General features: G+C 55.7%; 54 protein-coding genes (2 of these 54 cut by a window edge). 22 read left to right on the top strand and 32 right to left on the bottom strand.

Annotation, left to right across the window (positions count from 1 at the left end; genetic code table 11):
* Together AACY09_RS05700 and AACY09_RS05695 are read right to left on the bottom strand one after the other, a co-directional pair.
* Window positions 1–1,957: the 5' portion of a heavy metal translocating P-type ATPase gene (locus AACY09_RS05700; protein WP_339486570.1), read on the bottom strand. 419 nt of this gene lie to the left of the window's left edge; the window shows 1,957 of its 2,376 coding nt (coding positions 1–1,957); its start codon is at window positions 1,955–1,957; its stop codon lies beyond the left edge, outside the window.
* 86 nt (window positions 1,958–2,043) lie between these two features.
* Window positions 2,044–2,436, bottom strand: coding sequence for a hypothetical protein (locus tag AACY09_RS05695; protein WP_339486569.1), 393 nt, complete (start codon window positions 2,434–2,436; stop codon window positions 2,044–2,046).
* A gap of 149 nt (window positions 2,437–2,585) precedes the next feature.
* Between AACY09_RS05695 and AACY09_RS05690 the strand changes: the two genes are divergently transcribed.
* The gene (locus AACY09_RS05690; RefSeq protein WP_339486567.1) at window positions 2,586–2,783 is read left to right on the top strand and encodes a heavy-metal-associated domain-containing protein; all 198 of its coding nucleotides are present in this window, start codon (window positions 2,586–2,588) and stop codon (window positions 2,781–2,783) included.
* Window positions 2,784–2,892: 109 nt separating this feature from the next.
* Here AACY09_RS05690 and AACY09_RS05685 read toward each other — a convergent pair whose 3' ends face one another.
* Window positions 2,893–4,098 carry an NAD(P)/FAD-dependent oxidoreductase gene (locus AACY09_RS05685; RefSeq protein WP_339486566.1) on the bottom strand — a complete coding sequence of 402 codons (1,206 nt, stop codon included), beginning with the start codon at window positions 4,096–4,098 and terminating at the stop codon, window positions 2,893–2,895.
* Window positions 4,099–4,454: 356 nt separating this feature from the next.
* On the opposite strand from AACY09_RS05685, the gene AACY09_RS05680 reads away from it, so the two are divergent.
* The gene (locus AACY09_RS05680; RefSeq protein ID WP_339486564.1) at window positions 4,455–5,009 is read left to right on the top strand and encodes an RrF2 family transcriptional regulator; all 555 of its coding nucleotides are present in this window, start codon (window positions 4,455–4,457) and stop codon (window positions 5,007–5,009) included.
* A 65-nt stretch (window positions 5,010–5,074) separates the two neighbouring features.
* Here the strand turns inward: AACY09_RS05680 and AACY09_RS05675 are convergent, their stop codons facing one another.
* Window positions 5,075–5,692: a TetR family transcriptional regulator gene (locus AACY09_RS05675; RefSeq protein ID WP_339486563.1), complete on the bottom strand. Its 618-nt coding sequence runs from the start codon at window positions 5,690–5,692 to the stop codon at window positions 5,075–5,077.
* Between the two features lie 142 nt (window positions 5,693–5,834).
* Here AACY09_RS05675 and AACY09_RS05670 point away from each other — a divergent pair, with 142 nt between their 5' ends.
* The 3 genes from AACY09_RS05670 (at window position 5,835) to AACY09_RS05660 (ending at window position 11,443) form a co-directional block, all read left to right on the top strand.
* Window positions 5,835–6,980, top strand: coding sequence for an efflux RND transporter periplasmic adaptor subunit (locus AACY09_RS05670; protein WP_339486562.1), 1,146 nt, complete (start codon window positions 5,835–5,837; stop codon window positions 6,978–6,980).
* Between the two features lie 11 nt (window positions 6,981–6,991).
* On the top strand, window positions 6,992–10,159 hold the full coding sequence (locus AACY09_RS05665; RefSeq protein ID WP_339486561.1) for an efflux RND transporter permease subunit: 3,168 nt from the start codon (window positions 6,992–6,994) through the stop codon (window positions 10,157–10,159).
* 93 nt (window positions 10,160–10,252) lie between these two features.
* Entirely contained in the window at window positions 10,253–11,443 is a 1,191-nt protein-coding gene (locus AACY09_RS05660; protein ID WP_339486560.1) for a multidrug effflux MFS transporter, read from the top strand.
* A gap of 132 nt (window positions 11,444–11,575) precedes the next feature.
* Here AACY09_RS05660 and AACY09_RS05655 read toward each other — a convergent pair whose 3' ends face one another.
* The 3 genes from AACY09_RS05655 to AACY09_RS05645 form a co-directional block, all read right to left on the bottom strand.
* Window positions 11,576–11,755, bottom strand: a complete 180-nt coding sequence (locus tag AACY09_RS05655; protein ID WP_339486559.1) for a hypothetical protein — start codon at window positions 11,753–11,755, stop codon at window positions 11,576–11,578.
* Window positions 11,756–11,974: 219 nt separating this feature from the next.
* The gene (locus tag AACY09_RS05650) at window positions 11,975–12,991 is read right to left on the bottom strand and encodes a zinc-binding alcohol dehydrogenase family protein (protein ID WP_339486558.1); all 1,017 of its coding nucleotides are present in this window, start codon (window positions 12,989–12,991) and stop codon (window positions 11,975–11,977) included.
* Window positions 12,992–13,016: 25 nt separating this feature from the next.
* Window positions 13,017–13,310: a putative quinol monooxygenase gene (locus tag AACY09_RS05645; protein WP_339486557.1), complete on the bottom strand. Its 294-nt coding sequence runs from the start codon at window positions 13,308–13,310 to the stop codon at window positions 13,017–13,019.
* A gap of 119 nt (window positions 13,311–13,429) precedes the next feature.
* Here AACY09_RS05645 and AACY09_RS05640 point away from each other — a divergent pair, with 119 nt between their 5' ends.
* The 4 genes from AACY09_RS05640 to AACY09_RS05625 all read left to right on the top strand — a co-directional run bounded on the left by AACY09_RS05640 (window position 13,430) and on the right by AACY09_RS05625 (window position 16,879).
* On the top strand, window positions 13,430–14,347 hold the full coding sequence (locus AACY09_RS05640; RefSeq protein ID WP_339486555.1) for a LysR family transcriptional regulator: 918 nt from the start codon (window positions 13,430–13,432) through the stop codon (window positions 14,345–14,347).
* A gap of 73 nt (window positions 14,348–14,420) precedes the next feature.
* Entirely contained in the window at window positions 14,421–14,810 is a 390-nt protein-coding gene (locus AACY09_RS05635; RefSeq protein WP_339486554.1) for a DUF2946 family protein, read from the top strand.
* Window positions 14,811–14,942: 132 nt separating this feature from the next.
* Window positions 14,943–16,355, top strand: coding sequence for a PepSY-associated TM helix domain-containing protein (locus AACY09_RS05630; protein ID WP_339486553.1), 1,413 nt, complete (start codon window positions 14,943–14,945; stop codon window positions 16,353–16,355).
* A 56-nt stretch (window positions 16,356–16,411) separates the two neighbouring features.
* Window positions 16,412–16,879 carry a copper chaperone PCu(A)C gene (locus tag AACY09_RS05625; RefSeq protein ID WP_339486552.1) on the top strand — a complete coding sequence of 156 codons (468 nt, stop codon included), beginning with the start codon at window positions 16,412–16,414 and terminating at the stop codon, window positions 16,877–16,879.
* A 131-nt stretch (window positions 16,880–17,010) separates the two neighbouring features.
* Here AACY09_RS05625 and AACY09_RS05620 read toward each other — a convergent pair whose 3' ends face one another.
* The 6 genes from AACY09_RS05620 to AACY09_RS05595 form a co-directional block, all read right to left on the bottom strand.
* Complete coding sequence (locus tag AACY09_RS05620) at window positions 17,011–17,958, bottom strand: adenosine deaminase (protein WP_339486551.1); 948 nt, start codon at window positions 17,956–17,958, stop codon at window positions 17,011–17,013.
* A gap of 214 nt (window positions 17,959–18,172) precedes the next feature.
* Complete coding sequence (locus AACY09_RS05615; protein ID WP_339486550.1) at window positions 18,173–19,141, bottom strand: 2-oxoglutarate and iron-dependent oxygenase domain-containing protein; 969 nt, start codon at window positions 19,139–19,141, stop codon at window positions 18,173–18,175.
* A 65-nt stretch (window positions 19,142–19,206) separates the two neighbouring features.
* A complete protein-coding gene (locus tag AACY09_RS05610) occupies window positions 19,207–20,289 on the bottom strand; it encodes a BMP family ABC transporter substrate-binding protein (protein WP_339486549.1) in 1,083 nt (360 codons plus the stop codon).
* 208 nt (window positions 20,290–20,497) lie between these two features.
* Entirely contained in the window at window positions 20,498–21,853 is a 1,356-nt protein-coding gene (locus AACY09_RS05605) for an 8-oxoguanine deaminase (RefSeq protein WP_339486548.1), read from the bottom strand.
* A gap of 160 nt (window positions 21,854–22,013) precedes the next feature.
* Window positions 22,014–22,700, bottom strand: coding sequence for an SDR family oxidoreductase (locus AACY09_RS05600; protein ID WP_339486546.1), 687 nt, complete (start codon window positions 22,698–22,700; stop codon window positions 22,014–22,016).
* A gap of 136 nt (window positions 22,701–22,836) precedes the next feature.
* On the bottom strand, window positions 22,837–24,804 hold the full coding sequence (locus AACY09_RS05595; RefSeq protein WP_339486544.1) for an alkyl/aryl-sulfatase: 1,968 nt from the start codon (window positions 24,802–24,804) through the stop codon (window positions 22,837–22,839).
* A gap of 254 nt (window positions 24,805–25,058) precedes the next feature.
* Here AACY09_RS05595 and AACY09_RS05590 point away from each other — a divergent pair, with 254 nt between their 5' ends.
* Entirely contained in the window at window positions 25,059–25,748 is a 690-nt protein-coding gene (locus AACY09_RS05590) for a Crp/Fnr family transcriptional regulator (protein ID WP_339486543.1), read from the top strand.
* Between the two features lie 70 nt (window positions 25,749–25,818).
* On the opposite strand, the gene AACY09_RS05585 is transcribed toward AACY09_RS05590, so the two are convergent.
* The 5 genes from AACY09_RS05585 to AACY09_RS05565 all read right to left on the bottom strand — a co-directional run bounded on the left by AACY09_RS05585 (window position 25,819) and on the right by AACY09_RS05565 (window position 30,944).
* Window positions 25,819–26,745 carry an ABC transporter permease gene (locus tag AACY09_RS05585; protein WP_339486542.1) on the bottom strand — a complete coding sequence of 309 codons (927 nt, stop codon included), beginning with the start codon at window positions 26,743–26,745 and terminating at the stop codon, window positions 25,819–25,821.
* Between the two features lie 30 nt (window positions 26,746–26,775).
* A complete protein-coding gene (locus AACY09_RS05580; protein WP_339486540.1) occupies window positions 26,776–27,873 on the bottom strand; it encodes an ABC transporter permease in 1,098 nt (365 codons plus the stop codon).
* A 10-nt stretch (window positions 27,874–27,883) separates the two neighbouring features.
* Window positions 27,884–29,425 (bottom strand): ABC transporter ATP-binding protein, encoded by a 1,542-nt coding sequence (locus tag AACY09_RS05575; protein WP_339486538.1) that lies wholly within the window; start codon window positions 29,423–29,425, stop codon window positions 27,884–27,886.
* A gap of 269 nt (window positions 29,426–29,694) precedes the next feature.
* Window positions 29,695–30,279, bottom strand: a complete 585-nt coding sequence (locus AACY09_RS05570) for an IMPACT family protein (protein WP_339486537.1) — start codon at window positions 30,277–30,279, stop codon at window positions 29,695–29,697.
* Window positions 30,279–30,944, bottom strand: coding sequence for a TetR/AcrR family transcriptional regulator (locus tag AACY09_RS05565; RefSeq protein WP_339486536.1), 666 nt, complete (start codon window positions 30,942–30,944; stop codon window positions 30,279–30,281). Before AACY09_RS05565 ends, AACY09_RS05570 begins: the two co-directional genes overlap by 1 nt.
* 542 nt (window positions 30,945–31,486) lie before the next feature.
* On the opposite strand from AACY09_RS05565, the gene AACY09_RS05560 reads away from it, so the two are divergent.
* The 6 genes from AACY09_RS05560 to AACY09_RS05535 all read left to right on the top strand — a co-directional run bounded on the left by AACY09_RS05560 (window position 31,487) and on the right by AACY09_RS05535 (window position 37,834).
* Window positions 31,487–32,518 (top strand): ABC transporter substrate-binding protein, encoded by a 1,032-nt coding sequence (locus AACY09_RS05560; RefSeq protein WP_339486535.1) that lies wholly within the window; start codon window positions 31,487–31,489, stop codon window positions 32,516–32,518.
* Between the two features lie 66 nt (window positions 32,519–32,584).
* Complete coding sequence (locus AACY09_RS05555; protein ID WP_339486534.1) at window positions 32,585–33,619, top strand: aromatic ring-hydroxylating dioxygenase subunit alpha; 1,035 nt, start codon at window positions 32,585–32,587, stop codon at window positions 33,617–33,619.
* Window positions 33,616–34,452 carry an ABC transporter ATP-binding protein gene (locus tag AACY09_RS05550; protein ID WP_339486533.1) on the top strand — a complete coding sequence of 279 codons (837 nt, stop codon included), beginning with the start codon at window positions 33,616–33,618 and terminating at the stop codon, window positions 34,450–34,452. The genes AACY09_RS05555 and AACY09_RS05550 overlap by 4 nt, the downstream gene beginning before the upstream one ends.
* Before the next feature lie 55 nt (window positions 34,453–34,507).
* Window positions 34,508–35,305 carry an ABC transporter permease gene (locus AACY09_RS05545; RefSeq protein WP_339486531.1) on the top strand — a complete coding sequence of 266 codons (798 nt, stop codon included), beginning with the start codon at window positions 34,508–34,510 and terminating at the stop codon, window positions 35,303–35,305.
* Window positions 35,306–35,435: 130 nt separating this feature from the next.
* Window positions 35,436–36,872, top strand: coding sequence for an amidohydrolase family protein (locus AACY09_RS05540; protein WP_339486530.1), 1,437 nt, complete (start codon window positions 35,436–35,438; stop codon window positions 36,870–36,872).
* Entirely contained in the window at window positions 36,869–37,834 is a 966-nt protein-coding gene (locus AACY09_RS05535) for a PDR/VanB family oxidoreductase (RefSeq protein ID WP_339486529.1), read from the top strand. Before AACY09_RS05540 ends, AACY09_RS05535 begins: the two co-directional genes overlap by 4 nt.
* Here AACY09_RS05535 and AACY09_RS05530 read toward each other — a convergent pair.
* The 4 genes from AACY09_RS05530 to AACY09_RS05515 form a co-directional block, all read right to left on the bottom strand.
* A complete protein-coding gene (locus AACY09_RS05530) occupies window positions 37,831–39,129 on the bottom strand; it encodes an NTP/NDP exchange transporter (protein ID WP_339486528.1) in 1,299 nt (432 codons plus the stop codon). The genes AACY09_RS05535 and AACY09_RS05530 overlap by 4 nt on opposite strands.
* A 31-nt stretch (window positions 39,130–39,160) precedes the next feature.
* Window positions 39,161–40,084, bottom strand: a complete 924-nt coding sequence (locus tag AACY09_RS05525; protein ID WP_339486527.1) for an aldo/keto reductase — start codon at window positions 40,082–40,084, stop codon at window positions 39,161–39,163.
* A gap of 108 nt (window positions 40,085–40,192) precedes the next feature.
* Window positions 40,193–41,563, bottom strand: a complete 1,371-nt coding sequence (locus tag AACY09_RS05520) for a nucleobase:cation symporter-2 family protein (protein ID WP_339486526.1) — start codon at window positions 41,561–41,563, stop codon at window positions 40,193–40,195.
* A 204-nt stretch (window positions 41,564–41,767) separates the two neighbouring features.
* Window positions 41,768–42,688 carry a LysR family transcriptional regulator gene (locus AACY09_RS05515; protein ID WP_339486525.1) on the bottom strand — a complete coding sequence of 307 codons (921 nt, stop codon included), beginning with the start codon at window positions 42,686–42,688 and terminating at the stop codon, window positions 41,768–41,770.
* 335 nt (window positions 42,689–43,023) lie between these two features.
* Here AACY09_RS05515 and AACY09_RS05510 point away from each other — a divergent pair, with 335 nt between their 5' ends.
* From AACY09_RS05510 to AACY09_RS05500, 3 genes are all read left to right on the top strand, one after another.
* The gene (locus AACY09_RS05510; protein ID WP_339486524.1) at window positions 43,024–44,370 is read left to right on the top strand and encodes an aspartate aminotransferase family protein; all 1,347 of its coding nucleotides are present in this window, start codon (window positions 43,024–43,026) and stop codon (window positions 44,368–44,370) included.
* The gene (locus tag AACY09_RS05505; protein WP_339486523.1) at window positions 44,370–44,666 is read left to right on the top strand and encodes a cupin domain-containing protein; all 297 of its coding nucleotides are present in this window, start codon (window positions 44,370–44,372) and stop codon (window positions 44,664–44,666) included. Before AACY09_RS05510 ends, AACY09_RS05505 begins: the two co-directional genes overlap by 1 nt.
* A gap of 98 nt (window positions 44,667–44,764) precedes the next feature.
* Window positions 44,765–46,261, top strand: a complete 1,497-nt coding sequence (locus tag AACY09_RS05500; protein WP_339486522.1) for a CoA-acylating methylmalonate-semialdehyde dehydrogenase — start codon at window positions 44,765–44,767, stop codon at window positions 46,259–46,261.
* Window positions 46,262–46,364: 103 nt separating this feature from the next.
* On the opposite strand, the gene AACY09_RS05495 is transcribed toward AACY09_RS05500, so the two are convergent.
* The 10 genes from AACY09_RS05495 to AACY09_RS05450 form a co-directional block, all read right to left on the bottom strand.
* Window positions 46,365–46,637: an HPr family phosphocarrier protein gene (locus AACY09_RS05495; RefSeq protein WP_339486521.1), complete on the bottom strand. Its 273-nt coding sequence runs from the start codon at window positions 46,635–46,637 to the stop codon at window positions 46,365–46,367.
* A 12-nt stretch (window positions 46,638–46,649) separates the two neighbouring features.
* A complete protein-coding gene (rapZ, locus tag AACY09_RS05490) occupies window positions 46,650–47,507 on the bottom strand; it encodes an RNase adapter RapZ (RefSeq protein WP_339486520.1) in 858 nt (285 codons plus the stop codon).
* A gap of 149 nt (window positions 47,508–47,656) precedes the next feature.
* Window positions 47,657–48,121, bottom strand: coding sequence for a PTS IIA-like nitrogen regulatory protein PtsN (gene ptsN / locus AACY09_RS05485; protein WP_339486519.1), 465 nt, complete (start codon window positions 48,119–48,121; stop codon window positions 47,657–47,659).
* A 15-nt stretch (window positions 48,122–48,136) separates the two neighbouring features.
* Window positions 48,137–48,445, bottom strand: a complete 309-nt coding sequence (gene hpf, locus AACY09_RS05480; protein ID WP_339486518.1) for a ribosome hibernation-promoting factor, HPF/YfiA family — start codon at window positions 48,443–48,445, stop codon at window positions 48,137–48,139.
* 177 nt (window positions 48,446–48,622) lie between these two features.
* The gene (locus AACY09_RS05475) at window positions 48,623–50,143 is read right to left on the bottom strand and encodes an RNA polymerase factor sigma-54 (protein ID WP_339486516.1); all 1,521 of its coding nucleotides are present in this window, start codon (window positions 50,141–50,143) and stop codon (window positions 48,623–48,625) included.
* A gap of 136 nt (window positions 50,144–50,279) precedes the next feature.
* Complete coding sequence (lptB, locus tag AACY09_RS05470; protein ID WP_339486515.1) at window positions 50,280–51,005, bottom strand: LPS export ABC transporter ATP-binding protein; 726 nt, start codon at window positions 51,003–51,005, stop codon at window positions 50,280–50,282.
* A 3-nt stretch (window positions 51,006–51,008) separates the two neighbouring features.
* Window positions 51,009–51,545 (bottom strand): lipopolysaccharide transport periplasmic protein LptA, encoded by a 537-nt coding sequence (gene lptA / locus AACY09_RS05465; RefSeq protein ID WP_339486514.1) that lies wholly within the window; start codon window positions 51,543–51,545, stop codon window positions 51,009–51,011.
* Window positions 51,532–52,098: an LPS export ABC transporter periplasmic protein LptC gene (gene lptC, locus AACY09_RS05460; protein WP_339486513.1), complete on the bottom strand. Its 567-nt coding sequence runs from the start codon at window positions 52,096–52,098 to the stop codon at window positions 51,532–51,534. Before lptC ends, lptA begins: the two co-directional genes overlap by 14 nt.
* An 11-nt stretch (window positions 52,099–52,109) precedes the next feature.
* The gene (locus AACY09_RS05455; RefSeq protein WP_339486512.1) at window positions 52,110–52,634 is read right to left on the bottom strand and encodes a KdsC family phosphatase; all 525 of its coding nucleotides are present in this window, start codon (window positions 52,632–52,634) and stop codon (window positions 52,110–52,112) included.
* The gene (locus tag AACY09_RS05450) at window positions 52,634–53,608 is read right to left on the bottom strand and encodes a KpsF/GutQ family sugar-phosphate isomerase (protein WP_445323772.1); all 975 of its coding nucleotides are present in this window, start codon (window positions 53,606–53,608) and stop codon (window positions 52,634–52,636) included. Before AACY09_RS05450 ends, AACY09_RS05455 begins: the two co-directional genes overlap by 1 nt.
* Window positions 53,609–53,854: 246 nt before the next feature.
* On the opposite strand from AACY09_RS05450, the gene AACY09_RS05445 reads away from it, so the two are divergent.
* The 3 genes in view from AACY09_RS05445 to mlaD are tightly spaced (each overlapping or abutting the next) and all read left to right on the top strand, a layout consistent with a single transcriptional unit that may run on beyond the window.
* Entirely contained in the window at window positions 53,855–54,664 is an 810-nt protein-coding gene (locus AACY09_RS05445; protein ID WP_339486511.1) for an ATP-binding cassette domain-containing protein, read from the top strand.
* The gene (gene mlaE / locus AACY09_RS05440; RefSeq protein ID WP_339486510.1) at window positions 54,664–55,461 is read left to right on the top strand and encodes a lipid asymmetry maintenance ABC transporter permease subunit MlaE; all 798 of its coding nucleotides are present in this window, start codon (window positions 54,664–54,666) and stop codon (window positions 55,459–55,461) included. Before AACY09_RS05445 ends, mlaE begins: the two co-directional genes overlap by 1 nt.
* On the top strand, window positions 55,461–55,889 hold the 5' portion of the coding sequence (gene mlaD / locus AACY09_RS05435) for an outer membrane lipid asymmetry maintenance protein MlaD (protein ID WP_339486509.1). It continues 42 nt past the right edge of the window; the window shows 429 of its 471 coding nt (coding positions 1–429); it begins with the start codon at window positions 55,461–55,463; the stop codon falls past the right edge of the window. Before mlaE ends, mlaD begins: the two co-directional genes overlap by 1 nt.

The raw sequence follows: 55,889 nt of genomic DNA, 5'->3' as shown, positions 1-55,889 counted from the left end.
CACGGGCGACTTTATCAACGCTGCCGCGATTGTCGCCGCTGATCAGATGCGTTTCGATATCCAGCGCCTGTAAGCGGCTGACCGCCTCTTTGGCGCCCGGTTTAAGGGTGTCGCCAAAGGCAAATAAACCCAGCACCCGAGGCTGCGGTTTTTGCTCAATCAACCATGACAAAGTTCGTCCTTCGGCTTCCAGTGCTTCGGCCTTGTTGGCGAGGTCAGCGGGACTTAAATCGTGCTCTTCCAGCATCCGCCGGTTACCCAAGGCCAAACTGCGCTCACCCATCTCCCCGGCAATCCCGCGACCGCTCAGGGCGTGGCTGGAGGTTATTTGTGGCGGTTCAATGCCTTGCTGCGCACAGGCATCCAGCACGGCTTTGGCCAGTGGGTGTTCGCTGCCGCGCTGCAGGCTGCCCGCCAGTTGCAGCAAGTTTTCAGTGTCGCCATCGATGGCTTGGAGGTAGGCAACTTGCGGTGTGCCGGCGGTGAGCGTGCCGGTCTTGTCGAAGGCGACAATCTTGACCTTGTGTGCGACCTCAAGGGCTTCGGCATCCTTAATCAGAATGCCGTGGCGAGCGGCGACTCCTGTGCCCGCCATAATCGCCGTCGGCGTTGCCAGCCCCAGTGCGCATGGGCAGGCAATCACCAGCACCGCCACGGCATTGAGCAGTGCAATCTGCAGCCCAACGCCCGCGATCAGCCAGCCGATTAAGGTGATCAAGGCGATGCCTAAAACCGCTGGCACGAATACCTGGCTGACTTTATCGACCAGCTTTTGAATCGGCGCCTTGGCCGCTTGCGCGTCTTCGACCAAGCGAATGATTTTGGCCAAAACGGTTTCGGCACCCAGCGCTGTGGTTTCGACCAATAGACGGCCCTCGCCGTTAATCGCCCCGGCGGTGATTGAGTCACCCGGTTGTTTGGCCTGCGGTACGCTTTCACCGCTGATCAAGGCTTCATCGGCATGGCTTTGTCCTTCAATGACTTTGCCATCCACCGGGAAACGCTCACCGGGTTTGACCACCACCTGATCGCCCAACACCAGTTCGCTCAGGGCCACCAATTGCTCCTCGCCATTTTTCAGGCGCAGGGCTTGTTCGGGACGCAGAGCTTGCAGGGCACGAATGGCGCTGGTGGTTTGCCGCTTGGCGCGGCTTTCCATGTATTTACCGAGCATGATCAACGCAATAATCACGGCTGACGCTTCAAAATACAGGTGCGGGGCTTGCCCAGCTGGCGTGACATACCACTGATAAACGCTCAGGCCATAACCGGCGCTGGTGCCAATGGCGACCAGTTGATCCATATTCCCCGCACCGGCGCGCAATGCCTTCCAGGCGGCGCGATAAAAGCGTGCGCCGAGGATAAACTGCACGGGTGTGGCGATCACAAATTGCGCCCAGGCCGGAATCATCCAATGCACGCCAAGCGGCATTAGTAACATGGGTAATACGAGGGGTGCCGCCAACACCAAGGCGATAATCAGCAGCACGCGTTCACGGCGTAGACTGTTTTCTGCGCTGCTGTGTTGATCCGCCTGCTCAGTCACCAAGGTCGCGGTGTAGCCGGCTTGCGTCACGGCGCGGACCAAGCTGCTGCTATCTGTGCCTTGGGTCACTTTAAGCTGCGCTCGCTCGGTTGCCAGATTGACGCTGACTTCAAGCACGCCCGGCTGCTTGGCCAAGGCTCGTTCGATACGGCCGACGCAACTGGCGCAAGTCATGCTCTTGATTACCAGTTCGACGCGTTCGCTTGGAACGTCGTAGCCAGCCGCCTTGATGGTATCGAGCAGTTTAGTCAGGCTGTCTGCTGGTGCTTCGATACGTGCTTGTTCGCTGGCCAGATTGACGCTGGCGGTGCTGACTTCAGGCAGTTGGCGCAACGCGCGCTCGACACGTCCGGCGCAACTGGCGCACGTCATTCCGCCAATCGGCAGGTTGAATGTTTGGATGGCGGACATGTGGCGATCTCCTTGAAGTTCACCGACATGATCAACCTTGCCATCTGGGGAAGGTCAAGTGTTAGATGACGTTGGTTAACGCTGGGCTATTGGATCGGTGGTGCGGGAATCAATTTATACCCGGCAGTAGTCTGGCTGATCCGGTAGCGGCTGATTTGTCCGGCTTTAAGCGCCAAGCGCTGGCCGTCCAGCTGGTTAATGCCCGGCTGGCAGGTCTTGTTGCCGACAGTGGCCAGGCGCACGGTAACTTCGCCCGGCGGTAGGTTGAATGAGGCTGATTGGCCTTGATCCAGGCGCGCGGTGAGTTCGTCTTGCAAGTACAGCCCAATTTCACACTGAGTCGACACCTGCAGGCGTTCGCGCGAAACGATTAAAACCGCATAGCCTTGGTCGAGGCCGTAATCTGCAGCCTGTACTGCACTTGTCAAACAGCTGGCTGCGAAGGCGCTGCACATTAAAGCAAAGGCTGATCGATGCATCTTCATCCCCAGAGTCAAGAGCAGAGCCGGGCACTGCTTGTGTTGGTTAATAGCATAGCCGCCAAGGCTTGACCTTCCCAGTGTAGGAAGCTTGATACTTTTCTCAACCGGGCAACCCGCCCGCTGTTCTGCACGTCAGGAGGTTGAACATGCAAGTATTCAACGTTGAGGGTATGAGTTGTGGGCACTGCGTAAAAGCCGTCACTCAGGCAATTCAAAGCGCTGATGCGCAGGCGCAAGTTCAGGTGGATCTGGCGAGTGCCGAAGTGCGGGTAAGCAGTGCCCTGGAGGTTGCTCAGCTGATTTCGCTGATCCAAAGCGCAGGTTATCCCGCACACGCGAAGTAGGCGGGATTTGCCTGCATAAATGGTGGCCGTAAAGAGCGTCGACCACAAAAGCGTCAACCACGTAGGTGTCAGTTGTGTGTCAACGCGAAGCTTGGCCACCAAGTTTTTATCAGGCAACTACTGGAATCAGCGGGTCGGCGGCTGCCAATGCGATTGCGCGGTCTGCCGCTGGCGGGTAGATCCACTGGGTGTTGATCTGGGTTTTAAGCTGTTTGCCTTCTTCCTTAACCAGCATGACCTGGCGATCCCAGCCTTCGGTGTACACCGCGCCCCATTGCCCAAGGTCGAGGCAGGTCACGTATTTCTCTTGGCGGTACGCAATAGGTGCGACATCCAGCAGGCTGGCCGCCGTGTTATTGCCTGCACTGCGCCCCAGCGCAATTGCGTGCTGGCAAGTCATCAGTGCGTAGTTGCCGTGATCATCCGTGGCGGCGTACGCCACATCGCCGGTGGCAAAGATATCGGTTTGGCCGATCACTTTAAGGTTCGCGTCGACATGCAGGCGACCATGGTTGTCACGCTCACCGGTAATTTGCTCGGTCAAGGTGCTGGCGCGTACGCCTACCGTCCAGACCACTGTTTTAGCGTCGATGCGTTGCCCGTCAGACAGGGTGACGCCATCTGCATCGATGCCGGACACCGAAGCACCGAGCTGCCACTCAACCCCTAGTTCTGCGGTTGCTTGGGCGATTATGGGGCTGATGTTGTCACCCAGCGCGGCGCCAATCCGCTGACCACGGTCAACAATAATGACCCGGGTTTGGACATCGTTGCCCAAGGCTGCGCGAAGTCGTGCTGGCATTTCTGTTGCTGTTTCAATCCCGGTAAAACCACCCCCTGCGACCACAACCGTATTGCGCGCCGCTGATTCTGGCTGCTGAGCCAATGCCTTGATGTGGGTTTCAAGCTGAGCGGCTTGCTCGATCTGATCTACATCGAAGGCGAATTGATTGACCCCAGGCAGGGCGGGGCGGGCGACGCTGCTGCCAGTGGCCAGGATCAAGCGGTCGTAGCTCACTTGGTGCTGCATGCCCTGGCCGTCGCTGTAGGTGATGCGCTTATTTGTGCTGTCGATAGTCTGCGCTGCGCCTTTGATGAAGTTCACGCCTACGGCGGCAAAGAGTTCATCCAAGGGCGCTTTCATGGTGTGCACTTCAGGCTCATAAAAGCGTGGGCGCACCCGTAACTCAGCCTGAGGCGCCAGCACGCTGACGGAAATGTCGCTGCGATTATGCTTGTCCAATAGCCGCGCTGCGCTCAATGCACTCCACATGCCGGAAAAGCCTGCGCCAAGGATCAAGATGTGTTGAGTCATGACTCGCTCCAAATAATTTTAAAAAGTTGGGTATGAAGAGGTTTCGGGCCGCTTCGATTGTGCTGAGCTGATCGTCAAAAAGTCGGGCAGCTGTGAGTTGTGATCAATATTCAATAACTACGACTATATTGGTCGTAGTTATTTTCAGCAAGCATTTTGTTTTCTCTTTGGTCGGGTTGAGGCGCGAGACACAGCGAGCAACCACCGCAAATATGTGCCTAGACCAGTATTTACGGGGCTTCTGCCGAGGCATAAACGGGGAGGGAGACGTTTATGCTGGCTTGCCATGTGTCCGCTTGGCTTGTTGCTGCTGCGGCTATTTGCTAGATTTACGACTGTATTTGTCGGAGATTGTCATGTCTTTTTACAGCGCAGGCGTTGAGTACGGTATTCACTGCCTGCTGTTTTTAGTGGATGAGCAAGGCTGCCCGCGCGAGGCCAGTGTGCGTGACCTGGCTGAGCTTCAGGGAGTGCCGCAAGAGTACTTGGCCAAGGTCTTTACCAAGCTGGCCAAGGCTGGGTTGGTCGCATCGACTGAGGGCGTCAAAGGCGGGTTCAAGCTGGCGCGCCCGGCAGATCAAATCAATGTGTTGGATATTGTTACCGCCATTGATGGGCGCAAAGATATTTTTGAGTGTCGGGAGATTCGTAGCCGTTGTGCATTATTTGACGGCTCTGCGCCAAGTTGGGCGCAAGCGGGCACCTGCACCGTCCATGGGGTCATGCTGAATGCGCAGAAGCGTATGGAGGAGGCGTTGGCGCAGCAGACTATCCTTGATATGGCTCGTCGCGTGGGCCGGGTGGTGCCTGCCGAGTTCGCCGGCCAGGTTGGCAAGTGGATGAGCCAGCGGCGAGAACCCAAGAAAGATGCGTCAACCGCCAAAACCATCGAGCATCAGCAAATCGGCTGAGCCCTCATTTCACGCAGTGCGTGCCTCATGATGAGGCGTTTGCGCAGGTGCTGCCCGCTGTTTTGTCAGGGATGCCTGAGCAGCCCATTGAACAATACCGCTAAAATTGGCCGGGTATCTTGCTGCAAGTCAAACAGCTCAGGGTCACGAAGCCAATCGCTGAGCAGGCCAACAATGAGGGCGTTGAGGGTTGTCGCTGCCAGTCGTGGGGTAATTCCCGGCTGTAAATGTTCTGAAATGGGATCTTGGCTAAAATATTGCTCGCATAATGAAATAAACTGATTCACGAACTCGTTATGGCGATCCATCGCGTCCTGCAGCTCTTCCGTCAACTCGCATCGATGCAACAAAATTGTAAAAATACGCTGCTTTTGTTGATCAAGGGCTAAGCTCTGGATCACGTCTGCGCAAAGGTCGCGAAGAGCCAAAATGGGGTTGTTTTCAAAACCTTTGCACAATTGTTCGGTAAGTTGCTCGATGGGTAAACGCACCTGATTGAGCATTTCGTGAAACAAATGCGCTTTATTCTCGAAGTGCCAATACACAGCACCTCGGGTGACACCAGCATGTCTGGCGATATGCTCCAGGCTGGTTTTGGCGACACCGTGCTCGAGGAATAAGGTTTCGGCGGCCATGAGAATGGCTGCTCGGGTTTTTTCGGCTTCTTCTTTGGTTCGGCGCATGTCGGATTAGTTATTTATGACTAGGCTCATGATATGGAAATGATTGTAGATAATTTACTTGTATAATTCTATTTACAAACATACCTGTATGTAACTAGCATTCTCGCCTTTGTTTGCGCGCTGCGTTGTCTCGGAGACACCTATGGTTTTTGCACGTTCTTTCCCTGCAGCTTTGGGATTTCTGGCTTTCTGTACCTTGAATGCACAGGCACAAGCTGCCGATCAGCCACCGCCACCTGAAGTTTCGGTGGAGGCCGTTAAGGTTGCCCCTTTACCATTGGAACTTGAGTATCCAGCGCGAACAGCCGGGTTCCGTGAAATTGAAGTGCGGGCGCAGGTTAGCGGTATCTTGCAGGAACGCACCTACCTCGAAGGCAGCAGCGTCAAGCAAGGTCAGTTGATGTTCCGAATCGATTCGCGCACTTACCAAGCTGCTTTGGCGCGGGCTAAAGGTGCCCTGGCGCAAGAGCAAGCGCGCTATCGCCAGACCGAACGCGATCTGAGACGTATCCGCGAGTTGCAGAAAAAAGGCTTCGCCAGCGAAAGCGAGCTGGACAATGCAGTGTCTAATTTCGAGCAAAGCAAAGCCAATATCCAGGCGGCCAAAGCTGAAGTGCAGTCCAAACAGATTGATGTTGACTACACCACGGTTAAAGCACCCATTTCAGGCATCACCAGCAAAGAAACAGTGTCTGAAGGCAGCCTGATGGTTGCCGGTGATCCGAACGCCAGCCTGCTGACCAAGATCACTCAGTTGGACCCCATTTACGTCAACTTTGCTGCGCCTGATAGCGATGTCGAAAGCGTGCGCAACGGTTTGGCGGATGGCTCCCTGGTGCTTGATGGCGAAGCGGTGCGCGTCGGCATCACTTACGGCGACGGTTCAACCTACCCGTTGGAAGGCAAGGTTAACTTTACCGACAGCCTGATCGACCGCAGCACTGGCACTGTCAGCACCCGTGCCGTGGTGCCAAACCCAAAACAAACCTTGCTGCCCGGCCAGTTTGTTCGGGTGCAGATTAAAGGGATCTCGCTGCCAGCCGCCCTAACTGTTCCTGAGCGTGCAGTGGCGCAAGGGCCTAAAGGCACCTTTGTCTATGTTGTTGATGACAAGGGCGTTGCGCGGGTTCGTCAGGTTTCTACGGGTCGTACTTCAAAAGGCCGCTGGGTGATCAACTCCGGGGTTAGCGAGGGCGATAAAGTTATTGTTGAAGGTCTGACTAAAGTCCAACCGGATACCCCTGTTAAGGTCGCGTCGGAAACCGACACGGCTGACAAGAAATCTTGAGGAGTATCTAGGTGATTTCTCGTTTCTTTATTGAACGACCGGTTTTCTCAACGGTTATTTCGGTGGTGATAGTCCTCGCTGGCCTTATGGCCATGCGTTCGTTGCCGATTGCCCAATACCCACAAATTCTACCGCCACAGGTGTCGGTGACTGCCACCTACTCAGGGGCGAGCGCGCAGGTAATTGCTGAGACAGTCGCGGCGCCGCTTGAGCAGCAGATCAATGGCGTTGACGGCATGATCTACCAGCAGTCGAACTCAGGTGGCAACACCATGAGTTTGTCGGTTTATTTTAAAGTCGGCAGTGACCCCGACCAAGCCACCATTGACGTTAACAACCGGGTACAGGCCGCACTGGCCAAGTTGCCTGAAGAGGTTCGTCGCCAGGGCGTTAAAGTAGAGAAGAAGTCTTCAGACATCCTTCAGGTGGTGACCCTGTTCTCTCCAGATGGCTCACGCGATCCTGTGTTTATCAGTAACTATGCACTGATTAACGTGATTGATGAGCTCAAGCGTATTCCGGGTGTGGGCGACGTTACTCAGTTCGGCTCCAAAGACTACTCGATGCGTATTTGGCTGCGGCCCGACAAGCTGGCTCAGTTCAACCTGACGCCGACTGACGTGGTCAATGCGATCCGTGAGCAAAACTCGCAGTTCGCGGCCGGCAGCTTTGGTCAGCAACCGCTGAAGAAAGAGCAAGACTTCACCTATACAGTGACCACCCAAGGGCGTTTTTCCAAGCCTGAAGAGTTTGAAAACGTCATTCTTCGTTCTGATGCGACAGGCGCCAGCCTGCGATTGAAAGACGTTGCACGCGTCGAGCTGGGGGCTCAGGACTACTCCTTGATGACCTCGATGAATGGCCAGCAAAACGCTGCATTTGGGGTTTATCTACAACCGGGTGCCAACGCGCTGGATACTGCTGATGCGGTTCAGGCGACCATGGCTCGGGTGTCGAAAAACTTCCCGGACGGCATGACATACAAGATCCCGTATGACACCACCAAGTTCGTAAAAGTGTCGATTGAAGAGGTGATTCACACCTTCGTCGAGGCCTTGGTACTGGTTATTCTGGTGGTGTTCCTCTTCCTGCAGAACTGGCGCGCCACGCTGATTCCGGTACTGGCAATTCCGGTGTCGTTGATCGGTACGTTTGCCGGTATGTATGCATTGGGTTTCTCTATCAACCTGCTGACACTGTTCGGTTTGGTGCTGGCAATTGGTATCGTGGTGGACGATGCGATTGTGGTACTGGAGAACGTCGAGCGGGTGATGGCCACCGACAAGATCGGCCCGAAAGAAGCCACCATCAAAGCCATGGAAGAAGTGACGGGGCCTATCGTTGCTATCGTACTGGTGCTCTGTGCGGTGTTCGTACCAGTGGGCTTCCTTGGCGGGCTGGCGGGGGAGATGTATAAACAGTTTGCGGTGACCATCGCCGTGTCAGTGGTGATCTCCGGTATCGTTGCCTTGACCTTGAGCCCGGCGCTCTGTGCGTTGTTGCTCAAACCAGGTCACCACGAACCCGCTGCACCGTTTCGTTGGTTTAACCGTGGGTTTGATAAATTCACTAACGGCTATACCTCAGGTGTACGTTTCTTCCTCAAGCGCTCGGCGATTGGTTTGCTGCTGTTTGGCGGCATGATCGTGCTGATGGTGGTGTTGTTTGGTCGGGTACCGAGCTCGCTGGTGCCGGATGAAGACCAAGGCTATGTGATCAATGCCTACTTCTTGCCGCCAGCCGCATCCTTGACCCGCACCGAGAAGCTGACGGGTGATGTGACCCAGCAGTTGATGAAGCACCCAGCGGTTGAAGATGTGGTGACCTTCGCCGGTTTCGACGTTTTGACCTTTGGCACGCGCAGTAACGCTGGTGTGTCATTTATTCCATTGAAAGATTGGAGTGAACGCACCACGCCAGAGCTGGATGCGCGCAATCTGACGGGCGAGTTCATGGCGATGGGTGCTGCCCAGAAAGACGGCGTGGTGATGACCTTCAACCCGCCACCTATTACCGGCATGAGCACCACCGGTGGTTTTGAAGGTTACATCCAAGACCGCAGCGGCGGCACCACTGAGCAATTGTCGACCAAGGTTCAGGAGTTCCTGAAAGCTGCGCGCCAGCGTCCCGAGTTAGCGGGTCTGCAAACCACGTTTAACGCTGATGTACCGCAGTACTACATTGATCTTGATCGTACCAAGGCGCGCTCGCTTGGGGTGGCGATCAGTGATGTGTTTACGGCTATGCAGTCGACCTTTGGCAGTTACTACGTCAACGACTTCAATCTCTACGGCCGCACTTGGCAGGTAAGTTTGCAGTCAGAGCCGGAGTTCCGGCGTAAGCCATCCGATCTGTCTCAGGTCTATGTACGCTCAGCCTCCGGGGACCTTGTGTCACTGGCATCCCTGGTCAAGGTAGAACGTATTCTTGGTCCAGACACATACGCGCGTTTCAACGTCTATCCATCGGCGAAAATCCTCGGTGGGCCGGCTCCAGGCTATAGCTCGGGCCAGTCGTTGCAAGCGATTCAGGAAGTGGCCGATGAAGTGCTCGGCAGTGACTACAGCATCGGTTGGACCGGTTCGGCATTCCAGGAACTGGAGACTCAAGGCTCGGGCAGCTTGGCGTTTGTCTTTGGTCTGATCATGGTGTTCCTGATCCTGGCGGCTCAATACGAGCGCTGGACCTTGCCGTTGGCTGTGGTCACCGCTGTACCTTTTGCGGTATTCGGGGCAATTCTCGCGGTGTGGCTGCGTGGCATTGAGAACGATGTGTACTTCCAGGTCGGTCTGATTACCCTGATTGGTCTGGCGGCGAAGAACGCGATTCTGATTGTTGAGTTCGCGGTGATGCTGCGTAAAGAGGGCATGGGCATCTTCGAGTCAGCGCTGGAGGCCGCGCGCTTGCGATTCCGGCCCATTGTGATGACCTCGTTGGCGTTCATCCTCGGGGTTGTACCGCTGGCAATCAGCAGCGGCGCAGGCTCGGCCAGCCGTCATTCGATTGGTACCGGTGTCATTGGCGGTATGCTGGCGGCAACGCTGCTGGCGACTTTCATGATTCCGATGTTCTTTATGCTGGTTGAATCCCTTGGCGAGAAGATCGGTAAGAGGGGCAAGAAAGGTTACAAGGAGCAGATAAACGACCAAGACCAGCCGGTGCACAACGACCCGGTTTAAGTCTGAGGTACTTCAACGCCGCCATTCGTGAGAGTGGCGGCGTTGCCGTTTGTAGCGTTAACGCATTATTCAGGCTGATGGCAGAGACTTCTGATGAAATTATCAACCTTGCTGATCCTCGGTTCCCTGAGTGCTTTTGGGCCGCTGGCAATCGACTTTTATTTGCCCAGCTTCCCAAGTATTGCCAGTGCATTTGCCACCGATGTCGAGCATGTCCAGCAATCCCTTGCGGTGTACTTTTTAGGCCTGGCCATTGGCCAATTGGCATACGGCCCATTGGCGGACCGTTTTGGCCGGCGCAAGCCGTTGTTAGTCGGCGTGACCCTGTTTACGCTCGGATCACTGGCCTGTGCACTGGCACCTAGTCTTGAGTGGCTGATTGCAGCGCGCTTTGTCCAGGCGCTGGGCGGCTGTGCTGGCATGGTCATTTCGCGGGCAGTGGTGCGCGATCTGTGTGACCCGATTGCCTCGGCCAAAGTGTTCTCACAATTAATGCTGGTAATGGGCCTGGCGCCGATTCTGGCCCCGGTATTGGGCGGCATTTTGCTCGGTAGTTTCGGCTGGCAGTCGATTTTTGTCTGCCTGACTGTGTTCAGTGTGCTGTGCTTGATTGCTGTGTGGCGTGGCCTCCCTGAAACCCTGGATACCACAGTTCCTGGCCCTCCCTTGCTGGGGGCGCCTAGGGCTTACATGCGCTTGTTTTCTGATTGGCCGTTTATCGGCCATGCGCTGACAGGCGGTTTGGCTGTGGCCGGGATGTTTGCCTATATCGCCGGTTCGCCGTTCGTATTTATCGAGCTTTATGGCGTGCCTGCGGAGCACTATGGCTGGGTCTTCGGTAGCAACGCTGCTGGCTTTATCTTGATGGCTCAGGTCAATGCCTGGCTGGTGGCGAAGCACGGCCCCAGTTTCTGGTTGCGGCGAATTGTCTGGTTCTATCTCGCTTGCGGCGCAGCACTGCTGACCATTGCCTTGAGCAAACCGGCGCATTTATGGCCACTGCTGCTTCCGTTGTTTGGCTGCATCGCGAGTCTTGGGGTGTTGCTCCCTAATGCATCTGCCTGCGCCATGGCGGGCCAAGGTCGCCATGCGGGGAGTGCTTCAGCGCTGCTGGGCAGTTTGCAGTTTTCGATTGCCGCCAGTGCCGCAGCCTTGGTCAGTTATCTGCACAACGGCACAGCATGGCCAATGGCTTTGGTTATTTTTGGCTGCGCTGTGTTGGCCGCACTTTGTTCGCGTTTTACCGTATGGGCCGAACGCCGCGCAGGCTATCCGGCGATTTAACCCATCAAGAATATGGCCTTTGTGGGGTGTGGCAACGCGAAGCTTGGCCACCATGGCCCGCGCAAACAACCCGAATATTCGAAACCGAAATGGTGGCCGAAAAAGGACGTCGGCCACCATTCGGGGGGGAGGCTAGCCGGCTAAGCGTTGTTCTTCGGTTGGAAGGCGGTGTGGCGCTTGCAGGCGGGCTTGGAGGGTCGATACAAAGTTACGCGCCTCGGTTTCATTGGCGAAGGTAACCTGTTGACCGGCGAAGCTGACTTGCCAGCGGCTGTCTTGATTCTTACGTAGTGGGCTAATCCGGATGTTCATTTGGCTCGCCTCCTAAGGTTGGTCAAGCCAGTGTAGACCGCAGATATGAACTTTCACTGACACCGGTCAATTTGGCGATTAATGGTTAAAATTGCATATTTCTGAATGTGTCTTGTGTCTCGCCCTTATTTAAGAGGCGGGCCAAAAATTGCAAAAGCCGGCGCTTGAAAGCGACCGACTTGCGCAGACGTGCCTTATTGAATGGCGGCTCTGGTTGGCTTAGAAACCCTCTAGAACGATCTTGCCTTTGGCTTTTCCGGACTCAAGCAATGCATGGGCTCGGCGCAGGTTTTGCGCGTTGATCTGGCCGAAATGCTCATCCAGAGTTGTCTTGACCACACCGGTATCAACCAGCTCGGAGACGTTGTTCAACAGGCGGCCTTGTTCGTTCATGTCTGCAGTGCCGAACAGTGAGCGGGTGAACATCAGCTCCCAATGCAGCGACAGGCTCTTGCGCTTGAGTTGCATGATGTCCAACGGCTCAGCCGGATCGTCGATCAACGCCAGGCGACCTTGTGGCGCAAGGCACTCAACCAGCTGGGCGAAGTGCTGGTCGGTCTGGGTCAGGCTGGCAACATGGGTGACGCTCTCAAGGCCGACCCGTTGCAGTTCCTGATACAGCGGTTTGCTGTGGTCGAGCACATGATGGGCGCCAAGCTCACGCACCCAGGCTTGGGTTTCCGGGCGTGAGGCCGTGGCAATCACTGTCAGCCCTGTCAGTTTGCGCGCAAGTTGAATCAACATCGAGCCCACGCCGCCAGCGCCGCCAACAATCAGCAGGCTTTGGCCTTGGTCGATGTTGCCTGGAATAATTTGCAGGCGGTCAAACAACAATTCCCATGCAGTAATGGTGGTCAGTGGCATGGCAGCTGCTTCGGCAAAGCCCAAGCTTTTGGGTTTGTGACCGACGATACGCTCATCAACGATGTGCAACTCGCTGTTGGCGCCTGCTCGATTGATTGCTCCGGCGTAAAACACCTCGTCGCCTGCCTTGAACAAACTGACCTCGGCACCCACCGCCTTAACGACACCGGCGGCGTCCCAGCCAAGCACTTTGGCCTCGGCGTTTTCAGGGGCAACGTTCTTGCGGATCTTGGTGTCCACCGGGTTAACTGAAATAGCCTTGACCTCAACCAGCACGTCACGCGGGCCAGGTGTTGGCGCAGCAAGTTCGATATCAACCAGTGACTTTTGATCGTCAGCGGGTAAGGAGTGGTAGTAAGCAACAGCTTTCATAGTGGCTTCCTTGGTCGATCGCCGGTTAGGCAATTTTATTCATTAATTTCAATTCAACGCCTTGCAGCAGCGGGCCACAGGTCGTGGAAAACGCTTGGTAATGCGCCGTTTCCTTGTGCTCCGCTAACGCCGCTGCATCGCGCCATTGCTCGATCATGATGAACACGTGCGGTGCATCCTGTTGCTGGTGCAGGTCATATTGAATACAGGCGGCTTCTTCGCGGCTGGCTGCAACCAATGTGCGCAAATGGCCTTCTACAGCCGTTTGCTGCCCTGCTTGAGCGGTGATTGTGGCAACCAGTGTCAGTGTGTGGGTCATAGTCAAAACCTCAATTCGGTGGGGGCAACGTTGCAAGCATGTTGAATCAATTGATCCTTTAGAAAAACCCGGAGAAACTAGAGTCTATTTCAATATTATTTTGATAATGGCAGGGCGTGATGCTGCGTTTCGATGACTTGCAATTGTTTGTGCGGACCACTGAAACGGGTAGCCTGTCCGCCGCTGCTCGCCTGCTTGATATCTCTCCAGCAGTTGCCAGCGCGGCCTTGAAACGGCTTGAGCAGCAATTGGATGCAAGACTGTTTGCCCGGTCCACTCGCAGCTTGCGCTTGACCGCCCAAGGCCAGGCTTTTCTCAGCCATGCCCGTCAAGCGTTAGACAGCATTGAAGCAGGGCGTCTGCAAATAGCGGGCAACAAAGTGGGCATTAGCGGTTTGATGCAGCTTTGCGCGCCTTCGGACTTCGGTCGCAATACCTTACTCCCTTGGCTCGATGAGTTTCAGCAAACGCACCCTCAATTGCAGTTGCGCCTGCTGCTCGGGGACCGGGTCACGGATCTGTTCCGTGAGCCGGTGGATATCGCCCTGCGTTATGGTGCCCCTGAAGACTCAACCCTGGTTGCCTTGCCGGTAGCGCCGGCCAATCGTCGGGTGCTTTGCGCATCTCCGGCCTATATTGCCCGCCATGGTGCGCCACAAACCCTTGAGCAGTTGGCTGAGCATAATTGCCTGTTGTACATGCTCAGTGGGCGCATGCATGAGCGCTGGCAGTTTAGTCGGGGTAAGCGCCAGCAAAGTATTGCCGTGCAGGGTGATCGCCAGAGTGATGATGCCGATGTGGTGCGGCGCTGGGCAGTTGCAGGACAGGGTTTGGTCTATAAGTCGTGGCTGGACGTTGCCGCCGATGTTCAGGCCGGACGCTTGCAAGTGCTGATGCCAGACTACCTGGGCGAGATGACACCGCTCAATCTGATATGCGCCCATCGCTCACAATTAAGCAAACCGGTGCACCTGTTGCGTGAGTTTGTTCAGGCCCGATGTAGCGTTTTACTGGCGAAAGCGCCTTGGTCCGATTAAGCTGATCTGTGCGTCAAAATGTATCAGGTGTCCACGCAGATGCCATGAACGCTTCGTGATAGAGTCGCCCGCGATGAAAATGACCAGAGCTGATCGTTCGCTGATTGCCTGGGTGCTGTACGCCAGCATCCTGTTCAGCGCGCTCGCCTGCAGTATTAGTCATGGCCAGATCACTGGCTTGCAACTGAGTGGCATCGACGGCGTGTATTGCTCTGCTCAAGGCGACAGCAATGGCGCCTTGGATATTGCCGGTTCCGGCACGCCACTGTTCAATCCGGCGACGGGTTTCGGTTGCTTTATGGGGTCGACATTCGTCGGCATCGCACTGGCCGCGTTCTTTGGCCTTCTCGGTTTATTCTTCAGCCCTCAGCGTAAATTAATTGCGCCGCCACCTTTGTTGGGCCGGCCGGTTCGTTATCTCTGGCCTTCGGCCAACCCTCGCGCTTCTCCCTTCTTGGCTTAAGTCTAGGCATCTGTCGCTCGGCTAGAACCGAGGGCAATAATCTTAAGAATTGCTTTGCACCTGTTTGCGCTTGTCCACGCTCCATGGCGTCGCGGGCACGAAGCATGTGTGTTGAAAAGTTGGGGATATGTGATGGGCGATATAAGCATCTCTGGGCAATCGGTTGCGACTGCGAGTCCGGCAAAACCTTCGTTTTATAATCTGGCCTGGCGTTGGCATTTTTATGCCGGATTGTTGGTCATCCCGTTTCTGATCATGCTTTCAATCACCGGCATTATTTACCTGTTTAAACCACAACTGGATGCGCTGATGTACGGCGACTTGTTGCAGGTTCCGGTGGCCGAGCAGCGCATTAGTGCGGACCAGCAACTGGCACTGGTCAAGCAGGCTTATCCACACGGCAGCATCAGCCAGTACCTGCCGCCAGTGAATGAGCAGGGCAGTGCGCAGTTTGTCGTGGCGACTGCAGATGCCACGCTCAATGTCTTTGTGAACCCGTATACCGGTGACATTCTCGGTACGCAGGATGCTCAGGATAATCTCCAAGCCATCGCCCGCAAGCTGCATGGCGAGCTGATGATCGGCACCGTAGGGGATCGTTTGGTCGAGCTGGCCGCTGGCTGGGGGATTGTTCTGGTGCTGTCCGGCCTGTACCTGTGGTGGCCACGAGGGACGAGTAAAACCGCGCTGTTCTGGCCGCGGTTGGCGAATCGTGGACGGCTGTTCTGGCGCGATATTCATGCAGTCGTTGGTTTTTGGGGCTCGCTGTTATTGCTGTTTATGCTGTTAACCGGCATGACATGGACAGGCTTCTGGGGCGCTAAATTCGCCGGTGCCTGGAATCATTTCCCAGCGGCAATGTGGGATGACATCCCGCAGTCTGACAAACTGGCCGGAAGCCTTAATACCAGCACCCGGCAAACGATCGCCTGGGCGGCTGAGGTCACCCCGCTGCCTGAGTCTGATCCCCATGCTGAGCACAATGGCCACGCACAGATGCAGATGGGCAAGTCGAGCGCCTTGGTCAGCTTGCAGCAGGTGGTCGAGAGCGCACAGGCGCGTGGCGTGGCTCCCGGTTACAGCGTGACCCTGCCAAAGGGTGAGCGCGGGGTGTATACCGTGGCCGTGTTTGCCGATGATCCGCGCAATGACGCAACCCTGCATATTGATCAGTACAGCGGCAAGGTGCTGGCAGATATAGGCTGGAAAGATTACGGGTTGGTCGCCAAGGCGGTGGAAAGCGGTGTGATGCTGCATGAAGGCAAGATGTTTGGCTTGGCCAATCAACTGCTTATGCTGGTTGTGTGTCTGATGATTTTGCTCAGCAGCGTCAGTGGTTTGGTCCTGTGGTGGAAACGCCGCCCGCAAGGTCGCTTCGGTGTACCGCCAATGCGTCACGATTTACCGATTTGGCGCGGGGCGATTGTGATCATGGTGGTGGTAGGCTGCCTGTTCCCGCTGGTGGGTGCTTCGCTGCTGGTGATTGCCCCTCTGGACTGGCTCTTTTCACGGCGTCGGGCAAGCGCCCTGCTGCAACCAAGCTGATACACGCGAGCGGACGCGCTCGCCGTCGCGATATTCAATTTATTGGGAGAACCTGAATGTTTAAGAAAGCCCTGTTGATCGCTGCCCTGATGACCCCGGCATTGTTTGCCAATGCCCATGAGTTCGACCTTGGCAGTCTGCATATCGAGCACCCGTGGTCACGCGAAATGCCACCGGTTGCACCCACTGCCGCGGCTTATTTTGTTGTCGATAACAATGGCAAGGAAGCCGACCGGTTAATTGCCATTCATACCCCGGTTGCCGAAAAGGCAGAGATGCACGAACACGTACATGCTGGCGGCGTGATGAAAATGCAGCAAGTGCAGGCTGTCGATATTCCCGTGGGTGGCCAGGTTAAGTTCGAGCCCATGGGTTACCACGTGATGTTGTTCGGCTTGGAACAGCAGATGAAAGCGGGCGAGCACTTTCCAATGACCCTGACCTTTGAAAAGGCCGGTGATGTTGAAGTGCAGGTTAATGTGCAGAAGGATGCGCCTGCCGCAGGCGAAACGCACACGCACTGATTTCAAAGGCGATTGTTTCTGCAAAGGTGGACAACACGAGGCGTGTTACCCCGCGTTTTTGCAAGCAACTCGAATATTCGAGACTGCAAATGGTGGACGGCAAGTGCGCCGTCCACCTTACCGTCGGAGTATTAAGCTAAACGTGCATCGAGGCTGTTTTGCGCGAGGCGTTTGGCCTGGTCTTCGCTCATGCCGAGGCTGGCATGCAGGGCTGCAAAGTTCTCGGTGACATAGCCGCCGAAGTAGGCGGGGTCATCCGAGTTCACTGTCACCTTAACGCCGCGCTCCAGCATCTCGAGGATGTTGTGCTGGCGCATATCGTCAAATACGCAGAGTTTGGTGTTGGACAGTGGGCAGACGGTGAGCGGGATTTGCTCATCAATGATGCGCTGCATCAATCGCTCATCCTCGATCGCCCGCACGCCGTGGTCAATTCGTTCAATTTTCAGCAAGTCGAGCGCTTCCCAGATGTACTCTGGCGGACCTTCTTCGCCGGCGTGGGCTACGGTCAAATACCCATCACTGCGCGCCTTGTCGAATACCCGTTGGAATTTGCTGGGCGGGTGTCCCATTTCCGAACTGTCGAGGCCGACGGCGACAAAGGCATCGCGAAATGGCGCCGCTTGCTCAAGGGTCTTGAAAGCTTCTTCTTCAGACAGGTGACGCAGGAAGCTGAGAATCAAACCGTGGCTGATCCCCAGTTGTTTTTGCCCGTCATCCAGCGCCTGTTTGATCCCCCTGATGACCACTTCAAAAGGCACGCCGCGGTCGGTGTGGGTTTGGGGGTCGAAGAAGGGTTCGGTGTGAATCACATTCTGCGCCTTGCAGCGCTCAAGGTAGGCCCAGGTCAGGTCGTAGAAATCCTGCTCGGTGCGCAATACATCGGCACCGCGATAATACAGGTCGAGAAACTCCTGCAGATTGTTAAACGCATAGGCGGCGCGTAACGCTTCAACGTCATTCCACGGCAGCGCGATTTTATTGCGCTCAGCCAGCGCAAAGAGCAGCTCAGGCTCAAGAGAGCCCTCAAGGTGCAGGTGAAGTTCGGCTTTGGGCAGGGCGTTGAGCCAATCGTACATATTCAATTCTCGTCAGCTGTGTAGTCAGACCCTAGTTTAACCGCTCATTCAGCCTCGATTGCACTTTCGTAGGGTGCGACAACGCGAAGCTTGTCCACCACAAGGGTGTCAGGCCGAATATCCGCGTTGTAAATGGTGGACGAAAAAGCGTCGTCCACCGATTGCGCTCTGCGTAGGTTCGATAAGGCGAAGCTTATTCACTATTTATCGAGCGCTAAGCTTCTTCGGTACGGCGGTAGGCATAGGTGTCCGCGAAGCGTGAGAGCAGATATTCGGCACTGGTGGTGGCGGCATATTTGGCTGGATTATCCACATCAGAGCAGCCCGGCAGGCAGCTGATAACGGTATCAGGATGCGGCTCGGCAAAGAACGGCATCGAGTAGCGATCAACGCCCAGTGGGCTGATTACCCGGTGCGGTGTCGATTTATAGCGGTCGTTGCTCCAGCGCGCCATCATGTCGCCGATATTGACCACAAAGCTGCCTTCAATGGGCGGTGCGTCAATCCACTCGCCATTGACGTTTTGCACCTGCAAGCCGCCCGCATTATCTTGGTAGAGTAAGGTCACGCAGCCATAATCGGTATGCGCTCCAGCACCTTGCTGTTCGGCGCTGCTAGCAGTGTGGCGAGGAGGGTAGTGAATCATGCGAAACACACTGATTGGCTCTTCGAAACGCACATCGAAAAAGTCGCGCTCAATGCCAAGGGCGATAGTCATTGAACGCAGCAAGGTTTTTGCCAGTTCATGCATGTCGTTGTAGTGCTGCTCCATCAACTCACTCCAGCCACTTAGCTGTGGATGGCGATTGGGGCTGCGCAACGGTTTGCCCGCGATGACATCTGGATGATCCGCTGGCATGTTGAAACCCATGTCGAAGGTTTCTTTCAGATCGCTGGGTTTGCTCGGGTCCAGTTGCTCGGTGGCGATGGCCCCATATCCCCGGTGTTGCTGGGTCTGGGTGATATCGATTTTGAGCTTTTCAGCGTCGGGTTGGGCAAAGAAATTCTTCGCCGCATCCGCCAACTGGGCAATACGTTGAGCGCTGATTGGGTGGCCGGTGATATAGAAAAATCCCCACTCACGGCAGGCTTGATCAATCTGTTTGGCAACCTGATGCCAGGCGCTTTCATCAGTACTGTAGAGCGGGGCAATATCAATCAGGGGCAGTTGATTTGAGTTCATAGTCATCTCTGGGAATAGACTGCCAGCCGCCATGACTGGCTGGCAGTTTCAAACCGTGCCGTGGGTTACTTCGGCAGGTCAGCTTTGACGTTTTCGACGTAGTAGTTCATTGATGCCAGTTCAGCATTGGTGGCTACGACGCCATCGGCGATTTTGACGGCGCCGGTTTGGTCTTTGATTGGGCCGGTGAACGGATGGAACGCACCGCTCTTGATGCTGGCTTCAATCTTCTCAGCTTCAGCCTTCACGTCGGCTGGAACCAGGTTGCTGATTGGCAACTGGATGGTGCCGTCGTCCAATCCGCCCCAGTAATCCTGAGATTTCCAGGTGCCATCAATCACAGCCTGGGCCGACTTGATGTAGTGCGGGCCCCAGTTGTTGACGATTGAGGTGAGCACGGCATTCGGGCCAAAGTGCTGCATGTCAGAGGCATAACCTACTGCGTAAACGCCGCGACGTTCTGCGGTCTGAATCGGCGCTGGGCTGTCGGTGTGCTGGAACACTACGTCAACGCCTTGGTCGATCAGTGCGTTGGCTGCATCGGACTCTTTGCCCGGATCGAACCAGGAGTTGACCCACACCACTTTGATTTCGGTGCCCGGGTTGTACTTGTCCAGTGCCAGTTGAATCGAGTTGATGTCGCGGATCACTTCCGGAATTGGGAATGAGGCGATGTAGCCGATTTTCTTGGTCTTGGTCATCTTCGCCGCGAGGAAGCCACCGACATATCGGCCTTCATAGGAGCGCGCCAGATAGGTGCCGAGGTTCTTGGCCTGCTTGTAACCAGTGGCATGCTCAAAGGTTACTTTCGGGAACTGCTTGGCGACTTTCAACGTTGGGTTCATGTAACCAAACGACGTGGTGAAAATCAGGTCATAACCGCTTTTTGCCATGTTGCGAATCACACGCTCGGCATCGGCACCTTCAGGCACGTTTTCGACGAAGCTGGTTTCGACCTTGTCGCCCATCTTCTCGGCCATCATTTTACGGCCTTGCTCATGCTGATAGGTCCAGCCGTGGTCGCCGATAGGGCCGATATAGACGAAGCCGACCTTCAATGGGTCAGCCGCGGAGGCGCTCATGACAGCGCTAAAACCGAGGGCGGCGACGAGGGCTCGCAGCAGTGGCTTTTTACTCTTCTTCTGCATAGCGGGTAATGCTCCGTAGATGTTGGTGTTGGCGTGTTATTAGATGTCCTCAAGCCAATTGCAAAAAACTGACCAACTAGACAATTACCCGCGCTCAGGCCGCTTCTGCCCAGTAAAAACACAGAACCCTGCCGGAGCAGGGTTCTGTGTTGGTGCAGCTGCGCCGGAGAAAATCACCCGCGTGCTGCCAAGTGGTGCAAGGTTGTTATTAGCCGGCGATCAGCGCTTTGGCTGCCTGACGGTGATCGGCTATCAGCTGGGCAACATCAAGCCCTTCGATTTGCCCCTCGATCACTCGCCATTGTCCGCCAATCATCATCCGGTCTGCGCGGTCGGCGCCACACAGCAGCAAGGCCGAGATTGGATCGTGACTGCCAGAGAAGCGCAGCTCATCCAGCTTGAAGAAGGCTATGTCGGCTTGTTTGCCTACGGCCAACTCACCAATATCGCTACGCCCGAGCAGGCGCGCCGAGCCTTTACTGGCCCAGCCCAACGTCAGCTCTGGAGTGATTTTTTCAGCGCCATAGCGCAGACGCTGGATATACAGCGCCTGGCGCGCTTCGAGGATCATGTTTGAGGCATCATTGGACGCCGAGCCATCAACACCCAAGCCGATTGGCGCGCCTGCTGCTTCTAGGTCGAGGGTTGGGCAGATTCCGGATGCCAGACGCATATTGGAGCTCGGGCAGTGGCAAATACCGGTACCTGCTTGACCCAGACGCTCGATCTCATCCGGATTGAAGTGGATACCATGAGCCAGCCAGGTGCGTGAGCTGAGCCAGCCAACACTGTCGAGGTAATCAACGGTACGCAGACCAAAGCGCTGCAGGCAGAAGTCTTCTTCATCCAGCGTTTCAGCCAAATGGGTGTGCAAACGCACGTCCATTTTCTCGGCCAGATCTGCGCTTTCACGCATGATCTCCTGGGTCACCGAGAACGGTGAGCACGGTGCCAGGGCGATCTGAATTTGTGCGCCATCGCCACGCTCGTGGTATTCATTGATCAAGCGTTGGCTGTCTTCAAGAATCACCTGACCTTGTTGCACCGTTTGCTGCGGCGGCAGGCCGCCATCGGCTTCACCAAGGCTCATCGAACCACGGGTCAGCATGGCGCGCATGCCCAGCTCGCGTACGGCTTCGACTTGTACATCAATGGCGTTTTCCAGACCACCCGGGAACAGATAATGATGATCGGCTGCAGTGCTGCAACCAGACAACAACAACTCTGCCAATGCGACTTTGCTCGCCAGTGCGAGCTTTTCCGGGGTCAGTCGAGCCCATACGGGGTACAGGGTTTTCAGCCATGGAAATAACGGCTGATTGACCACTGGGCCCCAGGCGCGGGTCAGGGTTTGGTAAAAGTGATGGTGGGTGTTGATCAGCCCCGGCAGCACCACGTGTTCGCGGGCATCGAAGACCACATAACCGGCTTTCGCAGGCTGTTGGCCGGCACCGAGAATTTCGCTGATAACGCCGTGCTCGACAACAATTCCGCCCGAGGCATCAAGGCCGTTGGCAGTGAAGGTGGCGAGCGGGTTTTTGATCCAGATATGAGTATTAGGCACCTTGCAGGCCCTCTGAGTTGATTTCAGGTAGCCAGCTCAGTGTTAACCCTGTCTGCTGATCCAGGTGCGCCACACGAGTGTGCGGCAGGGGCTTAAGATACCCGTCAACGCGATCCTGATCAACAAAACCGCACGGGCATGCGCTGAGCGGCTGTCTTCATTACCAGGGGATTGTCTGGCCTTGGTAGTCCACAAAATGATGACCGCCTTTACCGGCAAAACGCTGAACCTGAGCGGCCAAGCCTGAGCAACTGGTGGCAACATCAATCTCGGCATTCGGCCCGCCCATCGCCGTTCTAACCCAGCCTGGATGCAGCGAAAGCACTGTGGGGCGAGGTTCAGGCAGTGAGCAGATAAAACTGTTGGTCAAAGAGTTAAGCGCTGCTTTGCTGGCTTTATACAAAGCCAAGTTGTTGCCTTCTGGATTTTTTACGCTGCCCAGTATCGAGCTCATAAACGCCAGCACGCCGCTGTTTGGGCGCAGCTGGCCGACCAGTGCCTCGGCTAATCGAATGGGCGCAGTGACATTAGTCATAAACAACTGAGCAAGCTCTTGATAGGTAGCTGCTGCGGCCGACTGATGCTCAGGGCCGAGTACGCCTGCGTTGACGAATATCAGGTCAAAAACTTGGTTTTTAATCTGCTGACCCAGTGCTGCCAACGACTCATTACTGTCGATATCAAGGGTTGCAATCTTTACCCCATTCACCGCTTTGAGTTCATCTGCCCGACTTGGCGTGCGCACTGTTGCGGTGACCTGCCACCCCAGTTGGCTGAACTGCTGCACCAGCCCAAGGCCCAAGCCACGGGATGCGCCGATGATTAGCGCGGTTTTCTGCTCGGCCATAAAATGCTCCTAAGTAAACAGGCAATACGTTGAATGTCGACAGTGTGCATGAATTTGCTCAAGTCGATATCAGGCAATAAAAAACGCCCCGAGTTCGGGGCGTTAATCTGTTGCGGATCAGGTTTCGCTGTGTAGCTTAAGGCTCAGAAATTTTGAACCAGAAACCGAAGGTGTCCAGGTTGCTCAGCATTTCTTTGAACTTAGCTGCGTCGCCGTCGATCTTCACGTCACCGCTTTCAGTCAGGTTACCCATTTTCAGGTTACCCAGAGCAATGTCGTCAAGAACGCTGCGGTTCAGTGTTACAGAACCATCAACTTTGTCGCCGACTTTGTCTTTGCTGTAGTTCAGCACGCCATTTTTCACGGTCAACAGATACTTTTCCTTGGTATCCGGGAAGGTGAGGTTATAGGCATAGCTCTTATCGCCAACCTTAGGTCCGTTGAGGTGGATGGCCAGGAAGTCGAGGAACATTTCAGTGGTCATGCCGCGAATGATGTCAGGCGAGCTGGTGTTCGGCGTCGCCATCTCTTTCACACCGTTGCGCAGCTCTTGAGCACCGCTAAGGTAGAAGTTACGGGCTGGACCGGACTCGGCCTGATAACCCATTTGTTCAAGCGCGTCTGCTTCAATATCACGTGCAGCCTGGTTCTTTGGATCAGCGAACACTAGCTTGTTTGAGACAGTTGCCGACCAGCGATAGTCGCCTTGAGCGTATGCATCTTTAGCCGTTGCCAGCATCTTGTCGGCGCCGACCATTTCAACGTACTTCTTGGCTTCTGCAACGGGCGGAAGTGGGTTGAAGTTCGCTGGGTTGCCGTCCCAGAAACCAAGGTACAGCTGATAAGTTGCACGTACGTTGTGCTTCAGATCGCCGTAGTAACCACGGTTGTAGAACTCTTTGGCCAAGCTGTCTGGCAGTACGAACTCTTCAGCGATTTCGTGCATAGTCATGCCTTGGTTAGCCATGCGCAGCGTTTGATCGTTGATGTACTTGTACAGGTCGCGTTGTTTTTCAAGATGCTCTACAACGTTATCCTGACCCCATTGTGGCCAGTGGTGGCTGCCGAAGGAAACTTCAGCCTTGTCGCCCCACATGTCGATGGTTTCACCCAGTGTGGTGGACCACTTTTGTGCGCTACGCACTTTCGCGCCACGCAGGGTAAGGATGTTGTGCAGGGTGTGGTTGGCGTCTTCGGCCAGATCCAGCGCCTTGAACTGCGGGAAGTAGAACAGCATCTCTGCTGGGGCTTCGGTGCCTGGCGCCATCTGGAATTCAACGTCGATACCATCGACGGTCAATTTTTCGCCAGTTTTGCTGATCAGCTTGTTCGGCTCGATCAGGGTGATGTCACCGGCAGCAGTGGTGATACCCAGACCGCCACCGACGTTGCCCTGTGGATTCTTAGGCAGCAGGTTGCCATACATGTACGAAGCGCGACGGCTCATGGCGGTGCCTGCGAATACGTTTTCGCTTACCGCTTCTTCCATAAAGCCTTCTGGCACGATCAATGGAACTTTGCCAGATTTAACATCAGCTTCGTTGACGACTGAACGCAAGCCTGCGAAGTGGTCAACATGGGAGTGAGTGATGATCACAGCCGAAACAGGCAGCTTCTCGACTTTGTCGTTAATCAGGTCCAGTGCCGCTTTGGCGGTTTCGTCCGAGGTCAGCGGGTCGATAACGATCCAGCCGGTCTTGCCGCGGATGAAGGTCATGTTTGCCAAGTCGATGTTACGCACCTGATAGATGCCATCAACCACTTTGAACAGGCCGCGAATTGCCAGAAGCTGGGATTGACGCCACAGGCTCGGATTCACGGTTGCCGGGGTGTCACCTTCCTTCTTGAGGAAGTCGTACTGGCCTAAGTCGATTACCGTGTTGCCTTCTTTGCCTTTGATTACCGGGCTAGGCAGGTCAGCGATGAAGCCGCGCTTGGCATCTTCGAAATCTTGTTTGTTGGTAAACGGCAAATAGTTGGCGATGGCGTCGTTAGCTTTCTTGGTCGCATCAGTTGCTTCATTCGGCGCGGCGAAGGCGCTGGTGGCAAAAACAGCGGTGGAAAGTACGGCGATGGATAACCGTTTTGATGCAAGTGCAAGCATGTTTACTACTCCTTGATAATCATTCTTCCAACAACCAATGGAAGTCCTGTTTGCTTTCTTTACGTCAGAATTTGCGAGTCCCGAGTTGCACTTAGGCTGTTGATTGTTTTTTTTGCTCTTATCCAGCCAATACGTCTATCGCGGGCCAACCACGGCAATAGTAAAGGCGGCCTAAGTAAATTTATCAATAAAGGTAGTCTAAAAAATTGGACTAAAATGTATCCAAAGTGACAATTTGCGAAAAAGGTCAAATGATGGAATTTTTAGCGGCAGCGCAGTCACTGCGAAGCAATGGCTGGCTCTCACATACACCGGTTGAATTTCAGGATGCAGTGCTGAGTCGAGCGACGCTTCATCATTATGTCGCGGGCGAAGTCATCTTGCGCCACGGCACACCGGGTAACGCCATTGTTGGGCTCGCCAGTGGCTGCCTGGCATGCCAATTACCACCACGGGTTGATGCTTCAAGTTTGGTCCACTTATTTACCCCGGGTGCCTGGACCGGCGAGTTGGCTTTTTTTTGTGGCGGGGTTCGCCGCGTTGACACCCTTGCTTACACAGAAAGCGTTTGCCTGCGTCTGAGTAAACCCAACCTGGATAAGATTGTTCAGGATGAACCGGGTTATTGGCAGTGGTGCAATTTACTCACGGCACTCACTTATGATGTAACTCTGATGACACTTGATGCACTCACAACGTTTGATGCCACAACTCGAATCGCTAAAACTTTAAAGCGCCTTGCGATCATTAGCGAAACAACTTTTCTGCCAAAAACCTCACAGGCTGATATCGGTGCGATGGCGGGCCTGTCGCGCAAAGGCGCTCATGACGCGTTAAAGCGACTTGAACTTATGGGCGTGGTGCGCTGCGGCTATGGAACTGTTGAGATTCTATGCCCAGATGCACTTGAGCAAGTGGCGCAGGGCGTTAAGTTGCCGGCTTAAAAAAGTTGGAATTTGCAGTGTTCAACAAGCCAAGGCAGACCCTCCTCGGTCTGCCGTTCAATAGCACGAATTAATGACCCGGCTGCCAAGGTTTACCCAATGATACCGGGGCAAACAGACGCGTTTTGATGGGGTCCCGCGACAGCAACACCAACACCACTATGGTCGCCACGTAGGGCAGCATGGCCAGCAAGTTCGACGGTATCGACAAACCAACGCCTTGGGCAACCAGGTGCAGGATGCTGGCCAAGCCAAACAAGTAAGCGCCCAGCAGTACACGGAACACGCGCCAGCTGGCAAACACCACCAGCGCCAGGGCAATCCAACCGCGCCCGGCGGTCATGTTCTCGGCCCACATCGGGGTGTAGGCGAGCGACAAATAAGCCCCGGCCAGCCCCGCCATGGCGCCACCGAACACCACGGCTAAGGTGCGCACGCGCAGGACCGGCAGGCCCATGGCGCTGGCAGCGTCCGGGTTTTCACCCACAGCCTGTACGATAAGGCCGACACGGGTTTTCAGCATGACCCAGGCGACCAAGGCAAATAAGGCGAATGACAGGTATATCAGTAAATCCTGAGCAAACAGCATGCGACCAATCAGCGGGATGTCGCTGAGAAAAGGAATAACCACCGGCTCAAAGCCTGTCAGTGGCTTGCCCACCCAGGCCGCGCCCACAAAGGTCGATAACCCCACGCCGAAGATGGTCAAGGCCAAGCCTGTGGCCACTTGATTGGCATTAAAGCCCAAGGCAACTGCTGCAAATAACAGCGACAGCAGCATCCCGGCGGCCATCGCCAGCAGCACGCCGAGCCACAGGTTGCCGGTGCTGAATGCGATGATGAAACCTATCACCGCGCCAAACAGCATCATGCCTTCCTGGCCAAGGTTGAGCACACCGCTTTTCTCGCAGACCATTTCACCCAGCGCAACCAGTAGCAACGGCGTGCCCGTGCGCACCATGGCGAAGAAAATATTGCTCAGTAAATCGATATCCATACAGCTTCCTCACATTCGACGCGACTGTTGTTAGGCCAAAGCATTTTGCGCGGCAGGGCGCTTGGTCCATTTCCACTTAAGGCGTGGCCGATACAAAATCAGCACGTCGCAGGCGAGTAGGAAAAACAGCATCATTCCCTGGAACAGCTGGGTAATGGCTTGCGGCAAATTCATCGCCATCTGCGCGGTTTCGCCGCCCAGATACAGCAGCGCCATCAACAGGCTGGCGAAAACGATACCCAGCGGGTTCAAGCGACCGAGAAAGGCCACGGTGATGGCGGCGTAGCCGTAACCGGGCGAGACCTGTGGCACCAGTTGGCCGATCGGCCCGGCGACTTCACCGACACCGGCAAGGCCTGCCAATGCACCGCTGACCAGCAGCGCGAACCAGACCAGGCGCTTTTCACGAAAGCCAACAAACCCGGCGGCGCGGCGATCAAGACCAAGCACTTTGATCTGAAAACCCAGAAAGCTCTTTTGCAGCAACACCCAGACGGCGACCAGCGCCAGCAAGGCGAAGTACAGGCCTGCATGAACCCGGCCATCCTCAGTGAGCAAGGGCAGGCGACTGAAATCACCAAACATCGCCGATTCAGGGAAGTTGTAGCCTTCAGGATCTTTCAGCGGACCATGGACGAAGTACAGCAGCAGGTTCAGGGCGATGTAGTTGAGCATGATGCTGGTGAGGATTTCGTTGGCATTGAATTGAGTGCGCAACCACGCTGTCAGCCCTGCCCAGGCCGCGCCCGCAGCAATGCCTGCGCTGATAACCAGGACCAAAGCCCAGCGGGTTTCCCAGTCAATGATATGGACTGCAACGGCGCTGCCCGCTAACGCGCCGAGTAGTAACTGACCTTCGGCGCCGATATTCCAGATGCGGGCGTGGTAAGCCACGGCCAGACCTAGGGCGCAGAGCAGAATCGGCAGGGCCTTGACCAATAATTCAGACACCCCATACCAGTCACTCAAGGGCGAAATGAGCAGGGTTTGCAAGGTCAGCAATGGGTCGAGACCGAGCATAACAAACAGCAGCGAGCCGCAGAGCAGGGTCAGCGCTGCCGCCAATACCGGTGACAACCAGAGCATGGCGCGTGATTGCTGGCCGCGAGGTTCAAGGGATAACAACATAAAAACTCCGTCAGCTCAGAACTGCATCAGTGTTGAATTGGCCTGCCATCCAGCGCCCGACCTCAACTGGGGTGGTCTCCAGGGTATTGGCCAGCGCCGACAGCTTGCCGCTGCTCAGGGCGCCAATGCGGTCGCATATCTGGAACAGCTCATCGAGGTCTTCGGAGATCACAAGGATGGCCGCACCTGCATCACGTAACGCAATCAACGCCCGGTGAATGGCCGTGGCAGCCCCCACGTCAACGCCCCAGGTTGGGTGCGCAGCAATGAGCAGCTTGGGGTTTTGCATGATCTCGCGACCGAGAATGAATTTCTGCAGATTGCCGCCAGACAAGCTGCGAGCGGCGGTTTCAGCGTCCGGGGTTTTCACTGCAAAGCGGCGGATAATCTCTTCGGCGAACGCCAGCACCGCATTGCGCTTGATCATGCCGCCACTGACCAGGCCTTGCTGGAAGGCTGTGAGTAGGGCGTTGTCGCTCAAACTCATGTCGGGTACAGCGCCGTGCCCCAAGCGTTCAGCCGGGACAAATGCCAAACCCAGTTTGCGCCGTGCATCGGGCATCAGGTGTGCAACGGGCAGACCGGCAAAGTTGATGCGCATCGCATCGCGCTTGTTTAAGGCTTGTTCGCCGCTGAGCAGGGCCAGAATTTCATCCTGACCATTACCCGCAACACCGGCAATGCCGACGATTTCGCCACTGCGCACCTCAAGGTGAATGTCGCGCAGGGAGGCACCGAATGGATCGGGGTTGTCCCAGCAAAGTTGATCCACTTGCAGAAAGTGTTCGCCGCCGCTGACCTTAGGATGGCGCGCCTCAAGGCCCTCGGTTTCGCCGACCATCAGCTTGGCCAAATCCAAATCTGAACATTGCGCCGGGATGCAGTGGCCGGACACTTTGCCGCCGCGTAACACCGTCGCGCTCTGGCACAGCGCGCGAACTTCACCGAGCTTGTGGCTTATAAACAGAATGCTGCAGCCTTCATCGGCTAGCCTGCGCAGGGTGACAAATAACTCGTCGGCTTCTTGCGGTGTCAGCACTGAAGTGGGTTCATCGAGAATCAACAGTTTGATGTCTTGCATCAGGCAACGGACGATCTCAACGCGCTGACGTTCACCAATCGACAAGCTATGCACCAGCCGTCCAGGCTCAAGCGCCATGCCATAACGCTTCGATACTTCGCGTATTTTCGGCTCAAGCTGTTTCGGCGTACCGGCTTGTCGGCCCATGGCCAATGCAATGTTCTCGGCAACAGTCAGGGTTTCGAACAGTGAGAAATGCTGAAACACCATGCCAATGCCGAGGTTGCGTGCCATCGAGGGGTCCCGCATTGTCAGCGTATCGCCATGCCAGCGTATCTCGCCTGCATCGGGCTGGGTGACGCCATAGATGATTTTCATCAAGGTACTTTTGCCAGCGCCATTTTCGCCTAGCAATGCATGGATCTCTCCGGCCTGAATGTTCAGATCAATCTGATCATTGGCCACGCAACCGGGATACCGCTTGGTGATGCCGCGCATTTGCAAGCGCGCAAGTGGGGGTGAACTCGACATGGGCAGTGACTCAAATAAACGACTGCCTCAGCTAAAGCAATAACTTAGCCAATCACCGTGAAAACTTGGCCGTTAGGTCAGAAAAGCCCTTGTCAGCGTCGCCGGCTATTGGGTTTTTTTCGCGAACCGGTTTTATTGCGCTGTTTCGGGGCGCTTTTGTGGGATTGAGGAGCAATGTCGGTGCGTCGCAGTGTTACTGCATGACTCGCACCCTATGGTTCGATGACGAAGGCGCCTTGAGTCTTGGCGAACTCGGTGCGCTGATCAATCTATGGCGCGATAAGTAATTCGCGGCCACGGGTGAGATCGGCCAGCAGTTGGGTGAATGCGTTGAATCGTTCAGGGGGAATCGCTAGATTCAACTCGACACCTTGGGCGGTAAATTCTTCATGATCGATCAGTACATCAAACTCGCCTAGACGGGCTTTTAGGCGGGGCAGCTCGGCAAAATAACAATGACAGACACAGTGCACGCGTTCGACCAGCAGCAGGCGTTCTCCTGCTTGCAAGCACTTATTGGCGCCGCCGCCATAGGCGCGGGATAAACCACCAGTGCCCAGTTGAATACCGCCATACCAGCGGATAACCAGCACAACGACTTGATCGAACCCTTGGCCTTCAATGGCTGCCAGAATCGGCCGGCCAGCGGTGCCGCCGGGTTCGCCATCGTCATTGAAGCGGTATTGCTGGCCCACTTTCCAAGCCCAGCAGTTGTGGCTGGCGTTGGGATCACTGAACTGATCAATAAAGGCCTGAGCGGCTACCGGATTGTCCACATGATCGGCCAGGGTGATAAAGCGACTCTTGCGAATTTCTTCTTGGTACTCACATGGGCTGTCGAGGGTGTAAGCCATCAGAGTTTCGGCGGTGTCAGCCCGCAACCCTTGAGAATAATATGGATCAGGTTGTTGGTTGCCTCTTCGAAGTCTTGCTTGGTTAGCCGTGAACGCCCGCTTACCCGGCAAATCTGTGCGGCAAAGTCGGCGTAATGTTGAGTGCTGCTCCACAGCAGGAAAATCAGGTGGGTGGAGTCAACCTGATCAATCTTGCCTGCCGCAATCCAGCCATCAAACACCGCGGCACGGCCGCGAAACCAGTTGAGGTAGTCTTCATTGAAGTATTCGTTGAGGCATTCACCACCGCTGATCACTTCAATTGCAAAAATACGGGAAGCCTTGGGTTGGCGACGCGAGAACTCCATCTTCGCCCGAATATATCGGGTTAACGCTTCGGCGGGGTCATCGTCCACTGTCAGGTTATTGAAGGTGCTGTCCCAGAGCTCGATGATGTTGCTCAGTACCGCAAGGTAAAGCCCGAGTTTATTGGTGAAGTAGTAATGCAGGTTGGCTTTGGGCAGGCCCACGTTCTGCGCAATGGTATTCATGCTGGTGCCTTTGAAACCATGGCGAGCAAACTCTTCTTCCGCCGCGAGCAGAATCGCTTCTTCATTTTTCTGACGGATGCGCCCTGCAGGTTTACCGCTGTTGTTGGCGTGATGCGCTGGCACTTCAAGGGTCATGGGCAGTTCCGGATTATTCTGTGAGCTGGGCCAATGAACAGATACCCCAGTGGCGCTTGGGTGACAAGCGCGGTGGCAAAAAAAAATGTAGCCAATTCATCTGCTCTGTAATTGTGCACGGCTCTGGTGCGTATTTTTCCGGCAATGCGCAAACTTGATGCCGGGCGCTGCCTGAGTTTTTCCAGTCTAGTTTATGCAAGTGCTCTGCAACGGTGTTTTGTTGATCTTGGCACAGCCTCTGCAAGACCTTCAGTGAGTAGAAGCGGTCAGTGTCGGCAACGACGCGGGACATTGCTCTTGTAACCACCCCGGTTACACACCCGGTATTTGGGTGCTTGATTCTGGCTTTAGCGCCGAGAACGAGAGAGATGTCAGCCATGCACTACTTGCCACTGCCTCGCCCTCTGTCTCTGTGCAATTCCAGCCATTGGGCTTTGTTGCGCGCCCAGTTCCAATCAGCCCCGACCGGTTTCCCTCGCCGCCAGACTCCTACCGAGTTTGGCGCGGCTTTCTATGTGTCTTCCCCTTGGGAGAGTTTCGCCATGAAATCACGCAGTGCTTTGGGTTCCACCGCTTCTATACTCCGCCGCCTGCTGCCAGTAGCGCTGCTCAGCGCCAGCGTTGCAGCGCCTCTGGCTCACGCCAACGACAAAATCGTCTTGCTCACATCTTGGTATGCCCAAGCCGAGCATGGTGGCTTTTATCAGGCTGTGGCCAAAGGCATCTACGCCGAGAAGGGTCTCGATGTGACGATCAAGATGGGCGGGCCACAGGTCAACGGCATGCAGTTGCTGCTCAACAAACAAGCCGATGTCATCGTCAACTACGACCTGCAAGTGCTCAAGAGTGTCGAGCAAGGCATGCCCGTAGTTGCCATTGGTGCGCCATTTCAGGGCGATCCGCAGGGCATGCTGACCCATGACGATGTTACCGGGCTTGATGGCCTCAAAGATAAAACCATACTGGTCTCAACCTCTGGGCAAACGACGTGGTGGCCTTGGCTGAAGAGCCGATACGGATTGAGTGACGCACAGGCGCGGCCTTACACCTTCAACCTGCAACCGTTCTTCAACAACACCAATGCCGTGCAGCAGGCCTACGCCAGCTCTGAGTTGTTTCAGGCCACCAAAGCGGGGAAAAACCCAAAATTCTTCCTGTTTGCGGATGCCGGTTACCCGCCTTACGGCTCAACCTTGGTCACCCGGGAAGATGTGATTGCTCAGCGTCCTGAAGTGCTTAAGCGTTTTGTTGCGGCCACCATGCAGGGCTGGAAAAGCTACTTGGCAGACCCTGCCCCGGGCAATGCGCTGATCAAAAAAGACAACCCGAGCATGGACGACGAACTGCTCGCTTGGGGCGTCAGCCAACTCAAAGCGTTGAAGCTGGTTGATGGCGGTGATGCAGCCACCCAGGGTATCGGTGTGATGACCGATGCGCGTTGGCAGGCCACCCGCGATTTTATGGTTAACAGCGGTTTGCTCAAAGCCGACACCAACTGGAAAAAGGCTTACAGCACTGAGTTCGTGCGCGACTTGAACGTGATGCCGCAAGCCAACCAGACAGCCACACGCTGATCCCCCTGTTTGCGCGCTGCCAGCACCGTATTGGCCGCGTGTAGAACCGCGTTAGAGGAATTTTTTATGCTAGTCACTCAACAACCTGTACTGCGTCGCTTCTGGTATGCGTTGATGCCTGTCAGCCAATTGGCAGAAGGCCCACAACCATTCACTTTGCTGAGTGAGCGTCTGGTTATATTTATGGGCAAGCAAGGCCCGGTGGCGCTGGCAGATCGCTGTTGCCACCGCACCGCACAGTTGTCCAAAGGCTGGGTCGAGGATGGCGTGATTGTGTGCGGCTACCACGGCTGGCGCTACGACCAAAGCGGCGCCTGTGTGTGCATTCCGCAACAGGCAGAAGGCGCGCCGATTCCCGCTGGCGCACGCACTGATGCCTATCATTGCACTGAAAAATATGGCTACGTCTGGGTCTGCCTGGGCGAGCCGTTGCAAGATATTCCTGTGTTTGAAGAAGACGGCGCCCCTGCATATCGACGCATTTTTCAGTTTTATGAAGAGTGGCAAACCAGTCCGCTGCGCTTTATGGAAAACAGCTTCGATAACTCGCACTTCTCCTTCGTGCACAAAGCCAACTTTGGCATGATCAACCAACCGCAACCGTCGAAGTACAACCTCGAACAGAACGAGTGGGGCTTCGAGGCTGAAACCATTGTGCCGATCAACAATCCACCGGCTGGTTATCGGGTAACCGGTACTGATACGCCGACCACCACGCGGCATCTGTTCAACCGCTGGCACTTACCCTTTGTAAGGCGCTTCGGCTGCACCTATCCCGACAGTGGTATCCACCACATCATTTATAACTGCGCGACGCCGATTGATGACAAGCGCATTCAACTGGTGCAGTGGCTGTATCGCAACGACACTGAAGAGGCGATCAGCACTGAAGAACTGATCGCCTGGGATGCACCTATCACCCGTGAAGACCAGGAGATACTGGAAGCGACCGACTACGATGCCTGCGTTGATACGCGCCGCCGTGTGGAGTTCCACATGGAGTCCGATCGCCCAGGGCTGATCATGCGCAAAATGCTCTTCGACTTGCTGCAAAAGCATGGTGAAGAGGAGCAATTCCGCCCAGCCGGTATGCCGTTATGAACGCCGTTTTGAATGCAGCAACTCTGCCGCAGAACGGCCCGCAAACGACTGTCCATGACGTGCCGGTGTTGCTGGCCAATGGCGTCGAGAAAACCTATGGCAACGGCACGCATGCGCTGCAGCGACTGAAGCTGGAGGTTGGTCGCGGTGAGTTCGTTTCGCTGCTGGGGCCGTCTGGTTGCGGCAAGAGCACCTTGCTAAAAATGTTCGCCGGGCTTGAAGAGCCCTCCGCCGGGCATGTGCGCTGGTGGGGCAAGGGCCAGATCAACCATGCAGCCGCTGAGCAAAAGCTGGCCATGGTGTTTCAAGAAGCCACGCTGATGCCTTGGGCGAAAGTCGCCGATAACGTGCGCCTGCCGCTGGATTTGGCCGGTGTACCTCGTGCGCAGAGCCAGGCGCGCGTCAATGATGCGTTGCAGATGGTGGGGTTGGGCCAGTTTGGACATGTTTACCCCCGTGAGCTTTCTGGTGGCATGCAGATGCGTGCCTCGATTGCTCGCGCGTTGGCCACTGAACCTAACTTGCTGTTGATGGATGAGCCTTTTGGCGCTCTGGATGAGTTCACTCGTAATCGCCTGGACAGCGATTTGCGTCAGCTTTGGGCGGCGCGCGACCTGACCGTCGTATTTGTCACCCACAGTATATACGAGGCTGTGTACCTATCGTCGCGGGTGGTGGTGATGGGCGCGCGCCCCGGTCGGGTGATTGCCGATGTGATGATTCAGGGGCCGGAGCAGCGCGATGAGGCCTATCGCACCTCCGCGGAATTTATTCAGCAATGCGCGCAACTCTCGGCATTGCTGGCCGAAGCGAACGTGGAGGGCGGCCATTGAACATTCAATTATGTGAGGCTTTCAAACGCGATTTGATGGGCAGTGGAGGTGACAAATGAACAGTGTGCCATTGCTGGCCAATCCAAGGGTCCAGCGAATTGCGGCACCCATACTGGTTGGCGCCGTACTGCTGGGTATTTGGCAGATTCTCTGTGTAGCTCTGCAGGTGCCCGTGTATCTGGTGCCAAGCCCGGCGGACATTGGCCGCACCTTGGTGACTGACGGGCCTTTGCTGTTGGGATCGCTGTGGGTCACCTTGAAAATCACCTTGCTCTCGTTTTTGTTGGCGGTGGTGCTTGGGGTGCTGGCTGCATTTCTGTTCGTGCAGAGCCGAGTCATCGAGGCGAGTCTATTCCCTTATGCGATCCTGTTGCAGGTCACGCCGGTGGTGGCCATCGCACCACTGATCATTATTTGGGTGAGCAATACCACCCTGGCCTTGGTGGTCTGCGCGACGCTGGTGGCGATCTTTCCGGTGATCTCAAACACGGTTCTGGGCCTGCGCAGCGTTAATCCGGGGCTGCTCAATCTGTTCAAGCTAAACCGTGCGAGTCGTTGGCAGACCTTGTTGCGACTGCGTATTCCCAGTGCTTTGCCGTTCTTCTTTGGCGGGCTGCGCATTGCCAGTGGCTTGGCCCTGATCGGTGCGGTGGTGGCCGAATTTGTAGCGGGCACCGGTGGTACGGGCGCAGGGTTGGCGTATCAAATATTACAGGCCGGTTTTCAGATGAATATCCCGCGCTTGTTCGCCGCATTGGTCCTGATTTCCCTGACCGGGGTGCTGTTGTTTAGTTTGATGGCGGCATTGGCTCAGGTGAGCCTTGGACATTGGCACGACAGCGAACAAGGCTGATCCCAAGCGGCTGTGCATGTGGCTTGCTAGGCTTTTTTGATGGTTATTGAATTTGGCAGAAGCGCCCGCCCTAGAGCGGCGGGCCGTATCGGCTGGCTTATTAAGTGCCAGCTTGATCAGGAGATCGTCTATGAACGCTAACAGCAGTTGGCTAATACGTAACGCCAGCGCCATTCTCACCGGTTTGTCTGGCAGTGCCGCGCGAATCGCCGGGCCGGATATTCGCGTGGTTGATGGACGCATTGCTGCAATTGGTCAGCTACAGCCAGAGATCGGTGAGACGCAGATTGATGCCCGCGATTGCGTGGTGTACCCGGCTTGGGTCAACACCCACCACCATCTTTTCCAATCTTTGCTCAAGGGTGAGCCGCAAGGGCTTAACCAGAGCCTGACTGCTTGGCTGGCGGCGACGCCTTATCGCTTTCGTGGCGCCTTTGATGAGCAGAGTTTTCGCTTGGCCGTGCGCATTGGTTTAGTCGAACTGGTTCGGTCGGGCTGCGCGACAGTGGCCGATCATCATTACCTGTATTACCCGGGCATGCCTTTTGATAGCGCGGCGATCTTGTTCGAAGAGGCCGATGCGCTGGGTTTACGCTTTGTCTTGTGCCGCGGCGGAGCTACTCAAACGCGTCAGCTTGAGGCCGAATTACCGCAAGCCATGCGCCCGGAGAAGCTTGAGGATTATCTGTCTGATGTCGAGCGTCTAACCCGGCTTTATCATGATCCCGCCGCTGATTCGCGGCGGCGAATCGTGATGGCGCCGACCACCACATTGCATTCGACCACGCCCGAAGAACTACGGGAAACCGCACGAGCGGCCCGCCAGTTGGGCATCCGTATGCACAGCCACCTTTCAGAGACGGTCGATTATCTGGATGCTGCGCGCGGCAAGTTCAATATGACGCCGGTGCAGTTCTGCGCCGAATATGAATGGCTGGGTAGCGACGTTTGGTTTGCCCATCTGGTGAAGTTGCTGCCTGAAGAGATCCGCATGCTGGGCCAAACCGGCACCGGAATCGCCCACTGCCCACAGAGTAATGGGCGATTGGGCAGTGGCATTGCCGACATCGTTGCGCTGGAAGCGGCCGGGGTGCCTGTATCGATTGGTGTCGATGGCGCCGCTTCGAATGAAGCCGCTGACATGCTCAGTGAAACCCATGCCGCGTGGCTTCTGCAGCGTGCGCGAAAGGGCCAGCTGGCCGAGCCACGTTATGCTGGTGGCCAGTTTGAAGGCGGCGCTGATGCGGCAAGTATTGAAGATGTGGTGCGTTGGGGCACCACTGGCGGGGCCAAGGTGCTTGGGTTGGATGCCTTGGGCGGCGTGGCCGTAGGCATGGCGGCGGATCTGGCGATTTATGCATTGGATGATCCACGCTATTTCGGCTTGCATGATTTGGCGATAGCCCCGGTCGCGTGCGGTGGCCGCGCCCGTTTGCAGGCGCTGTTGGTCGGCGGCAAGCGGGTGGTCGAGAAGGATCACATCGCTGGTCTGGACATGGCTGAATTAGGCCGTCAAGCCACCGCTGCCGTGCGTGGTCTGCAGCAACGTGCGGGGCTGCGCACATGAACTGGGTCGAGATGAAAGTCCGCGGCCTGCGCGAAGAGGCCGAGGGCATTCTCGGCGTGGAGTTGTGCGCGGTAAAAGGCGATGCCTTGCCTTTTAGTTGGACGCCCGGCGCCCATGTTGATCTGCAATTGGCCGGTGGCCTGGTGCGTCAGTACTCCCTGACCAATCTGGCCGATGAAGGCTGCATACGCTTGGCTATCAAGCGTGAGCCGCGTTCGCGTGGTGGTTCGCAATGGCTGCATGAGCAGCTGCGATTGGGGGCACGGATCCAGGTGGGTGTACCGCGAAATTTGTTCGCATTGCAGCCAGGCACTGGGCCAGTGGTATTGATGGCGGCAGGCATTGGGGTGACGCCATTGTTGGCAATGTACCGCGCTTGCCGGGCGCAGCAACGGCCGGTGCAGTTTTATTACTTCAGTCGCAGCCTTGCGCACAGTGCGTTTCTCGCTGAGCTGCACGCCCAGCCAGATGTCAGCTTGTTCAGTGGTCTGTCCAGTGCAGATATCGCTGCGCAATTGCCTCAGTTGTTAGCGAACCGGCAGCCGGGCAGCCAGCTATACAGCTGCGGCCCGCAAGGCTTTATGGCCTGCGTGGCCGAGCAAGCAACTGCGGCTGGCTGGCCGAGTACGGCGCAACACCGTGAGCACTTCAATGCCCCGCTGCAGGCGCCTGAACTGCCGACAACCCATCAGGTGCCGACTGTGCAGTTGGTGCTGGCCAAAAGCGCCAAACAGGTGTTGGTCAATGCAGGTGAGACGCTGGTGGCTGCGGCGGCGCGGGTAGGGGTCACTATTGCTACGTCGTGCGGCATGGGTATGTGCGGCGCGTGCATGTGCCCTGTGCTCAGCGGTGAGATTGATCACCGTGATCAGTACTTGTCAGATGCCGAGCGCCAATCTGGGCGGTGGATATTGCCTTGCGTTTCCGCCTGCTCAGGTGAGGAGTTGGTGCTTGATCTTTAAGGTGCGGTTTCGGATTTAGCGGCGGATGTTTGCTTAGGCTGTCCGCCCAGGTACCAACCGAGCAATCCCCAGACCGCCGCGCAAACAGCGCCAGCCAGTGCAGCAATCATGACCCCGTTGGACAAATTGTCGATCAGTGCCTTGGCCCAGGCGCTGGCTGCATCCCCGGCACGGTAGACAACGGTGTCGATAAAATTCTTGGCCTTGTATTTGGTCTGGGCATCGAGTGGGGCAAAGAGCATTTCCCGGCCCGGACGCACGCAGGCATATTCGCCTACGCGGCGCACAATCATCAGGGCAGCGAGCATGGCGAAGGTCGGAGCCAGCGCCAGGCCAATAAAGCCGAGACAGACTAGAAACGGTACGCCAGCGAGGAGGGCGCGAAGGCCAAAGCGCTGGGCAATACGACCGGTTATAAACAGCTGTGCAAGCAATGAAAGCGCTTGCACGGTAAAGTCGATCAGGCCGAATACCCGCACTTGCTCGTTGCGGTCAGTGAAGGTTTCGGCGACCAGGCGTGCCTGCTCGAAGTAGAGAAAGGTGCTGGCGGTGGCGAGTAGAATGACAAAGGCACTGATGCCCAGCAGGTAGGGTGAAGCGAGTACCTGAGTGAAGCCGCTGAAAGGGTTACCCAACACCGGCTTTTGCGGGCTCTCATTGTGTTCGGCGCCCGGTCTACCGGCACCACTTATGGCCCGCCAATGCATCAAATACCCTTTGCTCAGCAGGGCCAGTGCAAGCAGGGCCGCCGCGCACACCATCAAACCGCTTTCGCCAAGCAGATCAATCAGTAACGCGCCAAAGGCGGGGCCTATCAAGCCGCCGCAACTGGCACCGGCCGCAATAAAGGCAAACAGACGCTTGGCTTGCTGGCTGTCGAAGACATCGCTCATCAGGCTCCACGCCACAGACACCACGAACAGGTTGTATACCGACAACCACACGTAAAAGCTGCGAGCCAGCCATATATCACGTTCAACCAGGCTAAACAGCGCGGCAAAGCCCAGCAGGTTGACGATGAAAAAACCGTAGACCCAGTTGATGTAGCGCTCTCGCGGGACATGGGAATTAAGCCAGGCGAACAGCGGCACTGCAATCAGCATCAAGACAAAGGTGGCGCTGAACAACCATTGCAGGTTGTCGACACCGCCAACGATGCCCATCGCCTCACGAATCGGGCGTAGCATAAAGTAGCCGCTGAACAGGCAGAGGAATAGGGCAAAGCCACACAGGGCGGCTAGCAGCTCATCGGGCTTGGCATTGATGGCACTGGCTAACCGTTGAGCAGGCGTCACAAAGGCTTCCGCGGGTTACCCACATTGCCCATCAGCTAAATGCCTGAATGATTCGCTCGCGTAATGCTTCATCAGGCAATCGGCCCATGCCTGCCTTGATATTGTCGGTGACGTAGCGCGGTGTTGACGTTGCCGGAAGCACAGCGGTAACGGCTGGATGAGCGAGGGCAAACTTGAGCAGTAATTGCGCCCAGGACGTTGCATCGGTATCAATCGCCCAGCCTGGTAGAGACTGCCCTTTAACCTTGCTCAGCAGTCGGCCGCGCATAAACGGACGGTTGACCAGCACGGCAATGCCGTTGTCCATGCAGTACGGCAGCAGCTGTTTCTCGGCGTTACGTTCGCCGACCGAGTAATTGAGCTGAACAAAGTCGGGCTGGTGTTTTTTCAACGCCGCGAGCAATTCATCGTGAGCGGACTCCACATAGTGGGTGATGCCGGTGTAGCGAATCCTGCCCTGCTCTTTAAGTTCACGCATCAATGCCATCTGCGTCTGGGTATCTTGCAGATTGTGCACTTGCAGCAGGTCGACTTTGTCGGTCTGCAAGGCTTTGCAGCTGGCGTTGAACTGCTCCAGGCCGTTGTCGCGGCCGGTTGCCGATAATTTGGTCGCCAAAAACGCCTTGTGTTGCGTATCAATGCGCTTGAGCAAGAGGCCGGTGACGGCCTCGGCGGTGCCGTAGCTCGGCGCCGTATCGATTAAGGTGGCGCCGCCATTGATAAAGTTGCGCATGACCAGGTCGAGCGGCTCAATGCCTTCTGCATTGGGGGTTACGTTAAACGTACCCGAAGTGCCCATGCCAATGGCGGGAAGCATCTCGCCGCTGGCCGGGATTTTGCGACGCAATAATTGGCTGGGCTCGCTGGCAAAGGCAAAGCTCGGTAACAAAGGGGTTACGGCAGCCAAGCCGAGCAAGGCTGCACTGCGTTGGATGAAGTGGCGGCGGCTGGACATACATCCTCCTTTTTGAACGGTGCGCTGCAGGCGCATCGTAGGATCATAGCCTGATGACCGTCTGATACAGAACGCCGCATTAATGTTCTTGTTACCGGCTGTGTCGGTCTATGCGGTTTCAGCCTCTTGCGCAACAGCGCTTTGAGCTTCCATCGGCAGCACGAGGTTGAGGATGATTGCCGTGAGGCCGCCGCTGGTTATCGCTGAGCCAAAGATACTTTGTACAAGTTTCGGCAATTGGCTGAGTAGCTCGGGCTGGCTTGAAACCCCAAGGCCAATGCCAAATGACGTCGCCATAATTAACAGGCTGCGTCGATCCAGTGGCGCTTGCGCAAGAATACGTACGCCAGCGGCTGCTACGGTTCCGAACATTACCAGTGTTGCGCCGCCGAGTACGGGCTTGGGGATTTGCTGCAAGATTGCGCCGACCATGGGAAACAGGCCAAGCAGAATCAGAATTGCACCGATGTAGTAGCCGACATAGCGACTGGCAACTCCGGTTAGCTGGATAACGCCGTTGTTCTGGCTGAATGTGGTGTTGGGGAACGTATTAAATGCCGCAGCGATCAATGAGCACACGCCATCGCCAAACACCCCGCCTTTAATCCGCTGGAGATATTCGGGGCCTTTGATGGGCTGGCGCGAGATCATGCAGTTAGCCGTCAGGTCGCCTGTGGTTTCAATGGCGGTGATCAAGTAAATCAACGCCACCGGGACAAATGCCATCCAGTCGAAGTCAAAGCCGTACATAAACGGCATCGGCAGGCTGATCCATGGCAGGTTACTGATTGGTTTCGGCACCAGCACGCCCGTCAAGTAGGCCGCCAAGCTACCGATTAATAAACCAATAACAATGGCTGAGAGACGCAGCCAAGGATTGCTCAGGCGGTTTAGGCCGATAATGACCAGCAATACCAACCCCCCCAGCGCCAGGTTAATGGGCGCTCCGAAATCTGGGGCGTTAAAGCCCCCACCGACATCTGTGATGCCAACCTTGATTAAGCTGATACCGATGATGGTGATCACAATCCCGGTCACCAGCGGTGTAACCACACGCTGCAGTCGGCCAATGAACTGGCTCAATACCATCTCGATAAAGGCGCCGAAAAAGCATACGCCGAAGATCATCGCCAGTATCTCATCGGGACCGCCGCCACGTTGCTTGACGATAAAACCTGCAGCGAGCACTGCGCTCAAGAAGGCGAAACTGGTGCCTTGCACGCAGATCATCCCGGCGCCCACCCCAAATGGTCGGCGGGCTTGCATCAAGGTGCCGACGCCAGACACCATTAAGCCCATGCTGATTAAGTAGGGTACGTGCTCACCCAAACCGAGCACACCGCCAATAATTAGGGTAGGTGTGATGATGCCGACGAAGCAGGCCAGCACATGTTGCAGTGCGGCGAAGAAGGCGGCTAGCGGCGCCGGGCGGGCGTCCAAGCCGTAGATCAAATCTGATTGCGGTGCATCGGTCGACATGCAGTTCTCCGGGCAGCATAGGCTGCGGGATTGGAAATGGGCGTAGCTATTTCCAACTCCAATGCAAAAAGCTGTCCACTTGAACAGTTTTTACTTAGCCCCTGATTTACCTGAGGTTGTCGCCGGTTGACTGGCTGAGTAGCCGATTCGGTGAATCTTTTTTTGCCCTTGTTGGCAGCGCTTCGCCCTGAAATGGTGCGCTGCTCAGCTGACGGCCTCCAGCGCTTCGAGGAAACTTTCCAGGACTAAATGCGGGCGTCGGCCTTTGCGGGTCACTGCGGCTAAATTTAAGTCATAGAAGCGCGAGTCTGGCTTTAACGCGCGCAGGCGACCTTGTTGCACCCAGGCACTGGCGTAATGATCGGGCAAATAGCCAATGTAGCGGCCGGTCAGAATCAGGAACGCCATGCCTTCACGGTCAGAGGCACTGGCGGTGCAGTTCAGTGCCTGGTAGTGCGTCTGTATTTCCGGTGGCAAGCGGAAGGTGGGTGCGATCGCGTCCTGAGCGTTCAGGCGCTTGTCATCAAGGAGTTGATCATCGGCATAAAACAGCGGATGGCCCACTGCGCAGTAGAGCAATGAGCGCTCATCATAGAGGGGCTGGTAGTCAAGCCCGGAGAGTGCGCCGGATTGTGGCACCACGCCGATATGCAAACGGCCGTCGAGTACACCTTGTTCCACTTCGCTGGGTGGCGTCATGCGGATATGCACCCGCACATCCGGGCCGCGCTCTTTAAGCCGCGACAGGGCATTGGTAATGCGCATGTGCTGTACGGTGACCAGGTTGTCGGTCAAACCGATATTCAGTTCGCCACGCAGGTTTTGGTGCAGGCCGTTTACCTCAGTTCGAAAGCTTTCCAGTGCCGCCAGTAATTGCTGGGTCGACTGGAACACCTCGCGACCTTCTTCGGTCAAGGCAAAACCGGCACGGCCCCGCTGGCAAAGGCGCAAGCCCAAGCGTTGTTCGAGGTCACTCATTTGCTGGCTAATGGCTGAGCGACCGATGCCAAGCACGCTTTCTGCCGCCGAAAAGCCGCCCGATTCGACCACGCTACGGAACAGCTTTAACAGGCGAATATCAAAATCGCTGACTTGGGCAAGTGGATCAGGGCGACGAGTGCTCATTAGTTTAGTAACCGGTTAACTAAAGATAAGAAGAGTTGAGTTTTACCAACTTTATGCCCGTGGCACCTTTACTGGCAAGCGTACTTCTAGGGATCTTCTGAAAAAGGTAGCGAGCGAAGAGAGTACAAGGCGAAAAGATGCGAGAACCGCTCGGGGTCGCGGCCGACTTTAGTTGTCCTAAATGAGCATTTGATTCGCATAGCTCACCCCTTCGGGGCCGTACTAAAGTACGTTCAGCCTGAAGGCTGTGAGCATTTTTCAACTTAGTAATCTCTAGCGCAGTAGTTTTTCGGAGTTTCCCTAACCGAACATTGTCTTCTCAGCGAGGCCTCCCCATGAACATGCCCCAGACCGCTACTCCGCCAGTGACCAGCCAGCTCAAGCTGGATGCTCACTGGATGCCGTTCTCTGCCAACCGTAACTTCCATCGCGACCCTCGGTTTATTGTGTCCGCCGAAGGCAGCTGGCTGACGGATGACAAGGGTCGCAAGATCTACGACAGCCTTTCGGGCCTGTGGACCTGCGGTGCCGGGCACTCGCGTAAAGAAATCCAGGAAGCTGTAGCCAAGCAGTTGGGCACCCTCGATTACTCACCAGGCTTCCAGTACGGCCACGCGCTGTCGTTCCAGCTTGCCGAGCAACTGGCGGATTTATTGCCTGCGGGTCTGGACCACGTGTTTTTCACCAGCTCGGGTTCTGAGTGCGCTGATACCTCGGTAAAAATGGCCAAAGCCTACTGGCGCCTGAAAGGCCAGCCAGCCAAGACCAAGTTTATCGGCCGTGCCCGTGGCTACCACGGCGTGAATATTGCGGGTACCAGTCTCGGCGGTATCAACGGTAACCGTAAAATGTACGGCCAGTTTATGGACGTCGATCACCTGCCGCACACGCTGCAGCCGGGCATGGCGTTCACCAAAGGCATGGCTGAGACGGGTGGCGTCGAGCTGGCCAATGAACTGCTGAAGTTGATCGAGCTGCACGATGCGTCAAACATCGCTGCGGTTATCGTCGAGCCAATGTCCGGTTCTGCCGGTGTGCTCGTGCCGCCAGTGGGCTACTTGCAGCGTCTGCGCGAAATCTGCACCCAGCACAATATCCTGCTGATTTTTGATGAAGTGATCACCGCGTTTGGGCGTATGGGCAAATGGTCGGGTGCTGAGTACTTCGGTGTAACCCCTGACATCATGAACACGGCCAAGCAGATCACCAACGGTGCAGTACCGCTGGGCGCAGTAATCGCTTCCAGTGAAATCTATCAAACCTTCATGAACCAGCCATCGCCCGAGCACATGGTTGAATTCAGCCACGGTTACACCTATTCAGCGCACCCGGTTGCCTGTGCTGCCGGTCTGGCTTCGCTTGAATTGCTCAAACGTGAAAATCTGGTGCAGCAAGCGGCTGAAATCGAACCGCATTTCGCCACTGCACTGCATGGTTTGAAAGGCGCCAATCACGTTGTGGATATTCGCAACTGCGGCTTGGCCGGCGCTATCCAGTTGGCCCCGCGCGATGGCGATGCGGTGATTCGTCCGTTCGAAGCGGGTATGGCCCTATGGAAAGCCGGGTTCTATGTTCGCTTCGGTGGCGATACCCTGCAGTTTGGCCCAACCTTCAATGCCAGGCGTGAAGACCTTGACCGCATGTTCGATGCCGTCGGCCAAGCGCTACAAGGGGTGAATTAATGACTAAACGTATCCAGGCGGTCGCCACTGTTCAGGTTGATAACAGCGATGTCATTGTCACCGAGTGGCGCTTTGCACCGGGTGCCGAGACAGGGGCCCATCGCCATGGTTACGATTATGTAGTGGTGCCCATGACGGCGGGCACCCTGCTGCTGGAAACGCCCGAGGGCGAGAAACATGCAACCCTGGTGGCTGGTCAGTCATACTTTCGCAAAGCCGGTGTTGAGCACAATGTGGTCAACGCCAGCGCGCACGAAGTGGTGTTTGTCGAGACCGAAATCAAAGTTGCCCAATAAATCTTTGGGTGGTTGCCAGCGGCGACCATCTTGTCTGGATTCCCTGACGCGTTGAAGCGCACTCAACCGTCTTACAGTATTTGCTAACGGAGAGTTCCATGAGCCAAGTTAATCACCTAATCGATGGTCAGCCAGTTGCCGGTACCGGCCGTACCGCAGACGTGTTCAATCCGTCTACGGGTGAAGTTATTCATCAGGTTGCACTGGCTGATCGTGCAACTATCCAGCAAGCCATCGACTCGGCCAAAGCCGCTTTCCCCGCTTGGCGTAATACCCCGCCAGCAAAGCGTGCGCAAATCATGTTCCGCTTCAAGCAATTACTTGAGCAGCATGAAGCCGCTATCTCGAAGCTGATCAGTGAAGAGCACGGCAAAACCATTGAAGACGCTGCCGGTGAACTGAAGCGCGGTATCGAGAACGTCGAGTACGCCTGTGGCGCGCCGGAAATTCTCAAGGGCGAATACAACCGTAACGTCGGCCCTAATATCGATGCCTGGAGCGACTTCCAGCCAGTCGGCGTTGTAGCCGGCATCACCCCATTCAACTTCCCAGCGATGGTGCCATTGTGGATGTATCCATTGGCTATCGTTTGCGGCAACTGCTTTATCCTCAAGCCCTCCGAGCGTGATCCAAGCTCGACGTTGTATATCGCGCAACTGCTGCAGGAAGCCGGCCTGCCAAAAGGTGTGATGAACGTTGTTCACGGCGATAAAGAGGCGGTTGATGCGCTGATCGAAGCGCCAGAAGTTAAAGCCCTGAGCTTTGTCGGTTCGACGCCGATCGCTGAATACATCTATTCCGAAGGCACCAAGCGTGGCAAGCGCGTTCAGGCGCTGGGCGGCGCGAAAAACCACGCCGTGCTGATGCCTGATGCTGACCTCGATAACGCTGTTAGTGCATTGATGGGCGCGGCTTACGGTTCATGCGGCGAACGTTGCATGGCGATTTCGGTTGCGGTTTGTGTGGGCGACCAGATTGCTGATGCAATGATCAAAAAGCTGGTGCCACAGATCAAAGCATTGAAAATTGGTGCGGGTACCTCGACGGGGCTGGACATGGGCCCGCTGGTAACGGGTGTTCATCGCGACAAGGTCAAGGGCTATGTCGATGCAGGCGTTGCTGCTGGCGCCGAGCTGGTTGTCGATGGCCGTGGTTTTAGCGTGGCGGGCAATGAGAACGGCTTCTTCCTCGGTGGGTGCTTGTTCGACCGTGTGACCCCTGAAATGAGCATCTATCAGGAAGAAATCTTCGGCCCGGTGCTGTGCGTTGTTCGCGTCAACAGCCTCGAAGAAGCGATGCAGCTGATCAACGATCACGAGTACGGCAACGGTACCTGCGTTTTCACCCGTGACGGCGAGTCGGCACGCTTGTTCTGTGACGAAATTGAAGTCGGTATGGTTGGGGTCAATGTGCCGCTGCCAGTACCGGTTGCCTACCACAGCTTCGGCGGCTGGAAGCGCTCGCTGTTTGGCGACCTGCACGCCTACGGTCCGGACGGTGTACGTTTCTACACCCGTCGTAAGGCTATCACTCAGCGCTGGCCGCAACGCGCTAGCCATGAAGCAGCATCCTTTGCGTTTCCAAGCAACGGTTAACTGGGCCTAAGCAGGCGCTCTGGCTGTTAAAAAAAGACCCGTCATATGACGGGTCTTTTTTGTCTGGATATTTTGCCTGGCGGCTCCATCTGGGAGCAGCGATCTATTCGCCTTCGTCAAAGAAGTTGTTGATCAACGCCATGATCGCCTCAAGGGCTTCTTCGTCCCGCTCGCCATCGGTTAGCAGGTGAATTGAGGTGCCTTTGCCGGCGGCGAGCATCATCACTGACATGATGCTTTTGCCGTCGACCAGATTCTCCGGGGTGCGGCCTACTCTGATACTGCATGGATACAGCGTGGCAACACCGACGAATTTTGCTGCAGCCCGTGCATGCAAGCCGAGCTTGTTGATAATGGTCACTTCACAGGCGGGCATCGCGGCGGTTCCTTAACTGAGGTCGCGGTGGCGGGTCTGGACGTTTTTGAGCTGAGCTTTGAGTGCTTTGCCCAAACGGTTGGCGATATAAACCGAGCGATGATGCCCCCCTGTGCAGCCAATTGCGACGGTAACGTAGGCGCGATTACTGGCCGCGAAACGTGGCAACCACTTGCTCAGATAGGCATGGATGTCTTGATACATCTCTTGAACATCCGGCTGGCTGTCTAAATAGTCCGACACCGGTTGTTCCAGTCCCGAGAAATCGCGCAACTCGGGCCGCCAATAGGGGTTCGGCAAGCAGCGTACATCAAATACCACGTCGGCATCGACCGGCATGCCCCGCTTGAAGCCGAAGGATTCAACCAGAAATGCGGTGCCCGGATCTGGCTTGTTCAACAAGCGCAGGGCGAGGGTGTCGCGCAGCTGATAGAGATTCAGGTGGGTGGTGTCGATCTTTAAATCGGCCAGATCAATGATGGGCTCCAGCAGCAGCGTTTCATCGGTAATGGCTTCGGCTAACGAACGGTTGTCGTTGGTCAGCGGGTGGCGGCGACGGGTCTCGGAGAAGCGTTTGAGCAGGGTTTCTTCGTTTGCATCCAGATAAAGCAGGTCGCACTGAACATTGCGCGCGCGCACTTGTTCAAGCAACTCTGGAAACATATTCAAATCGCTGGGCAGGTTACGTGCGTCAATTGACACCGCCACATTGGGGCGAGCTGAATCTTTCTGCTGGAACGCTCGCTCAGCGAGTTGCGGCAGCAAGCTGGCAGGCAGGTTATCGATGCAGTAAAAGCCGTTGTCCTCAAGTACATCAAGGGCGGTACTTTTGCCTGATCCAGAACGCCCGCTGACTATTATCAAGCGCATGTAGGTTCTCTGTCGATTAGACAACCTCTGAAAAAGGACTGTGCCAACGCCTGTTGCATTCCATCGCGACTGAACCGTCGCCTTGGCTCACTTTGACGCCTCAGGGCAAGCCTATGGCCCCGGCACTCGCCACCTTTTGCAGAGAATCCTTAGCTGTTGTTCTGGATGTCGACAACAACCTGGTACAGCTCGTCATTGCTCTGTGCCTGGCGCAGTCGTTCGCGGACATCGCTGCGGTCAAGCATGCTGGCGATTTGACGAAGTAGCTCCAAGTGCTCATCCGTGGCCGCTTCAGGAACCAGCAGGACGAACAGCAAATCTACCGGTGCGCCATCGATTGCATCGAAATCTACAGCGGAGTCGAGCCTGAGTAACGCACTGATCGGCGCGTTGCAAGCAGGCAGACGGCAGTGCGGAATGGCAATACCATTGCCAAAACCGGTGGACCCGAGTTTCTCGCGGGCAATCAGGCTTTCGAAAATGTCTTGTCCATCGAGGTCGGGCAATTCGCGCGCAACCAGGTTGGCAATCTGTTCGAGAACACGTTTTTTGCTGCCGCCCGGCACGTTCACCAAGGAACGGCCGGGGGTCAGGATATTTTCAAGTCGGATCATAGGAGTTGGGCGATATCAACGGGCCATTGCACCCTGTTGACGGTCGAGCTGCTTTTCCTTGTGCTTGATAAGTTGTCTGTCGAGTTTGTCGGTCAGTAAATCGATTGCTGCGTACATATCATCGTGTTCGGCATTAGCGACAATTTCGCCGCCTGCAATGTGTAAGGTGGCTTCGATTTTCTGTTTGAGCTTCTCGACCTCCATAATAACTTGCACATTCGTAATCTTGTCGAAGTGGCGTTCTAGTCGACTGAATTTTTCGTCGATGTAGTCACGCAGGGCGTCGGTCACATCTAGCTGATGTCCACTGATGTTGACTTGCATACCGCATTCTCCTTGTTGCCGTGTGTAAGAGACAGGCTGTTTGCCTGCCGCCGGAACACTGTGGCGCGAAAAATCCTCAGTAAACATTTCCCACGCTGGGTAATAGCAGTATGGCTACTTTATCCAAGCGCGGGGCAGTTCGGTATTGGTTGAGACGATTTTCCTGTTCATCAACTGCTACATCAATCGCTTGCGTTCACTTGAAGGCGCGATACCGAGGGACTCACGGTATTTAGCAACTGTGCGGCGAGCTACTTGAATGCCTTGTGCCTCCAGTAAACCAGCGATCTTGCTGTCACTCAACGGCTTTTTTGCATTTTCCGCTGCAACCAGTTTCTTGATAATCGCGCGGATCGCTGTAGACGAGCATTCTCCGCCTTCGGAGGTGCTTACGTGGCTGGAGAAGAAGTATTTCAACTCGTAAATGCCACGCGGGGTGTGCATGAATTTCTGCGTGGTAACCCGCGAGATGGTGGACTCGTGCATGCCGACTGCTTCGGCAATGTCGTGCAGTACCAGAGGCTTCATCGCTTCGTCACCGTAGTCGAGGAACCCGCGCTGATGCTCAACGATCTGAGTAGCGACTTTCATCAGGGTCTCGTTGCGGCTTTGCAGGCTTTTGATAAACCAGCGAGCTTCTTGCAACTGATTGCGCATAAAGGTGTTGTCAGCGCTGGAGTCCGCACGGCGGACAAAGCCTGCATATTGAGCGTTGACCCGCAGGCGGGGCATGGCTTCCTGGTTAAGCTCTACCAGCCAGCGCTCATTGTGTTTGCGCACAATCACGTCGGGCACCACATACTCCGGCTCGCTGGACTCAATCTGCGAACCCGGACGCGGGTTAAGGCTTTGGATCAGCTCGATGACCTGGCGCAGGTCGTCTTCCTTGAGCTTCATGCGGCGCATCAGTTGGCTGTAGTCACGATTGCCAAGCAAGTCCAGATAATCATTGGCGAGGCGCTGTGCTTCAACTAGCCAAGGGGTCTTGGCGGGTAGCTGGCGCAGTTGCAGGGTCAGGCATTCGCGCAGGTCTCGTGCGGCGATGCCCGAAGGCTCGAACTGCTGAATGCGGTGCAGGACGGCTTCAATCTCGTCGAGCTCGATGTCCAGTTCAGGATCAAAGGCTTCCAGAATCTCTTCCAGGGTTTCTTCGAGGTAGCCTTGTGGGTTGATGCAGTCGATCAGGGTGACTGCAATCAAACGGTCCTTGTCGGACATTGGCGACAGATTGAGCTGCCAGAGCATGTGGCTCTGCAGGCTTTCACCGGTTGAGGTGCGCGTGGTGAAGTCCCACTCGTCATCGTCACTGTTGCTGCTTGGCAAGCTGCTGGCGCTGGTCTGGTAGACATCCTCCCACGCGGTATCAATGGGCAGCTCATTGGGAATGCGTTCGTTCCACTCACCTTCTTCCAGATTGTCCACGGTTTGTGGCGCATCTTGGTGGTTGCTGCTTTCTTCGTAGGTGTCTTGTTGCTTGGGCTGCTCGACAGTTGCGGTTTCTGCGCCGTCGGCCATAGGATCCGAATTATCGAAGTCTTCGCCATCTTCCTGGCGTTCGAGCATTGGGTTTGACTCCAGCGCCTCCTGGATTTCTTGTTGAAGATCCAAGGTCGACAGTTGGAGTAAGCGAATGGCTTGTTGCAGCTGAGGAGTCATCGTCAGCTGCTGGCCCATCTTCAGGACTAGCGATGGTTTCATTGCAGACCTTATTTACCGGCGTCTCTGCGCAATCCACTACAGGGCGCCGAAGGAGGCGCCTCAAGGAAGCAAATTATATGCCTGAATTGCAGTGCTTTGCCTAGCTGTTGCCGCTTATCGGGTGAAAAAATCCAGGTTAAAGGCGGAATTCATGACCCAAGTAGACTTCTTTTACCGTCTGGTTGGCCAGAATTGCCTCTGAATCACCTTCTGCAATGAGTTGGCCATCGCTGACGATATAAGCGGTTTCGCAAATATCCAGCGTTTCGCGCACATTGTGGTCGGTGATCAACACGCCAATACCCTTGGCTTTCAAGTGATGGATGATTTGCTTGATGTCGCCAACCGAAATCGGATCAACACCCGCAAAAGGCTCGTCGAGCAAAATAAATTTCGGTGCAGTGGCCAGGGCGCGGGCAATTTCAACACGGCGCCGCTCGCCACCGGACAAGCTCATTCCCAGGTTGTCACGAATGTGGTGAATATGGAATTCCTCAAGCAGGTTCTCCAATTCAGCCTCACGGCCAGCCCGATCGAGTTCTTTGCGGGTCTCAAGAATGGCCATGATGTTATCGGCAACACTGAGCTTACGGAAAATCGAAGCCTCTTGAGGCAGGTAGCCAATGCCCGCGCGCGCGCGGCCGTGCATCGGCTGATGGCTGACATCGAGGTCGTCAATCAGGATGCGACCCTGGTCAGCCTGGACTAAGCCCACAATCATGTAGAAGCAGGTGGTTTTACCTGCGCCGTTAGGGCCGAGCAGGCCGACGATTTGGCCGCTGTCTATGCTCAGGCTAACGTCACGGACAACCTGGCGGCTTTTATAGCTTTTCGCCAAGTGTTGGGCTTTCAATGTAGCCATTAATTACTGCCCTTGGGTGGGTTTGTTCTTCGGCTGAATCACCATGTCGATGCGCGGGCGCGGCGTGGTCACTTTGGTGCCATTTGCGCGGCCAGCATTGACGATTTGGCGCTGGGTATCATAGACAATTTTCTCGCCTTCGAAGGTATTGCCCTCTTGGATGACCTTGGCCTGGTCAATCAGCACGATGCGCTCGTTGGCGGAAAAGTACTGAATGGTCAGGCCGTAGGCTTTGACGATCTCTTTGTCGACTGCAGGCTTTTGTTCATAGTACGCAGGGCGCCCGACGGAGGTGAAAACATCAACTTCGCCCTTGGCATTCTGCGTAATAGTGACGGTGTCACCGGTGATTTTCATGGTGCCTTGAGTGATTACTACATCGCCACGGTAAACAGCAACGCCTTGTTTATCGTCGAGTTCTGCACTGTCGGCCTGTACGCGAATCGGTTGATCGCGATCAGTTGGCAAAGCCCAGGCATGAACGCTTCCTAGCGATGCACCCAGGCTGAGTAGAAGGGGGAGGGTTTTAACGAACCTCATGCTGGCCTCTTACGTTGGACAGCAGGAGCATCCGGCTGTCATTTAAATACGCTTTCATTCCTTGCGCCGTGGTCACCCCATTGGCTGCGTCAATTCTAACGGCTTGCTGGGTCTGCGCATATTCCTTATCGGGAATTACCGTAAGACGGCTGGTTGTCAGCAGGGTTGGGCGACCTTTTGCATCCGTGCGTTCAACGCGGACTTTGTCGATCAGTTCGACCTCTTTGCCGCCGGGTGAAACTTCACCTTTTTCACTTTGCACATGCCACGGCAGCTCTGTACCGCGGTACAGCAACAGGTCTGGCTGGGTCAGATAGGAAATATCCGAGTCCTTGGCATGTTCGACTTTGTCGGAGGTCAGCTCGTAATGCAATGTGCCGTCAGGCTGATATTGCACCGTTTTTGAATTGACCACATAAAAATCAATAGTATTTTGCGCAGCGGTTTTCGCCGGTTTGTCCGCGAAGCTGTCAGGGTTGATATTCCAGTAGCCCGCTGCGGCGACTATCAGCACGCCGAGCACGAGGAGCAAGATGTTTAATGGTTTGCGCATAGTTTGCTGTTCTACAGGTAGGCTGCTTGAGCCGCTTCAAGGGTGCCTTGGGCGAGCATGATTTGTTCGCAGAACTCTCGCGCCGCACCTTCGCCGCCTCTGGCTTGAGTCACCGCGAACGCATGCTCGCGCACAAAAGGGTCGGCACTGGCGACAGCCATGCCTAAACCTACGCGGCGAATGACCGGCAGGTCGGGCAGGTCGTCGCCGAGGTAGGCAACTTGTTCATAGTTTAGGCCGAGTTCGCCAAGTAGCTCGTCGAGCACTGCAAGTTTGTCTTCGCGCCCTTGGTAAAGATGCTGAATACCAAGGTTTTGTGCGCGGCGCTCAACTACCGGCGTGGTGCGTCCGGTAATAATCGCGGTGCGCACACCCGAGTTGATCAGCATTTTGATGCCGTGACCGTCGAGGGTGTTGAAGGTTTTAAATTCGCTGCCATCGACCAGGAAATACAGTTTGCCGTCGGTGAGAACGCCGTCTACGTCAAAAATTGCCAGTTTTATCGCGCTGGCGCGTTGTTTGAATTCTGGGGTCATTACATTACTCCGGCGCGAAGCAGGTCATGCATATTCAGCGCACCTACGGGACGATCGTTGTCATCAACTACGACGAGCGCGCTGATTTTATGGTCTTCCATGATCTTCAAAGCTTCAGCTGCAAGCATTTCGGCGCGGGCAGTCTTGCCATGAGCGGTCATGACTTGGTCAATGGTTGCTAGACGTAGATCAATTTCGCGGTCCAGAGTTCTGCGCAAGTCGCCGTCAGTGAAGATTCCGGCGAGCAAACCATTGCAATCCGTTACAACGGTCATGCCCAAGCCCTTTTGGGTCATGATCAGCAGGGCTTCTCGAAGCGAGGTGCCAGATTTTACCGTAGGCAGGCCATCGCCGGTGTGCATGACGTTTTCGACTTTCAACAGCAAGCGTCTGCCCAGTGCCCCGCCTGGATGGGAAAAGGCGAAGTCTTCAGCGGTAAAGCCACGCGCTTCAAGCAGTGCGATCGCCAGTGCATCGCCCAGCACCAAGGATGCAGTGGTTGATGACGTTGGGGCCAGGTTAAGCGGGCAGGCTTCTTTCGATACGCTGGCATCGAGATTCACTTCGGCGGCTTTCGCCAGCACTGACTCCGGGTTTCCGGTCATGCTGATCAGCTTGATACCCAGACGTTTGATCAAGGGCAGCAGGGTCACGATCTCGGCGGTTGAGCCTGAGTTTGAGAGTGCCAGCACCACGTCGTCGCGAGTGATCATGCCCATGTCGCCGTGGCTTGCTTCCGCGGGATGAACAAAATAAGCGGTGGTGCCGGTGCTGGCTAGGGTTGCCGCAATTTTATTGCCGACATGGCCTGATTTACCCATGCCGACCACTACCACGCGGCCTTTGCTCGACAGAATCAATTCGCAGGCACGGACAAAATCACCATCAATTCGCGGCAGCAATTCTTCAACGGCTTGCAGTTCAAGGCGAATGGTGCGCTCTGCAGATTTGATCAGGTCGTTTGTCTGGTTCATATCAATTGGCCAGTCCATGCTCAGTAAAAGCCTGCGATTATAGCCGCAAAGCGTGGTCCGCTCATCTTAGAATTTCGCCACGCGCGTGCAAGGCTATGCATAACTGAGGTTATTCGTCCTCGCAATATTGGGAGCGCTTCTGGGTCGGTGGTATGATGCAACGCTAATTCGGCCCTGAGGATTGGCGCGGTGTCTTCATTTTGAAACCGAGCGTCTATCAAGGGAGGCTGTTGGTAAGGAGTTTAAATGGGCGCCGAAAGTCATTACGCGGTTGAGCTTAAGAACGTCAGTTTTAAGCGCGGCGATCGAGATATTTTCAAAAATATCGATCTGTGCATCCCGCGCGGCAAGGTTGTCGGCATCATGGGGCCTTCCGGCAGCGGTAAGACGACGCTGCTGAGGCTGATTGCCGCTGAGCTGAAACCATCTACCGGGCAAGTGTGGGTCAACGGAGTGGATCTGCCGACGCTGTCGCGCAGTGAATTGTTCGACATGCGTAAGCAGATGGGCGTGTTGTTTCAGAGCGGCGCCTTGTTTACCGACCTCGATGTGTTCGAGAACGTCGCCTTTCCCTTGCGCGTGCATACCCGGCTCCCGGAAGAAATGATTCGCGATATTGTGCTGATGAAGCTGCAGGCCGTTGGCCTGCGCGGTGCAATTGAATTGATGCCTGATGAGTTGTCCGGGGGGATGAAGCGCCGCGTTGCATTGGCGCGGGCCATCGCTCTTGATCCGCAGATTTTGATTTACGACGAGCCTTTTGTGGGGCAAGACCCCATCGCAATGGGGGTTTTGGTGCGTTTGATTCGTCTGCTCAATGATGCGCTGGGGATTACCAGTATCGTGGTCTCACATGACCTGGCTGAAACGGCAAGTATTGCTGACTACATCTATGTAGTGGGCGATACGCAGGTGTTGGGACAAGGCACGCCTGCTGAGTTGATGAAGTCTGACAGCCCGCGCATTCAGCAATTCATGCGGGGCGCGGCCGATGGTCCTGTGCCGTTTCACTTTCCGGCGGATAGTTACCGCGATGATCTTCTGGGGGCGCGCTGATGCGCAAAAGAACACCCATTCAACGGGTCGCCCTGCTGGGACGTGCCGGTATTGATGTGGTCGCCACATTGGGGCGCTCATCGATTTTCCTGGTGCGTGCGCTATTGGGTCGTGGCACATCAGGCAACGCTTTCCATTTATTGGTTAAACAGCTGCATTCGGTCGGGGTTATGTCCCTGGCAATCATTGTGGTGTCGGGTCTTTTCATTGGCATGGTTTTGTCGCTGCAAGGCTTTAATATCCTCTCCAGCTATGGCTCGGAGCAGGCCGTTGGGCAAATGGTGGCGTTGACCCTGTTGCGTGAACTGGGGCCGGTGGTTGCTGCGCTGCTGTTTGCAGGGCGAGCGGGTTCTGCGCTGACGGCAGAGATCGGTAACATGAAGTCCACAGAGCAACTGTCCAGCTTGGCAATGATCGGTGTTGACCCACTCAAGCATATTGTCGCCCCGCGATTGTGGGCTGGCTTTATTTCGATGCCCTTGCTGGCGATGATTTTCAGCGTGGTCGGTATCTGGGGCGGCTCGATGGTCGCAATTGACTGGCTCGGTGTTTATGAAGGCTCGTTCTGGTCGAACATGCAGAACAGCGTGTCCTTTGTCGATGACGTGCTTAACGGCGTGATCAAAAGTGTCGTATTTGGATTTGTTGTGACCTGGATTGCCGTGTTCCAGGGCTATGACTGTGAGCCGACCTCGGAAGGCATCAGTCAGGCGACTACCCGAACAGTGGTCTACGCCTCTTTAGCTGTATTGGGTTTGGACTTTATTCTGACTGCTTTGATGTTTGGAGATTTCTGATGCAAAACCGCACACTGGAAGTTGGTGTCGGCCTGTTCCTGCTGGCCGGAATGCTGGCATTGATGCTATTGGCTCTGCGCGTCAGCGGTCTGGCAATGGGTAACGCTGATGATACTTACAAGGTCTATGCGCACTTTGAGAACATTGCCGGTCTAACCGTGCGTTCCAAGGTAACCATGGCTGGGGTCACAATCGGTAAGGTGGTGGCGATTGATTTGGATCGTGACAGCTACACCGGGCGTGTCACCATGTCTGTCGACAAGAATGTGAACAACTTGCCGGAAGACTCCACCGCCTCAATCCTGACTGCCGGTCTGCTGGGCGAGAAATATATCGGTATCAGCGTTGGCGGTGAAGAAGAGGTGCTGAAAGATGGCGGCACCATTCATGACACCCAGTCATCGCTGGTGCTTGAGGATTTGATTGGC

This window comes from Pseudomonas sp. EL_65y_Pfl2_R95, from assembly GCF_963971045.1.
In the GTDB taxonomy this organism is placed as follows: Bacteria; Pseudomonadota; Gammaproteobacteria; order Pseudomonadales; family Pseudomonadaceae; genus Aquipseudomonas.
This window is presented reverse-complemented; position numbering and strand designations above follow the sequence as displayed.

Bases quoted from the DNA above. Each gene is read 5' to 3' on its own strand.
- AACY09_RS05695 (WP_339486569.1), bottom strand. From the start codon at position 2,436: ATGCATCGATCAGCCTTTGCTTTAATGTGCAGCGCCTTCGCAGCCAGC.
- AACY09_RS05690 (WP_339486567.1), top strand. From the start codon at position 2,586: ATGCAAGTATTCAACGTTGAGGGTATGAGTTGTGGGCACTGCGTAAAA.
- AACY09_RS05685 (WP_339486566.1), bottom strand. From the start codon at position 4,098: ATGACTCAACACATCTTGATCCTTGGCGCAGGCTTTTCCGGCATGTGG.
- AACY09_RS05680 (WP_339486564.1), top strand. From the start codon at position 4,455: ATGTCTTTTTACAGCGCAGGCGTTGAGTACGGTATTCACTGCCTGCTG.
- AACY09_RS05675 (WP_339486563.1), bottom strand. From the start codon at position 5,692: ATGCGCCGAACCAAAGAAGAAGCCGAAAAAACCCGAGCAGCCATTCTC.
- AACY09_RS05670 (WP_339486562.1), top strand. From the start codon at position 5,835: ATGGTTTTTGCACGTTCTTTCCCTGCAGCTTTGGGATTTCTGGCTTTC.
- AACY09_RS05660 (WP_339486560.1), top strand. From the start codon at position 10,253: ATGAAATTATCAACCTTGCTGATCCTCGGTTCCCTGAGTGCTTTTGGG.
- AACY09_RS05655 (WP_339486559.1), bottom strand. From the start codon at position 11,755: ATGAACATCCGGATTAGCCCACTACGTAAGAATCAAGACAGCCGCTGG.
- AACY09_RS05650 (WP_339486558.1), bottom strand. From the start codon at position 12,991: ATGAAAGCTGTTGCTTACTACCACTCCTTACCCGCTGACGATCAAAAG.
- AACY09_RS05645 (WP_339486557.1), bottom strand. From the start codon at position 13,310: ATGACCCACACACTGACACTGGTTGCCACAATCACCGCTCAAGCAGGG.
- AACY09_RS05640 (WP_339486555.1), top strand. From the start codon at position 13,430: ATGCTGCGTTTCGATGACTTGCAATTGTTTGTGCGGACCACTGAAACG.
- AACY09_RS05635 (WP_339486554.1), top strand. From the start codon at position 14,421: ATGAAAATGACCAGAGCTGATCGTTCGCTGATTGCCTGGGTGCTGTAC.
- AACY09_RS05630 (WP_339486553.1), top strand. From the start codon at position 14,943: ATGGGCGATATAAGCATCTCTGGGCAATCGGTTGCGACTGCGAGTCCG.
- AACY09_RS05625 (WP_339486552.1), top strand. From the start codon at position 16,412: ATGTTTAAGAAAGCCCTGTTGATCGCTGCCCTGATGACCCCGGCATTG.
- AACY09_RS05620 (WP_339486551.1), bottom strand. From the start codon at position 17,958: ATGTACGATTGGCTCAACGCCCTGCCCAAAGCCGAACTTCACCTGCAC.
- AACY09_RS05615 (WP_339486550.1), bottom strand. From the start codon at position 19,141: ATGAACTCAAATCAACTGCCCCTGATTGATATTGCCCCGCTCTACAGT.
- AACY09_RS05610 (WP_339486549.1), bottom strand. From the start codon at position 20,289: ATGCAGAAGAAGAGTAAAAAGCCACTGCTGCGAGCCCTCGTCGCCGCC.
- AACY09_RS05600 (WP_339486546.1), bottom strand. From the start codon at position 22,700: ATGGCCGAGCAGAAAACCGCGCTAATCATCGGCGCATCCCGTGGCTTG.
- AACY09_RS05595 (WP_339486544.1), bottom strand. From the start codon at position 24,804: ATGCTTGCACTTGCATCAAAACGGTTATCCATCGCCGTACTTTCCACC.
- AACY09_RS05590 (WP_339486543.1), top strand. From the start codon at position 25,059: ATGGAATTTTTAGCGGCAGCGCAGTCACTGCGAAGCAATGGCTGGCTC.
- AACY09_RS05585 (WP_339486542.1), bottom strand. From the start codon at position 26,745: ATGGATATCGATTTACTGAGCAATATTTTCTTCGCCATGGTGCGCACG.
- AACY09_RS05580 (WP_339486540.1), bottom strand. From the start codon at position 27,873: ATGTTGTTATCCCTTGAACCTCGCGGCCAGCAATCACGCGCCATGCTC.
- AACY09_RS05575 (WP_339486538.1), bottom strand. From the start codon at position 29,425: ATGTCGAGTTCACCCCCACTTGCGCGCTTGCAAATGCGCGGCATCACC.
- AACY09_RS05570 (WP_339486537.1), bottom strand. From the start codon at position 30,279: ATGGCTTACACCCTCGACAGCCCATGTGAGTACCAAGAAGAAATTCGC.
- AACY09_RS05565 (WP_339486536.1), bottom strand. From the start codon at position 30,944: ATGACCCTTGAAGTGCCAGCGCATCACGCCAACAACAGCGGTAAACCT.
- AACY09_RS05560 (WP_339486535.1), top strand. From the start codon at position 31,487: ATGAAATCACGCAGTGCTTTGGGTTCCACCGCTTCTATACTCCGCCGC.
- AACY09_RS05555 (WP_339486534.1), top strand. From the start codon at position 32,585: ATGCTAGTCACTCAACAACCTGTACTGCGTCGCTTCTGGTATGCGTTG.
- AACY09_RS05550 (WP_339486533.1), top strand. From the start codon at position 33,616: ATGAACGCCGTTTTGAATGCAGCAACTCTGCCGCAGAACGGCCCGCAA.
- AACY09_RS05545 (WP_339486531.1), top strand. From the start codon at position 34,508: ATGAACAGTGTGCCATTGCTGGCCAATCCAAGGGTCCAGCGAATTGCG.
- AACY09_RS05540 (WP_339486530.1), top strand. From the start codon at position 35,436: ATGAACGCTAACAGCAGTTGGCTAATACGTAACGCCAGCGCCATTCTC.
- AACY09_RS05535 (WP_339486529.1), top strand. From the start codon at position 36,869: ATGAACTGGGTCGAGATGAAAGTCCGCGGCCTGCGCGAAGAGGCCGAG.
- AACY09_RS05525 (WP_339486527.1), bottom strand. From the start codon at position 40,084: ATGTCCAGCCGCCGCCACTTCATCCAACGCAGTGCAGCCTTGCTCGGC.
- AACY09_RS05520 (WP_339486526.1), bottom strand. From the start codon at position 41,563: ATGTCGACCGATGCACCGCAATCAGATTTGATCTACGGCTTGGACGCC.
- AACY09_RS05515 (WP_339486525.1), bottom strand. From the start codon at position 42,688: ATGAGCACTCGTCGCCCTGATCCACTTGCCCAAGTCAGCGATTTTGAT.
- AACY09_RS05510 (WP_339486524.1), top strand. From the start codon at position 43,024: ATGAACATGCCCCAGACCGCTACTCCGCCAGTGACCAGCCAGCTCAAG.
- AACY09_RS05505 (WP_339486523.1), top strand. From the start codon at position 44,370: ATGACTAAACGTATCCAGGCGGTCGCCACTGTTCAGGTTGATAACAGC.
- AACY09_RS05500 (WP_339486522.1), top strand. From the start codon at position 44,765: ATGAGCCAAGTTAATCACCTAATCGATGGTCAGCCAGTTGCCGGTACC.
- AACY09_RS05495 (WP_339486521.1), bottom strand. From the start codon at position 46,637: ATGCCCGCCTGTGAAGTGACCATTATCAACAAGCTCGGCTTGCATGCA.
- rapZ (WP_339486520.1), bottom strand. From the start codon at position 47,507: ATGCGCTTGATAATAGTCAGCGGGCGTTCTGGATCAGGCAAAAGTACC.
- ptsN (WP_339486519.1), bottom strand. From the start codon at position 48,121: ATGATCCGACTTGAAAATATCCTGACCCCCGGCCGTTCCTTGGTGAAC.
- hpf (WP_339486518.1), bottom strand. From the start codon at position 48,445: ATGCAAGTCAACATCAGTGGACATCAGCTAGATGTGACCGACGCCCTG.
- AACY09_RS05475 (WP_339486516.1), bottom strand. From the start codon at position 50,143: ATGAAACCATCGCTAGTCCTGAAGATGGGCCAGCAGCTGACGATGACT.
- lptB (WP_339486515.1), bottom strand. From the start codon at position 51,005: ATGGCTACATTGAAAGCCCAACACTTGGCGAAAAGCTATAAAAGCCGC.
- lptA (WP_339486514.1), bottom strand. From the start codon at position 51,545: ATGAGGTTCGTTAAAACCCTCCCCCTTCTACTCAGCCTGGGTGCATCG.
- lptC (WP_339486513.1), bottom strand. From the start codon at position 52,098: ATGCGCAAACCATTAAACATCTTGCTCCTCGTGCTCGGCGTGCTGATA.
- AACY09_RS05455 (WP_339486512.1), bottom strand. From the start codon at position 52,634: ATGACCCCAGAATTCAAACAACGCGCCAGCGCGATAAAACTGGCAATT.
- AACY09_RS05450 (WP_445323772.1), bottom strand. From the start codon at position 53,608: ATGAACCAGACAAACGACCTGATCAAATCTGCAGAGCGCACCATTCGC.
- AACY09_RS05445 (WP_339486511.1), top strand. From the start codon at position 53,855: ATGGGCGCCGAAAGTCATTACGCGGTTGAGCTTAAGAACGTCAGTTTT.
- mlaE (WP_339486510.1), top strand. From the start codon at position 54,664: ATGCGCAAAAGAACACCCATTCAACGGGTCGCCCTGCTGGGACGTGCC.